Annotated in this window: 43 protein-coding genes and 2 pseudogenes (1 of these 45 only partly in view); 21 read left to right on the top strand and 24 right to left on the bottom strand. The window is 66.3% G+C overall.

The window, feature by feature from the left end; translation table 11 throughout:
• Positions 1 to 373 precede the first annotated feature (373 nt).
• Positions 374 to 1,168: an HAD family hydrolase gene (locus tag NA11_RS24780; RefSeq protein ID WP_245746145.1), complete on the top strand. Its 795-nt coding sequence runs from the start codon at positions 374 to 376 to the stop codon at positions 1,166 to 1,168.
• A gap of 386 nt (positions 1,169 to 1,554) precedes the next feature.
• On the opposite strand, the gene NA11_RS24770 is transcribed toward NA11_RS24780, so the two are convergent.
• From NA11_RS24770 to NA11_RS24760, 3 genes are all read right to left on the bottom strand, one after another.
• The gene (locus tag NA11_RS24770) at positions 1,555 to 2,355 is read right to left on the bottom strand and encodes an anti-sigma factor (protein WP_069164375.1); all 801 of its coding nucleotides are present in this window, start codon (positions 2,353 to 2,355) and stop codon (positions 1,555 to 1,557) included.
• Complete coding sequence (locus NA11_RS24765; protein WP_069164374.1) at positions 2,352 to 2,948, bottom strand: sigma-70 family RNA polymerase sigma factor; 597 nt, start codon at positions 2,946 to 2,948, stop codon at positions 2,352 to 2,354. The genes NA11_RS24770 and NA11_RS24765 overlap by 4 nt, the downstream gene beginning before the upstream one ends.
• A 496-nt stretch (positions 2,949 to 3,444) precedes the next feature.
• Positions 3,445 to 3,849, bottom strand: coding sequence for a VOC family protein (locus tag NA11_RS24760; RefSeq protein WP_069164373.1), 405 nt, complete (start codon positions 3,847 to 3,849; stop codon positions 3,445 to 3,447).
• A gap of 96 nt (positions 3,850 to 3,945) precedes the next feature.
• Between NA11_RS24760 and NA11_RS24755 the strand changes: the two genes are divergently transcribed.
• Positions 3,946 to 4,890, top strand: coding sequence for a helix-turn-helix transcriptional regulator (locus NA11_RS24755; RefSeq protein ID WP_069164372.1), 945 nt, complete (start codon positions 3,946 to 3,948; stop codon positions 4,888 to 4,890).
• Positions 4,891 to 5,079: 189 nt separating this feature from the next.
• On the top strand, positions 5,080 to 5,703 hold the full coding sequence (locus NA11_RS24750) for a TetR/AcrR family transcriptional regulator (RefSeq protein ID WP_069164371.1): 624 nt from the start codon (positions 5,080 to 5,082) through the stop codon (positions 5,701 to 5,703).
• A gap of 3 nt (positions 5,704 to 5,706) precedes the next feature.
• Here NA11_RS24750 and NA11_RS24745 read toward each other — a convergent pair whose 3' ends face one another.
• The 5 genes from NA11_RS24745 to NA11_RS24725 all read right to left on the bottom strand — a co-directional run bounded on the left by NA11_RS24745 (position 5,707) and on the right by NA11_RS24725 (position 11,471).
• The gene (locus tag NA11_RS24745; RefSeq protein ID WP_141717809.1) at positions 5,707 to 6,462 is read right to left on the bottom strand and encodes a sirohydrochlorin chelatase; all 756 of its coding nucleotides are present in this window, start codon (positions 6,460 to 6,462) and stop codon (positions 5,707 to 5,709) included.
• 176 nt (positions 6,463 to 6,638) lie between these two features.
• Positions 6,639 to 7,934, bottom strand: a complete 1,296-nt coding sequence (locus NA11_RS24740; protein WP_069164369.1) for a sulfate adenylyltransferase subunit 1 — start codon at positions 7,932 to 7,934, stop codon at positions 6,639 to 6,641.
• A gap of 1 nt (position 7,935) precedes the next feature.
• Positions 7,936 to 8,907 (bottom strand): sulfate adenylyltransferase subunit CysD, encoded by a 972-nt coding sequence (cysD, locus tag NA11_RS24735; protein WP_245746143.1) that lies wholly within the window; start codon positions 8,905 to 8,907, stop codon positions 7,936 to 7,938.
• Positions 8,904 to 9,623 (bottom strand): phosphoadenylyl-sulfate reductase, encoded by a 720-nt coding sequence (locus NA11_RS24730; protein WP_069164368.1) that lies wholly within the window; start codon positions 9,621 to 9,623, stop codon positions 8,904 to 8,906. The genes cysD and NA11_RS24730 overlap by 4 nt, the downstream gene beginning before the upstream one ends.
• A gap of 45 nt (positions 9,624 to 9,668) precedes the next feature.
• On the bottom strand, positions 9,669 to 11,471 hold the full coding sequence (locus NA11_RS24725) for a nitrite/sulfite reductase (protein ID WP_245746141.1): 1,803 nt from the start codon (positions 11,469 to 11,471) through the stop codon (positions 9,669 to 9,671).
• Positions 11,472 to 12,020: 549 nt separating this feature from the next.
• Here NA11_RS24725 and NA11_RS24720 point away from each other — a divergent pair.
• Positions 12,021 to 12,695 carry a TetR/AcrR family transcriptional regulator gene (locus tag NA11_RS24720; RefSeq protein ID WP_069164367.1) on the top strand — a complete coding sequence of 225 codons (675 nt, stop codon included), beginning with the start codon at positions 12,021 to 12,023 and terminating at the stop codon, positions 12,693 to 12,695.
• Here NA11_RS24720 and NA11_RS24715 read toward each other — a convergent pair.
• Entirely contained in the window at positions 12,688 to 13,236 is a 549-nt protein-coding gene (locus tag NA11_RS24715; protein ID WP_069164366.1) for a hypothetical protein, read from the bottom strand. The two genes, NA11_RS24720 and NA11_RS24715, sit on opposite strands and share 8 nt — an antisense overlap.
• Before the next feature lie 177 nt (positions 13,237 to 13,413).
• Between NA11_RS24715 and hemW the strand changes: the two genes are divergently transcribed.
• The 4 genes from hemW (at position 13,414) to NA11_RS24695 (ending at position 17,049) form a co-directional block, all read left to right on the top strand.
• Positions 13,414 to 14,589, top strand: coding sequence for a radical SAM family heme chaperone HemW (hemW, locus tag NA11_RS24710; protein WP_069164365.1), 1,176 nt, complete (start codon positions 13,414 to 13,416; stop codon positions 14,587 to 14,589).
• Between the two features lie 275 nt (positions 14,590 to 14,864).
• A complete protein-coding gene (locus tag NA11_RS24705) occupies positions 14,865 to 15,074 on the top strand; it encodes a hypothetical protein (protein ID WP_069164364.1) in 210 nt (69 codons plus the stop codon).
• Positions 15,075 to 15,407: 333 nt separating this feature from the next.
• On the top strand, positions 15,408 to 16,211 hold the full coding sequence (locus tag NA11_RS24700; protein WP_069164363.1) for an alpha/beta fold hydrolase: 804 nt from the start codon (positions 15,408 to 15,410) through the stop codon (positions 16,209 to 16,211).
• Between the two features lie 184 nt (positions 16,212 to 16,395).
• Positions 16,396 to 17,049, top strand: a complete 654-nt coding sequence (locus tag NA11_RS24695; RefSeq protein WP_069164362.1) for a TetR/AcrR family transcriptional regulator — start codon at positions 16,396 to 16,398, stop codon at positions 17,047 to 17,049.
• Positions 17,050 to 17,051: 2 nt separating this feature from the next.
• Here NA11_RS24695 and NA11_RS24690 read toward each other — a convergent pair whose 3' ends face one another.
• Positions 17,052 to 17,765, bottom strand: coding sequence for a YbaB/EbfC family nucleoid-associated protein (locus NA11_RS24690; protein ID WP_069164361.1), 714 nt, complete (start codon positions 17,763 to 17,765; stop codon positions 17,052 to 17,054).
• Between the two features lie 267 nt (positions 17,766 to 18,032).
• Here NA11_RS24690 and NA11_RS24685 point away from each other — a divergent pair, with 267 nt between their 5' ends.
• On the top strand, positions 18,033 to 18,794 hold the full coding sequence (locus NA11_RS24685; RefSeq protein ID WP_084655035.1) for a histidine phosphatase family protein: 762 nt from the start codon (positions 18,033 to 18,035) through the stop codon (positions 18,792 to 18,794).
• A 10-nt stretch (positions 18,795 to 18,804) separates the two neighbouring features.
• Here NA11_RS24685 and NA11_RS24680 read toward each other — a convergent pair whose 3' ends face one another.
• On the bottom strand, positions 18,805 to 19,962 hold the full coding sequence (locus NA11_RS24680) for a helix-turn-helix domain-containing protein (RefSeq protein ID WP_167837719.1): 1,158 nt from the start codon (positions 19,960 to 19,962) through the stop codon (positions 18,805 to 18,807).
• 701 nt (positions 19,963 to 20,663) lie between these two features.
• On the opposite strand from NA11_RS24680, the gene NA11_RS24675 reads away from it, so the two are divergent.
• Entirely contained in the window at positions 20,664 to 21,785 is a 1,122-nt protein-coding gene (locus NA11_RS24675) for a DMT family transporter (protein ID WP_069164359.1), read from the top strand.
• A 101-nt stretch (positions 21,786 to 21,886) separates the two neighbouring features.
• Here NA11_RS24675 and NA11_RS24670 read toward each other — a convergent pair whose 3' ends face one another.
• The 5 genes from NA11_RS24670 to NA11_RS24650 all read right to left on the bottom strand — a co-directional run bounded on the left by NA11_RS24670 (position 21,887) and on the right by NA11_RS24650 (position 26,248).
• Positions 21,887 to 22,663: an ESX secretion-associated protein EspG gene (locus tag NA11_RS24670; protein ID WP_069164358.1), complete on the bottom strand. Its 777-nt coding sequence runs from the start codon at positions 22,661 to 22,663 to the stop codon at positions 21,887 to 21,889.
• 242 nt (positions 22,664 to 22,905) lie between these two features.
• On the bottom strand, positions 22,906 to 24,117 hold the full coding sequence (locus NA11_RS44975; RefSeq protein WP_069164357.1) for a WXG100 family type VII secretion target: 1,212 nt from the start codon (positions 24,115 to 24,117) through the stop codon (positions 22,906 to 22,908).
• Complete coding sequence (locus NA11_RS24660) at positions 24,114 to 24,593, bottom strand: hypothetical protein (RefSeq protein WP_245746139.1); 480 nt, start codon at positions 24,591 to 24,593, stop codon at positions 24,114 to 24,116. Before NA11_RS24660 ends, NA11_RS44975 begins: the two co-directional genes overlap by 4 nt.
• A 41-nt stretch (positions 24,594 to 24,634) precedes the next feature.
• Positions 24,635 to 25,198 (bottom strand): DUF3558 domain-containing protein, encoded by a 564-nt coding sequence (locus tag NA11_RS24655; RefSeq protein ID WP_141717808.1) that lies wholly within the window; start codon positions 25,196 to 25,198, stop codon positions 24,635 to 24,637.
• Between the two features lie 201 nt (positions 25,199 to 25,399).
• Positions 25,400 to 26,248: a helix-turn-helix domain-containing protein gene (locus NA11_RS24650; protein WP_069164354.1), complete on the bottom strand. Its 849-nt coding sequence runs from the start codon at positions 26,246 to 26,248 to the stop codon at positions 25,400 to 25,402.
• Positions 26,249 to 26,544: 296 nt separating this feature from the next.
• Between NA11_RS24650 and NA11_RS24645 the strand changes: the two genes are divergently transcribed.
• Together NA11_RS24645 and NA11_RS24640 are read left to right on the top strand one after the other, a co-directional pair.
• Positions 26,545 to 26,964 carry a DUF4254 domain-containing protein gene (locus tag NA11_RS24645; protein ID WP_069164353.1) on the top strand — a complete coding sequence of 140 codons (420 nt, stop codon included), beginning with the start codon at positions 26,545 to 26,547 and terminating at the stop codon, positions 26,962 to 26,964.
• 143 nt (positions 26,965 to 27,107) lie between these two features.
• The gene (locus NA11_RS24640; protein WP_167837718.1) at positions 27,108 to 28,280 is read left to right on the top strand and encodes a DUF3558 family protein; all 1,173 of its coding nucleotides are present in this window, start codon (positions 27,108 to 27,110) and stop codon (positions 28,278 to 28,280) included.
• Between the two features lie 786 nt (positions 28,281 to 29,066).
• Here the strand turns inward: NA11_RS24640 and NA11_RS24635 are convergent.
• The 3 genes and pseudogenes from NA11_RS24635 to NA11_RS47405 form a co-directional block, all read right to left on the bottom strand.
• Complete coding sequence (locus NA11_RS24635) at positions 29,067 to 29,297, bottom strand: hypothetical protein (RefSeq protein ID WP_141717807.1); 231 nt, start codon at positions 29,295 to 29,297, stop codon at positions 29,067 to 29,069.
• 21 nt (positions 29,298 to 29,318) lie between these two features.
• Positions 29,319 to 29,852 carry an SUKH-4 family immunity protein gene (locus tag NA11_RS47410; RefSeq protein ID WP_084655028.1) on the bottom strand — a complete coding sequence of 178 codons (534 nt, stop codon included), beginning with the start codon at positions 29,850 to 29,852 and terminating at the stop codon, positions 29,319 to 29,321.
• Positions 29,743 to 30,333 (bottom strand): annotated as a pseudogene (locus NA11_RS47405) (toxin glutamine deamidase domain-containing protein); the annotation flags it as partial. The gene NA11_RS47410 and the pseudogene NA11_RS47405, both read right to left, overlap by 110 nt.
• Before the next feature lie 1,229 nt (positions 30,334 to 31,562).
• Between NA11_RS47405 and NA11_RS45800 the strand changes: the two are divergent.
• The 3 genes from NA11_RS45800 (at position 31,563) to NA11_RS24610 (ending at position 32,956) form a co-directional block, all read left to right on the top strand.
• Positions 31,563 to 31,745 (top strand): hypothetical protein, encoded by a 183-nt coding sequence (locus NA11_RS45800; RefSeq protein WP_167837717.1) that lies wholly within the window; start codon positions 31,563 to 31,565, stop codon positions 31,743 to 31,745.
• Between the two features lie 60 nt (positions 31,746 to 31,805).
• On the top strand, positions 31,806 to 32,021 hold the full coding sequence (locus NA11_RS45795; protein ID WP_167837716.1) for a hypothetical protein: 216 nt from the start codon (positions 31,806 to 31,808) through the stop codon (positions 32,019 to 32,021).
• A gap of 749 nt (positions 32,022 to 32,770) precedes the next feature.
• Positions 32,771 to 32,956: a hypothetical protein gene (locus tag NA11_RS24610; RefSeq protein WP_069164346.1), complete on the top strand. Its 186-nt coding sequence runs from the start codon at positions 32,771 to 32,773 to the stop codon at positions 32,954 to 32,956.
• Between the two features lie 1,088 nt (positions 32,957 to 34,044).
• Here NA11_RS24610 and NA11_RS47400 read toward each other — a convergent pair.
• The 3 genes and pseudogenes from NA11_RS47400 to NA11_RS24600 all read right to left on the bottom strand — a co-directional run.
• Positions 34,045 to 34,428: pseudogene (locus NA11_RS47400) on the bottom strand (WXG100-like domain-containing protein); the annotation flags it as partial.
• Positions 34,428 to 34,742, bottom strand: a complete 315-nt coding sequence (locus tag NA11_RS47395) for a WXG100 family type VII secretion target (protein ID WP_501193647.1) — start codon at positions 34,740 to 34,742, stop codon at positions 34,428 to 34,430. The pseudogene NA11_RS47400 and the gene NA11_RS47395, both read right to left, overlap by 1 nt.
• On the bottom strand, positions 34,739 to 35,248 hold the full coding sequence (locus NA11_RS24600) for a YbaB/EbfC family nucleoid-associated protein (protein WP_069164344.1): 510 nt from the start codon (positions 35,246 to 35,248) through the stop codon (positions 34,739 to 34,741). Before NA11_RS24600 ends, NA11_RS47395 begins: the two co-directional genes overlap by 4 nt.
• A gap of 288 nt (positions 35,249 to 35,536) precedes the next feature.
• On the opposite strand from NA11_RS24600, the gene hrcA reads away from it, so the two are divergent.
• The 3 genes from hrcA (at position 35,537) to NA11_RS24585 (ending at position 38,611) form a co-directional block, all read left to right on the top strand.
• Positions 35,537 to 36,568, top strand: coding sequence for a heat-inducible transcriptional repressor HrcA (gene hrcA / locus NA11_RS24595; protein ID WP_069164386.1), 1,032 nt, complete (start codon positions 35,537 to 35,539; stop codon positions 36,566 to 36,568).
• Between the two features lie 144 nt (positions 36,569 to 36,712).
• Positions 36,713 to 37,870: a molecular chaperone DnaJ gene (gene dnaJ, locus NA11_RS24590; RefSeq protein WP_069164343.1), complete on the top strand. Its 1,158-nt coding sequence runs from the start codon at positions 36,713 to 36,715 to the stop codon at positions 37,868 to 37,870.
• Positions 37,871 to 38,611 (top strand): 16S rRNA (uracil(1498)-N(3))-methyltransferase, encoded by a 741-nt coding sequence (locus tag NA11_RS24585; RefSeq protein WP_069164342.1) that lies wholly within the window; start codon positions 37,871 to 37,873, stop codon positions 38,609 to 38,611.
• A 38-nt stretch (positions 38,612 to 38,649) separates the two neighbouring features.
• Here the strand turns inward: NA11_RS24585 and NA11_RS24580 are convergent, their stop codons facing one another.
• Complete coding sequence (locus NA11_RS24580) at positions 38,650 to 39,666, bottom strand: DUF6585 family protein (RefSeq protein WP_069164341.1); 1,017 nt, start codon at positions 39,664 to 39,666, stop codon at positions 38,650 to 38,652.
• Positions 39,667 to 39,832: 166 nt separating this feature from the next.
• Positions 39,833 to 41,077: an MFS transporter gene (locus tag NA11_RS24575; protein WP_069164385.1), complete on the bottom strand. Its 1,245-nt coding sequence runs from the start codon at positions 41,075 to 41,077 to the stop codon at positions 39,833 to 39,835.
• Between the two features lie 155 nt (positions 41,078 to 41,232).
• On the opposite strand from NA11_RS24575, the gene NA11_RS24570 reads away from it, so the two are divergent.
• From NA11_RS24570 to ybeY, 3 genes are all read left to right on the top strand, one after another.
• Positions 41,233 to 42,168, top strand: a complete 936-nt coding sequence (locus tag NA11_RS24570; RefSeq protein ID WP_069164340.1) for a LysR family transcriptional regulator — start codon at positions 41,233 to 41,235, stop codon at positions 42,166 to 42,168.
• A 162-nt stretch (positions 42,169 to 42,330) separates the two neighbouring features.
• Positions 42,331 to 43,392, top strand: coding sequence for a PhoH family protein (locus NA11_RS24565; RefSeq protein ID WP_069164384.1), 1,062 nt, complete (start codon positions 42,331 to 42,333; stop codon positions 43,390 to 43,392).
• 75 nt (positions 43,393 to 43,467) lie between these two features.
• On the top strand, positions 43,468 to 43,997 hold the 5' portion of the coding sequence (gene ybeY, locus NA11_RS24560; protein ID WP_069164339.1) for an rRNA maturation RNase YbeY. Its footprint extends 25 nt past the window's final position; only the first 530 of its 555 coding nucleotides appear in the window; the start codon lies at positions 43,468 to 43,470; the stop codon falls past the right edge of the window.

The following is a 43,997-nucleotide window of genomic DNA, read 5'->3' as shown; positions in this document are numbered from 1 at the left end:
CAGTGCAGATCCTCAGAACGAGTGCGGATTCGAGCCGTCGATCGTCACCCTCCGTACGTGCACGGTCGGCCACTCGGCGTTTCCGGTAGGGCTGCTGGAGTGCAACGGTCGCAGTCACTCCCGGTGGTGCTGGCGAGCAGGATGCTGTGATCGTCCCTCGGGGTGAGTAGGTTTGGTGAAATGGACCGGCGGCGCTCATTCGGCGAATCGGTGCGCACCGGGTGGTGGGCTTCGGATAGCGGCGACGGGCCACGCGTGTGGTCCCCAGTGCGGTCGCCCATAGGGGGTGGCGGGCTCTAATCGGTGGTGTGCGTGCGGGTCTCGGTGTGGTTTCTCGGATGACGGGGGGTGCGTGTCGAGGCACAATGGGCTGGTGGCAAGCGGGGGACCTCAGCTCATCGCGCTGGATGTGGACGGAACGCTGCTCGACACCGGTAGTCCGGTCAGCGAGCGCGTGGCCAATGCTGTGCGTGCGGCCGTTGCGGCGGGTGCGCATGTGGTGATCACGACGGGGCGGAGTGTGCTGACGACTCGGCCGGTGCTTACCGAGCTCGGTCTGATCGAAGGGCACGCGCTGTGCTCGAACGGTGCGGTGCACGTCGATGTGGCCAAGGGCGTGCCGATTACCGTGCAGGACTTCGATCCGGCGCCCGCGGTCGCCGCATTGCGTGCCCTGATTCCCGAGATGATTTTCGCGGTGGAGAAGGTCGGCGTCGGGTACTGGGCGACCGGTGTCAGCCCGGGGGAGTACTCGATCGGCGAATATCTGCTCGTCGACGATGGTGCGCTGAGCAGCGAGCCGACCCCGCGGCTCAACGGCTGGTGGCCACAGGGCTCGCTCGACGAAATGCTCGGCCTGCTCGGCGAGCTACACGTGCCCGGCGCCAGCTGGGTGCATGGCGAATTCGGCCCATGGCTGACCGTTTCCCGCCAGGGTGTGTCGAAAGGCTGGGCCCTGGAACGCCTTCGCCTGGCCCTCGACATCCCGCACGCCGCGACGCTGGCCATCGGCGACGGCTACAACGACCGCGAAATGCTCAACTGGGCAGCCCATTCCGTCGCCATGGCGAACGCCCCCACCGCCGTCCAAGATTTGGCCGACGAGGTAACCAGCACTGTCACGGATGACGGCGTCGCCACCATCCTCGAACGCTGGTTCACCAACTGACCAGCACCCCTGATTCGCGTGCAGCCTCGGCCATGCCCCGTTGGTGATCGTCGGACCGATCGAGAGGGGCACGGCTGAGCGAGGTTTCGCGCGTCGGCTCGGCCATTCCCCGTCGGCGCTCGATGGGGTAGATCGTGCATGTCCCGTTGGTGGTCGACGGACCGATCGGGCGGGACACGGCTGAGCGAAGTTTCGCGTGTCGGCTCTGCCATGTTCCGTTGGTGGTCGACGGGTAGATCGTGTGGGACATAGCTGAGCCGGATTGCGCGTGTCGGCTCGGTCATGCCCCGCCGGCATTCCGTCTCGAGCGGACCTGTTGCGCTGGTACCGGTTCGATCAGACCTGTTCGGCAGTCCCTGCACGCGCAACGAGGGCCCCGCAACGGATCAACTCAGGTCGATGCGCACCACCATCGGCGTGGTCGGTTCGGGGGAGCCTTCGGTGGGCTCGGTGGTGATCGTGATCTGGGTGGTGCCTGCGCGCAGGTCGGTCGCCAGCTCGGCGTGCGTGCCCGAGGTGTGCATCATCCCGGCGGACCATGGCGTTCCGTCGGCGGGGATGGTCCACAGTTGGTAGCCGTGCCGATCATCCACGGCGGGTAGGCCGTTCGCCGACACCACTATCTTGCCGAGGCTGCGGGACAGCACCGCGGTCGCCATGCCGTTGCCGGTGACCACGCGCCCGGTTTTGGTCACGGCGTCGCGCGCGTCGCGCACCTGCTCCATCGCGACGGTGGTTTCGCTCGCCGGTGTCCGGTCGACGAGGGCGAGCCCGCCGAGGACGACGACTATCGCCGCGGCTGCCGCAGCGATGCCGATGGTGATCGAATGCGTCCACCAGCGCCGGTCTTCTTCCGGATAGTCGTCGTCCGTCCATCCTTCCAGCGACGGCAGGACCGCCGTCCTGGTCAGGTCGTCCACCGCGGGCATGATCTGGGTGCTGCCGAGTGCCGCAGTGGCGGGCAGTTGCCGGTGTGCGCCGAGGTCGGCGAGCACCCGCTCCTTCAACGAGCCCGCCGACATCGGTGTCAACGCGATCCCGAGCCGCGCCGCGACCGGGCGCAGGTCGGCGACCTCGGTGCGGCAGGCGCGACATTCGGTGAGATGCTCGTCGAAGGCGGCGCGTTCGTCGTCGTCCAATGCGTCGAGCACGTAGGCGCCGGTGCGGCTGTGGATTTCGGCGGTCATGGTTGCCCGGCCATCGCGTCACGCATGCGGATCAGCCCGTCGCGCATCCTGGCTTTGACCGTTCCGACCGGCTTGTCCAGTGCTTCGGATACTTCGTTGTCGGTGTAGCCGCCGTAGTAGGCGAGGACGAGCGAACGGCGTTGCAGCTCGGTGAGTTCGTCGAGGGACCGGCGGACCGCGTCGTGCTCGATGCGATCCAGCGTGGTCTCCACGATCTCGTCGAAGCACCAGCGCAGTTCCGACTGTCCGGCGTGACTGTCGCAGCGGGTGTCGGCCTCGGCGGCGCGCACCCGATCAACTGCCCGGCGATGCGCGACCGTCATCGCCCACGGCAGCACCCGATGCCGCTGTGCGTCGAACTCCGGTGCCCGCTGCCAGATCTCCATCAGCACGTCCATGGTGACCTCTTCGGACCGGGCGTGATCGCGCAAAACCCGGGTGGCGATGCCGAGCACCGGGCCCGCCACGATGTCGTAGAGCTCGGCGAACGCCTCCTCGTCGCCGCGCCCGACGCGGCGGATCAGCATCTCCGGAGTGTTCGCTGTGCCGCGCGCCGCATCGGCACCGTGTACTGCTCGGGCGGGGATGACCATAGGGTGTGTCCTTCCAAGCCTGACCAAGCCGGAAGCCGTTCACCTGACAACGGCGGATTGGCCCAGATCATATGATGCCCGCCGGTTCGCAACACCCCGGCTACCCCGCTGAACCCCGTGGACCAGCCACCCGGTGGCCCCGGCACCCCACCCCCGCCGACATCGGCAAACAACTAACGAGCTACCAAGTCTGCTCGGTCCAACCCGGAATCCGTTGCGGGACATGGCCCCTGCCTCAGCAACTGCCCGAACCGACCAGCGTGACCCGCTGGCGCAGCACATCAGGCACCCGTCTCGCCTGAGCACACGATTCGCCGCCGTCGCACGGCGTGTCGAATTCACATGCTGCGGCTGTCCCGTGATAGCTCGGTCCCCTGGGACCACAGAGGTTCCGTACGGTTCACAGAGGCCAGACACTCTGTGAACCGTACGGAACCTCTGCGGAACCGCAGCCGCTGTGCGCGCCGCAGGGTCTGCGGCGCGCAGCGACCTGGGCTTACGCGGGTCCGGTCTTGGCCAGGACTTCGAGGTAGTGCGGGTTCGTCATGAGGCCGAGGACGTTGCCGAACGGGTCGACGACGGAGGCGGTGACGAAGCCTTCGCTGTGCGCGGTGATCGGGTCGTATTCCGTGGCGCCGAGGGCGAGCAGACGGTCGAAGGTGGCTTGCAAGTCGTCGACGTGCCAGTTGACGATGGCCCCGCCGGGGCCCTTGGTGGCCCGGGCCGGCGCAAAGGCGCGGTTGATGATGCCGAATTCGTGCAGGTAGTCGCCGATGCGGAACTCGTAGTAGCCGCCGGGGACGTGGAAGTAGGGCTCCAGGCCGAGGAACTCGGTGTACCAGTCCTTCGCGGCCTCCAGATCGTCGGCGTAGAACGTGCTCGTCGCCATTCCTCGCAGCATGTCGGGTCTCCTTCATCGGTTCGTGCTTGCTTGTAAAACCATCATCCGAGTTAAAGTGCGCACCGAATGAGCACTTTTTTCGGCAGAATTGTGCGCATGCGAGCGGACAGGTTGGTGGCGATCCTGCTGATGATGCAGACCCGGGGGCGGGTGACCGCCGCGGAGGTCGCCGGAGAGTTGGAGACGTCGGTCGCGACTGCGCGTCGTGATCTCGAGGCGCTGTCGGCCGCGGGTGTCCCGGTGTATCCGCAGCCGGGTCGGGGCGGGGGTTGGTCGCTGGTCGGCGGGGCCCGCACCGACCTCACCGGTTTGACGGCGGGCGAGGCACGCGCGCTGTTCCTGTTGGCGGGTCCGTCGGCGGGCTCGGTGCCGGAGGCGAAATCCGCGCTGCGCAAGTTGGTGCGCGCGCTGCCGCAGACCTTCCGCACCGATGCCGCGGCCGCCGCCGATGCCGTGGTGATCGATCCGGCGCGCTGGGGCGCGACGAATCGGGAGCTGCCGCCGGTTGTCGCGCTATTGCAGCGAGCGGTGGTGCAGCGCAACAAGGTTCGCCTGCGCTACGCCAGTAAGGGCGGCGAACACACGGAACGTCTTGTCGACCCGTTGGGCCTGGTCGACAAGGACGCCATCTGGTATTTCCTCGCCGGCACCGACCATGGCCAGCGCACGTTCCGCGTCGACCGCATCGCCGAGGCCGTCGTCACCGACGACATTGCCCACCGCCCTTCCGATTTCGATCTTGCGACCGCGTGGGACGCGGTGGTCGACGAAATGGAGGAGCGCCGCGCCGCCACTGCGGCAACCGCTCTCGTCCCCGAACGGCTGCTGCCGATCCTGCGCAATCAACAAGGCAGGCACTGTGTCGTCGACGGCCCGATCGCCGACGGTCGCATCCGCGTCCAGGTCACCGCTCCCACCGCCTGGATGCTGGCCCAGCAGCTGGCAGGTTGGGGCGCCGACATCGAGGTCGTCGAACCCGAGTCCGTTCGCGCCGAACTCGCTCGGATCGGCGCGGAACTCGTCACCGCGTATCAGCCCTGACGGCGACGAAGCATCTTCCCGACTTCTGACTCAGTGATGTTCCACTCTTTGACGGCATCGCCGCTGCACCGCGCACTATGGTGACGTTTCCGGATGATGCCGCAGTCATGTTCTCATCCGATCAGCGACGGGTGCTGCCTAATGCGTCCGTACGTTCGTATTCGAAAAATTTCGTGGAAGAATAGAAGTATGTCCGAGTCCATATCCGCCGGAAACGAGCAGTCGGGTACCGATCAGCGCCTCGCGAAGGGCGCACGCTCCCGCGCGTCGATCGCCAGACACGCCGCCGACGTCGCATCCGTCGAGGGTTTGACCGGCGTGAGCATCGGCAGGCTCGCCACCGACCTCGGCCTGAGCAAGAGCGGCATCGCGACCCTGTTCGGCAGCAAGGAAATGCTGCAGCTGGCCGCGGTGAAAGCGGCCAACGAGGTGTTCATGGATGAAGTGATCACGCCTGCGCTGTCCGAGCCGAGCGGCATGCCACGGCTGCGGGCGCTGGTCGAGCGCTGGTTCGCGCAAGTCGCCGCGCCTGCCTTCCCCGGCGGCTGCTTCCGGGTGGCCACGCTCGCCGAGTTCGACAGCCGACCTGGCCCGGTCCGCGACGCGATCGCCGAGGGCAACCGTGATTTCCTCGCCTTCCTCTCCAACGAGATCCGCCTCGCCCAGGACCAAGGCCACCTCACCGACCGCAATGCCGACGTCGTCGCCTTCGAGCTCGACGCGGTGCTGGGCGCCGCCCACTCGGCGCACCAGATGGGCAACGAGTGGGGCGTGGCCACCGCCCGCTCCATCGTCGACAACCTGATGAGCTGAACCTCAGGCAGACAGGGTCAGCGTGCCTGCGATCGCGGCGTCGTAGCGGTCCCAGATTATTTCGGTGAGCGCGGGATGCGGCCCGATCACGTCGGCGTGCGTCAGGTTCGGGGCCGCGGCGATCAGGCGATCGGTGAGCAGGCCCGGAGCCAGGAACCACGGGGCGACGAGGATGTTGTCGGCGCCACCGGCGTGCAGGCGGGAAATCGCCTGGGACACACTCGGTTCCGTGGTGACGAAGCAGATCTCGGCGAGATGCCCGGTCCGGCGGGCCAGGCGCCGCGCCACCTCGGCGGTGCGGGCGTTGGCGGCGGCGGAGGAGGAACCCACCGCGGCCACCGCGATGCCGACACTGCTGTGTGACCAGGCCAGCGGATCGTGTGCCACCTCGAGCAGCCCGCACGCCTCCGAAACCCGGTCGCGCAACGCGGAGATCAGCCGGTTGTCGGGGCCGAGCACATCGGCCTGCGTCAAGTGCAGGTGCGGATGCCTGGCCTGCGCGACGGCAAGCAGTTCAGGCAGGTCGACCCGTGCGTGAAATGCGTCGCCGAGCAACACGGGCACGACCACCGCACGGGTATATCCCTTGTTCGCAACGGCATCGACGACCTGCTCGACCGAGGGCGCGCTGAGGTCGAGAAACGCCAGCCGCACATCCACATCCGGTCGGCGGGCCGCGACCTGGGCGAGGGCCGCGCCCATGGTCGCTGCGGACCGCGGATCGCGGCTGCCGTGCGCAACGGCGATCAGCGCAGGCAGGTCTCGCATTACCGCCACCTCGTCTTCGCCAGAGTGTTCCCACCGCGACTCTCGGCGGCCCGTGTGCTTGTTTACTGCCGCAACAATGTTAGGCGGCGCCGCGGCCGCCCGCGATTCCGTCGCAGCGCCCGGCGCAGGTACGCCGTCCAACGGTGTCATCGCGGGGCCCCTTCCCCTCAGACTCCGGTGCCGACCTCGACCGCCGACAGCACGTCGCCGACGAGCCCGGCGGCGAGGGTGTTGCCACCGGAGGGGTCGATGAGCAGGAAGCTGCCGGTGTGCCGGTTCACCCGGTAGTCGTCGACCGCGAGCGGCTCGGCGACGCGCAGGGCGATGCGGCCGATATCGTTGAGCGCCAACGACTCCGGGCTCGGATCGGCGATCAGTCGCTGCTCGTCGAAGCGCTCGAGCAGCGCGCCGACGATGGCCTGAGTGGTACGGGTGCCGTGCTTCAAGAGCAACCGGGCGCCTGCCCGCAGCGGCTTGTCGCCCAACCAGCAGACGGTGGCGTCGAAGGTGTCGATCGGCTCGGGCGCATCGGCGACCGAGGCGATGATGTCGCCACGGGAGATGTCGACCTCATCGGACAGGATCAGCGTCACGCTGCGACCCGTTTGCGCCACCGCGAGTTCGCCGTCCGGGGTGTCGATGCGCTCGACCGTGGTCCGAATCCCGGAGGGCAGCACCACGACCTCGTCGCCGGGCGCGACCGCACCCGCGGCGATCTGACCGGCGTAGCCGCGATAGTCGAGGTACTCGGCCGTGCGCGGCCGGATCACATACTGCACCGGAAAGCGAAGGCCCAGTGTGTGAGTGCCGGTGCTGTCGGCGTCGACCGGCACCGATTCGAGGTGCTCGATCAGCGAAGGGCCGCCGTAGTAGGGCGTTTTGTCCGAGCGGGTTGCGATGTTGTCGCCGTGCAACGCGGACACCGGGATCTCCAGCACGTCGTCGTCGGACCAGCCGAGAGTGCGGGTGAGCCGGTTGAATTCGGCCGAGATGTCCGCGAACACGGTCGCCGCGTCGTCGACCAGGTCGATCTTGTTCACCGCGAGCACCAGTTTCGGCACCCCGAGCAGCGCGAGCACCGCGGCGTGCCTGCGGGTCTGCTCGATGACGCCCTTGCGTGCGTCGACGAGCAGGATCACCAGCTGCGCGGTCGACGCGCCGGACACCGTGTTCCTGGTGTACTGCACGTGCCCAGGGGTGTCCGCGAGGACGAAAGACCGCTGCGGCGTGGCGAAATAGCGGTAGGCGACGTCGATGGTGATGCCCTGCTCGCGTTCCGCGCGCAGCCCGTCGACGAGCAACGAAAGATCCGGCGTGGCAAGACCTTTGTCCACCGATGCACGGGTGACGGCGTCGATCTGGTCGGCCAGTACGGATTTGGTGTCGTAGAGCAGGCGTCCGACCAGGGTGGACTTGCCGTCGTCGACAGAACCGGCGGTGGCCAGCCTCAATAGGTCGGACATATCAGAAATATCCTTCTCGCTTGCGGTCTTCCATCGCGGCCTCCGACACTCGGTCGTCGCCGCGGGTCGCACCGCGTTCGGTCAATCGGGACGCGGCCACCTCGGCGAGGATCGCCGCGTTGTCGGCCGCGTCGGAAAGTACGGCGCCGGTGGACGATCCGTCGCCGACGGTGCGGTACCGCACCGACAGCGTCTCCAGCGCCTCGTCCTCGCGGGGGCCGCCCCAGACGCCAGGCGTCATCCACATGCCGTCGCGCTGGTACACCGGACGCTGATGCGCGTAGTAGATGCTCGCCAGGTCGATGTCCTCGCGGGCGATGTAGCGCCAGATGTCCAGCTCGGTCCAGTTGGACAGCGGGAACACCCGGACGTGCTCGCCAGGCGCGTGCCGCCCGTTGTACAGGTTCCACAGCTCAGGCCGCTGCCGCTTCGGATCCCACTGCCCGAAGGCGTTGCGCAGCGAGAAGATTCGCTCCTTGGCGCGCGAACGCTCCTCGTCGCGGCGGCCGCCGCCGAACACCGCGTCGAAGCGGTGCTCGCTGATCGCGTCCAGCAGCGGCACGGTCTGCAGCGGGTTGCGGATGCCGTCCGGGCGCTCGGTGAGCCTGCCGTCGGCGAGGTAGTCCTCGACCTTGGCCACGTGCAACCGGAGCCCGTACCGCTCGACGATCTTGTCCCGGAACTCCAGCACCTCGGGCAGGTTGTGCCCGGTGTCGACGTGCAGCAACGCGAAAGGCAGCGGCGCGGGCCAGAATGCCTTGAGCGCCAGATGCAGCAGCACGGTGGAGTCTTTGCCGCCGGAGAACAGGATCACCGGTCGCTCGAACTCACCGGCCACCTCGCGGAAGATATGGATCGACTCGGACTCCAGCGCGGCAAGGGTGTCGAAATCGCTGATGCCGAAGGCGCGCTCGGTGCTCGGGGATTCGCCGATGAGTTCGTTCGAAGGCTCGCTCACAAAGGTCTCCGTCATGACTGGTGTAACCCGCATTCGGTCTTGGCGAGGCCGGCCCAGCGGCCGCTTCGCGGATCGGATCCCGGCTCCGGCTTCCGTGTGCACGGAGCGCAGCCGATGGACGGATAGCCTTCTTCCACAAGAGGATTGACGAGAATGCCGTGCGCCTCGATATAGGCCTGCATCTCCTCGTCGGACCACGCGGCGATCGGATTGATCTTCACAAGCCCGAACGCCTCGTCGAAGGAGATGAGCGGTGCGTTGGCGCGCGTCGGCGCCTCCACCCGGCGGATGCCGGTGACCCAGGCGTTGTAGCCCGACAGCGACTTCTGCAGCGGGACGACCTTGCGCAGCCTGCAGCATTCACCGGGATCACGCCCGAACAGATCCTTGCCGAGCAGCTGATCCTGTTCGGCGACAGTGTGTTCCGGGCGGACATTGACCACGTTCACCCCGTACACCGCTTCCACGGCGTCCCTGGTGCCGATGGTCTCGGCGAAGTGGTAGCCGGTATCGAGGAACAGCACATCCACCCCGGCGTGGATCTGTGCGGCCAGATGGACCAGCACGCCGTCCTGCATGTTCGAGGCGACGATGTAGCCGTCGCCGAAAGTGCGCTCGGTCCACTGCAGCAGGTCGAGCGCGGACGCGTCCGGACCCAGGTCGGCGGCGCCCTTTTCGGCGATGGCCCTGAGCTCGTCCTCGGCCACCTTTGCCACCAGTTCTGTTGTCACAGTTGATCTCCCGTCACCAGCACAAGTGCTTGTCGCAAGCGAGGCTCATCGCAGATCTGCCTCGTCGGCACGAACGGTCCACTGGGCGAACCGCTCGCCGTCCTCGCGGTGCTTGATGAAATTGCGCACCACCCGCTCGATGTAGTCACCGAGCTCGTCGCTGGTCACCTTGTGCTGACGCAGCTTTCGCCCGAAGGCGCTGTCGAAACCAAGGCTGCCGCCGAGGTGAACCTGGAAGCCCTCGACGTGATTCCCGTCGCCGTCGTCGACCAGCTGACCCTTGAACCCGATATCGGCGATCTGGGCACGCGCGCACGAGTTCGGGCAGCCGTTGATGTTGATGGTGACCGGAACATCCAGTTGCGCATTGAGATCTGCCAGCCGCTCCTCGAGCTCGGGCACCAGCGCCTGGGACCGCTTGCGGGTCTCGGCGAACGAGAGCTTGCAGAACTCGATCCCGGAGCAGGCCATCAGGTTTCGCCGCCACAGCGACGGGCGGGCCTGCAGTCCGAGCGGCGCGAGCTCGTCGATCAGCGCGTCGACCTTGTCGTCGGCGACGTCGAGCACGATCAGCTTCTGGTACGGCGTGAACCGGATGCGATCGGACCCGACCCGCTCGACCGCGTCGGCGACCTTGGTCAAGATCGTGCCCGAGACCCGCCCTGCGATGGGGGAGAAGCCGATCGCGTTCAGTCCGTTCTTCAGCTTCTGCACGCCGACGTGGTCGATCGGCTTGGTCGGCTGCTCCGGCGCCGGGCCGTCGATCAGCTTGCGCTTCAGGTACTTCTCCTCGAGCACCTCGCGGAACTTCTCGATGCCCCAGTCCTTCACCAGGAACTTCAGCCGCGCCTTGGTCCGCAACCTGCGGTAGCCGTAGTCGCGGTAGAGCGAGACCACGGCCTCCCACACATCGGGCACCTCGTCGAGGGGCACCCACACGCCGACCCGTTGCGCCAGCATCGGATTGGTGGACAGGCCACCGCCGACCCACAGGTCGAGGCCGGGCCCGTGCTCGGGATGATCGACCCCGATGAACGCGATGTCGTTGATCTCGTGCACCACGTCCTGCTGGCCCGAGATCGCGGTCTTGAACTTGCGCGGCAGGTTGGAGTACTCCTTCTTGCCGATGTAGCGGCGCACGATCTCGTCGATCGCCGGCGTCGGGTCGATGATCTCGCCGAACGATTCACCGGCCAGCGGCGAGCCGAGCACCACGCGCGGGCAGTCGCCGCACGCCTCGGTGGTTTTGAGGCCGACCGCTTCGATCCGCTTCCAGATCTCCGGAACGTTCTCCACCTCGATCCAGTGGTACTGCACGTTCTCGCGGTCGGACAGGTCGGCGGTGTCGCGGCCGAACTCGGTGGAGATCTGGCCGAGGGTGCGCAGCTGCGCGACGCTCAGCGCGCCCGCGTCGCAGCGGATGCGCATCATGAAGTATTTGGCCTCGAGCAGGTCGATGTTCTCGTCGCCGGTCCAGGTGCCGTCGTAGCCCTGCTCGCGCTGGGTGTAGAGGCCCCACCAGCGGAATCGGCCGCGCAGATCGCCCTTGTCGATGCTGTCGAAGCCCGCCTTCGAGTAGATGTTCTCGATCCGGGCGCGGACGTTGAGCGGGTTGTCGTCCTTCTTGGACTGTTCGTTCGGGTTGAGCGGTTCGCGATAGCCGAGTGCCCACTGTCCTTCCGCTTTGCGGCGCACCGGCTTACCGGTGCGGGCGCGCGGGCCCGCCGGCGTTTCGGGACGCGGCCGGTCGGGCCGGACCCGGCGTTCGGAGGCGGGGCGATCCGGGCGGGCTGGCCGGGATTCAGGGTCGGACTGGTCGGTCTGACCGGCGTCGGTACTCGACGTCATGGGGTCGCTCCTGCAAGTTTTGGTGATATATCCGTCTGGCGGCGCGAGGGGCTGAGCTCGCACCTGCGGTGTCAGCGGAGGCGATGAAGCCGATATGAAAGTCGCCGGATAGAACCGGGAAAGGGCGCCGCTGAGCTACCGAGAAGAGATGGCCAGACAGCAGGCACTACAGACGCGCTTGTAGTCGACGTGGCGACGTGCCACAAGTCGTACTCCCAATGCGCGCATGGAGCCTATTGTGCCATGTCAGCGGCCGCCTTCTGACGGTGCGTCGGTATTTTCCGGATTTTTGCGGGAAATCCCCTGGACTGTTGACCTGATCTGTGACGGCCGTCATAGATCAGCACGCACCCGCGTCGGGTGATATGACCGCTAGGTCCGAAGTGAACCGCACCACCCTGTGTCCGTATTGACCGCTGCCGGTCGACCTGTCCGCCGACGACCACGGCACCGGCAATGGCTCTCCGATGTACGTGATGTCCAAGGAGAACGGCCGCTGGCTGCTCGGCCGCGGACCGGAACGCGGTGCTCGCCGACTAGGTTGAGGCCATGCCGCGTGAGTCGTTGACCCGGGAGCAGATCGTCCGGGCCGCCGTCGAAGTTCTCGATGCCGAGGGTGTTGGCGGACTGAACATGCGGCGGCTCGGCACTCAACTCGGTGTCGCGGCCACCGCCGTGTACTACCACGTGAAGAACAAGAACGAGTTGGTCACGCTCGCGGCCGATCTCGTGTGGGGTGAGGTCGAACTCCCCGATTCCGCCGAGATCGGCTGGCGGACAGCGACTTCGGAGCTGGCTCGCAGCGTGCACGCGATGATCGGCAGGCACTTCTGGTTGCTGGCCGCCATGAGTACCCACCTCATCTACGGCCCGAACAAGGCCCGCTACGACGACCATTGCCTCGCCATCTACGAGGATGCGGGCTTCACAGAGCCCGACGCGGATCAGGCGTCGGCCACCGTGCTGATGTTCGTCATCGGCGCGGCGCAGGGCGAGGCCGCCGAAGCGGCTTGGCGCGCCGATCTGCGGCGTGCGGGCGCCGATGAAGACCAGCACCTGCGCGACACCATTGCCCGCATCGGCGAGATCGCGCACCAGTTTCCGCGGCTGCGCGCCCGCACCATGCCGTCGATGGAAACGACGCCCGCCTTGCCGGACGAGGTGACCTTCGACTTCGGCTTGCGCGCGATTCTCGACGGGCTGGCAGCGCGACTCGCTACCTGAAATACGCGGTCGCCGAAGGCATTGCGAGCAGCACCATGACAAGCACCGAGCCGAGCGTCGCGAGAATCCAGCGGACGACCGTCACGGGGCGGTACCACGACGGCAACGTGGCGCTCGCGACGCGAATCACCTTGTGCGCGTCGATATCTCGTGCTCGCTGGTCGGCGGACTTGGCGAGGACGCGCACCGTGTACCGCGCCGCGAAGACCTGCATGGTCGTGACGTAGCCGACGCCGAGCATGACCAGCGGTTCGATGATCCAGGACAACAGCTGACCGGCTGCGTTGCCCGCGAGGTTCAGGCATGCCAACGCGGTGACAATCGCGGCGATGGCGTAGCCGACCACGAAAGCCCATGCGCCCTCGGCGAATACGATGCCGTGCTCGGCGAGCACGGCGGGCGGCACGCCTTGTCGGCGTGCCTCCGCGTCGGCAGCCTGTTGCATCCGGGGCCCGACGAAGTGGAAGGCGACGAGCATGACGACGAACGTCGCCGCCAGCAGCAGTTGAAGGGTGGCCGCTAGCGCGACGGAAACCGGCATGGGGAACTCCCTGAGACTATTTGAACTAAGTTCAAATCACTATATCGAGTATTTTGAACTAAGTTCAACCCTCGAGTCGGCGGCGGCAGGTCGGCGGACCCGGCCTGCGGGCGGCTGGTGGGGGACCTGCACACTGGAGGGGTGAGTTCACCTGCGGCTATTCCTGTCGGCACCGAGATGTCCGGACCGGAGCTCAGTGATTTCGGCGGTGGGCCGTTCGGGATCTACGTGCACGTGCCGTTCTGTGCGACGCGGTGTGGGTACTGCGATTTCAACACCTATACGGCGGGGGAGCTCGGCACCTCGGCGTCGCCGCAATCCTGGCTGGCTGCGCTGCGTGGCGAATTGGCCACGGCGGCAGCGCAGTTCGCCGCGTTGCCGACGACGACGCCCGAAGTGTCGACGATCTTCATCGGCGGTGGCACGCCGTCGCTGCTCGGCGGCGCCGGATTGGCCGAGGTGCTCGATGCGGTGCGGGCGAACTTCACGCTGGCGCCGGACGCGGAGGTGACCACGGAATCCAACCCGGAATCCACCTCCCCGGAATTCTTCGAGCAGCTCCTCGGGGCAGGCTTCACGCGCATCTCGCTCGGCATGCAGTCCGCCGCGGCGCACGTGCTGAAGGTGTTGGACCGGACCCACACGCCGGGACGCGCCGTCGCCGCCGCACGGGAGGCGCGTGCCGTCGGCTTCGAGCACGTCAACCTCGACCTGATCTACGGAACCCCCGGCGAACGCGACAGCGATCTAGATGCCAGCCTCGACGCGGTCCTCAGCGCGGGCGTCGATCACGTGTCCGCCTATTCACTGATCGTCGAAGACGGCACCGCGCTCGCTCGACGCGTGCGCCGCGGCGAACTCCCCGCGCCCGACGACGACGTGCTCGCCGCTCGCTACGAACGCATCGACGCTCGCCTCGGCGCGGCCGGGCTCACCTGGTACGAGGTATCCAATTGGGCCGCAGGCGAATCCGCGGCCTGCAGGCACAACCTCGGCTACTGGGACGGCGGCGACTGGCTCGGTGCAGGCCCCGGCGCGCACAGTCACGTCGGCGGTGTCCGCTGGTGGAACGTCAAACATCCCGCTCGCTACGCCGACCGGGTGGCCGCGGGCGGTCTGCCCGCCGCAGGCTGGGAGCAACTCACCGCCGACGAGCGCTACACCGAACGCCTCATGCTGGCCGTCCGCCTGCGCACCGGCCTCCCACTCGCGGACCTCGATACCGTCGGCACGGCCGCGGCAGCCCGCGTCATCGCCGACGGCCTCGCCACCAGTTCCGCGGACCGCCTCGTCCTCACCGACCGAGGCAGACTCCTCGCCGACGGAGTAGTCCGCCAGCTCCTCGTCCCCTGACGCAACGAGTGGCACATGGTGGAGAGGCGTTCTCGACAAATGCCACAGCCATGTGCCACTCGTCGAATTGGTTGTGATGTGAGTCACGACCGAGGAGGGGGCGCGGAGGGGTGGGCGGGGCGGCATTTGGGCGCCGGGGGCCGGGGAGGTTGCGGAGACTGGTCGGTTTGCGGCATTTGCGTGCGAGTTCTCCGAGGTTCAGCGAACTGCAGGGTCGGTTCGGCTGTCAAGGAGCGGGCGACCCTTGTAGGCTTCGATCAACCCCAAGGAGATTCATGTCCCCGGCACGACACATCACCCTCATCCACGAACCGGGCGAATTCGCCGAGGCGCGGGCAGCGGAAAAGGCCGAATCTGCGCGACAGAGCGCGGTGGCCGCCCGCACGGTCGCCAGTTATTCACAGAATGCCGATGATTGTCAGTCTCTATTGGCAATGCTCGGACTCGACGCTCTCGCGGGCAAGCAAGCCAGGGTCTGCGACTAGCTGAAATCCTTCCCTCGTCGGTGAAGGCATCCTTCACCGTGCGCAGGAAATGACCCGCGCTCTGCGCGAGGTGGCGAAGGTTCCTGCGCACAGAGATGCGGCGCAGGGTAGGTGTTGAATATAGCGTCGCGCACTCATCGACTGTGGTGTTGCACGCCGAAAAGCCATGCGCCGCGCGATCATTGCGATCGCGCGGCGTCTGCTGTCTCGAGGACGCCCGGTCGATTCCCGCGATAGTTGTCCGCTATCGACATCTGGTGCGAGATCATTTCGGATAGAGCGCGAACCGTGCAGCGTGGCACGCACCCGCGAATGCCTACCGAAAGGACGCCCATGAACCCCGTTCGCAGTCTGCGCGCGGCCGTCGCGGCGCTGGCCGTCGCCGCGGCAACGACGTTGGCGGCGGTGCCGGCCACCGCCGCTCCGCTGCCGACCATCGTCCTCGTGCACGGCGCTTTCGCCGACGCCACCAGCTGGAACGGCGTCGCCGACATTCTTCGTGAGCACGGCTATCGCGTTGTGACACCGGACAATCCGCTGCGCGGCCCGGCCTATGACGCGGCCGCTGTCCAACGCACCATCGACACCATCTCGGGACCCGTTGTGCTGGCAGGCCATTCGTACGGCGGCTTCGTGATCAGCAACGTGCACGACCCGAAGATCGAATCCCTGGTCTACATAGCGGCTTTCGCGCCGGCGCAGGGCGAGGTGGCGCAACTGCTGCTCGATCCGATTCGCTTCCCTGGCAGCCAATTGCTCCCGCCTGCCCTCCAGGTCGCCGTCGTCGACGATGCGACCGGCATCGGCGGCAAGAACCTCGACGGCTATGTCGCCGCCGATCAGTTCAACACCGTCTTCGCGCAGGACGTCAGTCCGGCCACGGCCGCCGACATGTTCGCCCACCAGCAATCCATCGCGGTCGCGGCCAACCTCGAACCGTCCGGGGCTCCGTCGTGGGCAGGCACGCCGAGCTGGTACCTGGTCTCCCGGGCCGACCGGGTCATTCCGCCCGCGTCCCAGCGGTTCATGGCCAAGCGCATGGGCGCGCACACGAGTGAACTGGACGCGTCGCACGCCGGGCTGGTATCGCGACCCGACAGCGTCGCCGCAGTCGTTGAGGCCGCCGTTCCACGCTGACCGCCCGAGCCGCCGACCTCGGCGCACCTCGGCGTTTTCGCCGGGTGGGGAGGTCGGTGGCTCAGCGCGCTTCATGGGGATTCAGTTCGGTGCTCAATCGATTTCGCCAGAATATTTTTCGGTGCGGCCGCCGCATGACATGATTGCTTCGAGAATTCCGGTTAACAACTCGACCCGAGGCAACGTGTCCGCTCCCCGCAAACGGCCCCGACAGCAGCGCTCTCAGTTCACCTTCGAGGCCATCCTCGATGCGGCTGCACAGCTCTTCGAACGCGACGGCTACCTGAACACCACGACCAACAAGATCGCCGAGCTTGCCGGGATATCCATCGGCACGCTGTACCACTACATCCCGAACAAGGACGCGCTGCTGCACGCCCTCGCCACCAGGCACGATCACCACAACCGGGACGTGCTGCTCGCTCGATTCGCCGTGCTGCACGAAGAGAATCCGTCGCTGCCCGACACCATGCGTCAGGTGATCACCGAACTGGCGAGTCATCACCACGACGAGCCGCACCTGAACCGGATGCTCACCCTGCAGGCGCAGCGCAGCTCGGATTTCGCGGACCATGTGCGCGAACTCGAAACGACCCTCGCGACCGAAGTCGAGCGCCAGCTGCGCCGCATGAACGTCGGCGGATCCGACCCCTATCTGACGAGTTTGCTTCTCGTGCAAGGCATCACGGCCATGATGCACGGCGCCGTCATCGAGCCGCCGCCGGATCGGCGCACCGACGACGTCGTCGAACTCGTCGTCACGATGTGGACCGGCGCACTCCAGGCGACGGGCGCGCCGAAGGATTCGATGCCGTTCGACGGCCCAGTTGTTTCGTGAACTCACTCGGCGATTCCCAGTGCGGGTGACCATGTTTCGTCGATGAGCACGCTGGTGGCGGTGGGGGCAACCATGGCGATCGCCGCGTTCACGGCGGTGGTGACGGCGTCGATGACGGTGTCCTCGCGGGTGTCGAGCACGGTGTCGGCATCGAGGTCGATGGCATGCAGCACGCCGTTGCCATCGATGGTCACCGTGCCGAGGTCTGCGTACTTCTCCACGATCGCGACTATGTGCCGCTCGCGCGACCGTTCGGGTCGCCCGACGCACATCAGCCGCACCGCATAATCCCACTCGCGATTGAGGTCTTTGACCACCGCGTCGATGCCGTCCCCGCAGGACCCGGCGGTCCTGAGCGGAAAGGCCTCCGGGAACTCCCGACGTAGTGCCTCGGCTGCCGCGCACTGGGCGTTGCACCGCGCGCTGTTGATCGCGTCGACCAGGGTCAGGCAGGCGTGCTGCAAGGCGGCGTCCGAGTCCGCCCAGCCGAGCACGGTGCTGCCGTCCGCGTCGAGGGTTCCGGTGAGCAGCAGTCCGCGTGGCAGATCGAGCTCGAGGAGTCGGCCGTCGGCCGCGACGGTCACGAACGCGTTGCCGTCGCCTGCCTCGTAGGTCCAGGCGTCGATCTCCGCCGTGACCGCGCGCAGCCGGTTGCGCAGCGCCTTGAGGAGGCTGACCGCTTCCGCGCATAGACCCCGTAGATTTTCCCTTGCCATCTAGTCGCCCCCCGAGGGCTCATGTTGTAGCGGACCGGTTGTGACAGTGGATCTTTCGCTATTACGGTGGCATGCCATTATTGTTTCCAGGAAAGCCCGGCTATTCAACTCGACTATCAGACCGCCGTGTCGGTGCCCCGAAAATAGCCCCGCCAGCAGCGATCTCAGCTTTCTTTCGACGTGATCCTCGATGTGGCTTGCTCGACTTTTTACGGTGCGACGGCCACGGAATCGGCCACCGGTGCACCGCTCGACGGATAATGCGGTGTGAGCACGAATGAGCAGGCGTCGCTACCGGGCAACGACAATGGCTGGGAGCGCGGCGTCTTCGCTGCGCCCTGCCCACACCAGGAACATTCCGGATCGGTAGCCCGGCTGGACGCCGTCCGGCACGGCCAAAGCACCGCCAATGCCGCCTTCGCGGCCAACACCACCCTCGAATCCGACGACATGTCCATCGCCCTGACCGAACTGGGTGAACGGCAAGCCGTCGCGGTCGGGCAGTGGCTGGCCGGCCTCGACCAACTACCCGAGCTGGTGCTGTGCTCGCCGTACCTACGTGCCCGGCAGACTTGGCAGCTCGCCGAGCAGGAACTGCGTGCCGCGCACCGCAACCCACCCTGTTTCGACATCGACCAACGCCTCTTCGATCGATACCGCGGCAGTTTCGCGCACCTGTCCCCGCTGGTCGTGCGTGCGCGATTCCCCGAGGAAGCCGCGAAGGAAGCCGATGACCCGCTTGGCTACCGGCCACCAGGCGGCGAATCGTTCGAGGACGTCGCGGCCCGTCTACGCGGCGTCGTCGCCTCGCTCGCGGCCGAGCACCGGCATCGCCGGGTGCTGATCGTCGCGCATGACGCGGTCGTGCTCTTCCTGCGTCAGATCCTCGAACAACTCACCGCCGCAAAGGTTTTGGCGATCGCGGAGGTCGGCTTGGTCGGCAACGGATCGATCACCAGCTGGCAACGCGCCGCCGACGGCTATCGCCTGGTCGGCTACGACCAGCGCGCCCACCTGCCGCGCCCGTGACGCTGCGCCGTCACTTCTCGAAGATGCCGTCCCGCATGCTGTTCGGCAGCCCGACCACCAGCTGCGAGACATTGCGCCGCACCTGGCCGACGCGCAGTTCGGGCGGCAGCGCCCGCCAGACCTGGCCGATCAGTTCGCGGGCGTGGTCCATATCGCCCTGGCGGGCATACACGGCGGCCATGTCCAGATCGAGCAGGGAACGGCCGACGTGGTCCTTGTCGGCCATCGGGAGTTCGAGCATGCGGGTGCGGATCTCCTCCGCCGAACGCCAGTCGCCGATCGAACTCAGCGCGTGGGATTGGTGCCAGCGCAGGATGTATTCGGAGGTGCCGAGGTTGTCGTCGGTCGTCTCCTCCAGCGGCAGCTCGGTGAACATGCGCTCCGCGGCGGCGATGGAGACGAGGGTTTCCCGGCGGCGCCGAATCCTGGCCTGGATGCCTGCCTCGGCGAGCAGGCCGAAAACGCCTGCCGCGGTCGGCACTCGGCCGCCCGCCGCCTGCGCCGACTTGGCCGCGGCCAAGCCTTGGTCGAGTGCGTGCCGATAGCACTCGTGGGTATGCGCCATATGGCCGTGCAACCAGGCTTCCAAAGCTGTATCCCCGGCTTGACGCGCGGCGCGGCGGGCCTTGTAGAACCACATGAACGTGTCGTGCAGATCGGCAACGTCGTTCAGCCGAAAAGCGATGAGCCCCGCGACGATCGCCTCGACTCTGTGCAGTCGCTGGCGTAGGTCGGGCGTTGGTTCGGCCAGCTTCAGCTGATGGATCTGGGCGAGATCACGCATCCGCGCGGGAATGTACTCCGACGGCGGCAGCACATAGACCAGGTAGCCGGACAGTGCGAGGCTGTCTTCGAGTGCGCGTACCGTCTCCGATGGTGTCGGGCCGCCGCGCAGCTCGTGGCGCAAAAGCAAACGGCTGCGCTGCTTTTCCTGCTCGTCGTCGGTGTAGTCGTGGCCGAAGCCGAGCCGATCAGGCCGGGTGCGATACAGCCTGCACAGCGCGTCCAGGAATTGGTAGGACGGCATGTCGAGGCCGGTCTCCCAGCGCGACACACTCTGATGCGACAGCCCTCGGCCCGCCGATTCGCCGTCGTTGACCAGTTGCTGCAGTCGCTGCGCGACCTCGACGAGGGTGAAGCCGTAGGTGATTCGATGGGCACGGAGCAAAGAAACTCCGCAATGCGACTTCACCGCGTGGACGGTCTCCCATGTCGACCCTCCGGTGGCTTGGAATTCGCGCACGACTCTGCGGCCACACGCGATGCTGTGTTGGCTGCTCACCCTCTTCTCCGGATCCCCTGCAGTTCCGCTGGTCGGACGCACGTGGTCTCGGCGTCGTCCCAGAAGATGACGCTATCGTTTTGCCTGGTCTCACGTCTATACTCCGCCGGTTCTGCGCGCGAGGCGTGCAAGGTCGCGACGGCACTGGCCCGGTCGGCGCGGTGGGGGCCACGCTGAGTGCATGAGAACAATCGGAATCGTCGGAAAGTTTGCGACGCACCACGCACTGCCCGCGGCCGATGAGGATCATCATCCGTCACCTGTCATGCAGGTGGCACACGTGATGACCGCCGTCGCGACCGTGATCACGGCACTGGCGGCGTTCGTCACTTGCGCTGCGGCACTGGATATCACGACGGTATCGGTGTTGGCGGTGGCATGGGTTGCGGCTGGCTGGCTGGCACGTGGCCGGCGCTGTCACTGTGGCGGGCACCATCGGCATCCTCGGAGGCAGGAACCTGTGGGAGGAGCCGTGTAGAACTGTGCCACTGTCGGTAGCGGCTGTTTGGTAAGCCGAACCGAAAAATACCCGCTAGTACGGAACCGTTGGCTGAGTCGCTGGGTAGGCTCAGCGAATCAACGGTTCCGTGCTCGCGCAACGCAGAAATGTCATCGACCTGCGTGGTATCGGGGCGCTCGTACTGCTGACCGCCTCGTTTGCCATGTTGACGGTCTTTTCGCGCTATCTCGACAGCGGTTTCACCATCGCGCAACAGGTCTACCTACGCACCGGTATCGCATTTCTGATCGCGATTGTCGCATTCGGTCGCTGGATCAGCTGGCGGGTCGTGCTGCACATCGGACTCCGCGAATGGGGCGTGATCGTGGGGCGAACCGCCCTGCTCTATGTATTCGGCACCACGTTGTTCGCGAAGGCCGCGACCATGACGACCGTGAGCAACATTTCGTTCATCGCTGCACTACCGCTCGTGTCCGCGCTCGGATTGCTGCTGCGCCGCGTCCGCGTCACCGCCGTTCGGGTGTTCTTCGTCAGCGGATCCGCGGTCGGGGTCGCCATCCTCTCGGGATTGGGGATCGGTTTCGGCGGGGCTGCGGTGTCGGGCAACGAGGGCGATCTGATCGCGCTGGTCGCGATGGTGGCGATTTCCTTGAGCTACCTCGGGCGCGATTGGCACAGCGGTCAGCTGAACAATTACGAGATCACCGCGCTGACCGTCGGTGTCGGCACCGTTGGCGTCGCGCTGACCTCCGCCGCTCAATGGGAGGGGCTGCCACAGGTTCCGGCGCACGTGTCGCCCGGGTTGCTGTGGGGCGCGATCGGCGTCGCCGGGGTGCTCAGTGTGCTGAATGTGTTCCTGATGAACTACGCGTTCGAACACGTGAACCCAGTGCAGGGCGGCAACCTGTTGACCCTCGAATGTGTGTGGGGGCTGCTTTTCGGGTTGCTCTTCTTCCAGCAGGTACCCACGTGGAGTGGGATCGCGGGCGGGGTGTTGATTGTCCTGTGCGCGGTCGGACTGAATCTGGCGGACCGGCCTGGGGCCGAATCCGAGACCGGTGAAACGGATTCAGGTTCGACGCGGAGAAAACCGGCCTACATCAAGCTCACTGCCGTCGAACCGACTGTTGTGTTGACTCCGCTGCGCACCGAACCGGAGGAAGCGCACCCGTATCGGCCCGCGTTGATGCAGCGCGGTATGCCCGTCCAGGAGCGGGCATTTCGGGAGAATTCGCTGGATTCATTGTGATATGTACGAATTCCGAGTCCTGCATATTGGAGAATGCGTTTAGCTGAGAAGAGATGTGCACATAACACTTTCGGACTGTCTGCGGTGAGTTGTCGTGTCAGCTACCAGGTATCGAGGCGGGACTCTTCGAGACGCTTCATGGCGCGCTCGATCCACGTGGCGAAATGCGTGGCCAGGTCGGCCGGGGTGGTGGGGCGGACGGTCACGTGCGGTCCGCGGATCTCGGTGTAGCGGCCGTCGTCGGTGATGTCGTGCCATTGCAAGACATTCGAGGGTTGTGCGTGCGTGTGCAGGGGAGCGGCGAGCAGGACAGCGCTGCCGCCGCCGTCGGCAGGACGGCCGAGCAGCCGCTGATACTGCTCGCGCGGGGTTTGACGGGCGACGTCCTCGAAGTAGCCGTCGCGGCGCGGGCCGAGATCCTCGGCGTGGAAGGTGGCAGCGGCGGCGCTGCCAGGGGTACAGGCCGGAATGGCTTGAACTATGCGCATGGGCAGGCTGTCCGGGCCGACCATGCGCACGCGGATCGGGCCGTGCTCGCCGTCCGTGCCCGCCTGCATCAGAGTGACCGCGCGATAAGTGTTGCGTGCGCCGATGATTCGGTATTCGCGCACGTCGTCCTGGCCGGTGCTGTTCTTGTGTTTGCAGGTGCCGCCGAGGATTTCGATCCGGAGATCCGAGGTGCCGAGGGTGTGCAGCGCCAGCTGGATCTCCTCCAGCTCGTCGCCGGAATACCGCTCCCTGACCGCGCGGCGGTGCGCCGCGAACTCGTCACGCAGTGCGAAGCGGCTCGTGTACCGCAGCGGGCTGGGGAACCGGTCATGGGCGTCGGAGTACCACAGGGCCGCGAAATCGTCCGTGTCCCAAGTCCATTCCGCCATTGCCGGTCCCCAATCCGCTTCTTTGTACTACTTCGATAGATGTCGTCGCCGGCCGCGCCGTGCTGGCTCACCCAGCCGTCGTCCGGCTCCGCTGTGCCGTTCGTCCTGGGTCGGCCCGCCCTGCCACCCCGCTGCTCCCGGGCCTGGCCGATGGCTCGGGCGTCGAACGGGACATGGCTGCGGCGAAGTGCGCGTGTCGCCTCGGCGATGTCCCGTTCGATGAGCGGTGCGGGTGCATGAGGTCAGGTGGTGTTGTCGCCGCCGATTACGCCGCCGGGCAAGGTCTTCGGGAGCTCGCCGAGTAGTTCTTCGGTGTTCTCCTGGGTGATCAGGTAGTCGGGGGCCTTGTGCTCGGAGTCGTCATCGGACTTGCCGCGGCCCGCGCCCATGCCTGCGCCACCGACACCGGGGGTGCCCGCGGTGCCACGGGCGCCTGCTGCCGCTGCTGTTGCGGCGGCGGACGTTGGTGTGCCGGTTGCGATCGGACTGCCCGCAATGCTGCGGCCCGGTTGTGGGGTTGCCGAATTCGGCGAGCCCGGTGTGCCGGTGCCCCTGGGTGTGCCTGTGCCCCTTGGGCTGCCGGGGACGCCTGTGGTGGTGGGAGTTCCCGGTGTTCCAGGACTGGACGGGGTGCCGGTGTTCGAGGGCACGGTCTTCGTCTGGTCGGTGGAAGTGGGTGTGCCCGTGGTACTTGCCGGGGTGGTTTGAGAATCGGTCCCGTTCGTCGACGCAGTGGTCGTCTGGTCGGTCTTCGGCTCGCCGGTCGACTGCTGATCCTGAGTTCCCGGATCGTTGGTCTTGTCGGTGGTGCCCGGGGTGGAGTTGTTCGAATTGGAGTCGTTACCAGTGCCATTCGACTGGTTCGGCTGACCGCCATCGCCGTTCTGGTACCCGCTCGGCGAAGGAGCGGGGATGTCGACCGCCTTGGTCGGGCTGGTCGGCGTCGGAAGCACCGGGATCTTGCCGTCCATCTGGCTGAACGGCTGCACGTAGTGCTCGTTCATCGCGACGCGCGCCTTCTGCGCCTCTTCGTTCTTCTCGCTCTGCAGCAACCAGCGGCTCGGGTGGAACACTCGGGAGCCGAACGAGGTGTCGACGGTATCGGGAATCGCCTTCTTAGTGTTGACGATTGCGATCGCGGCGTCGCGGACACGGGTATGCAGTTCCGCCAGAGCGGGTGTCAAGGTGTGCGCGTCGGTGGTGTAATTCTGGATCGCTTCCTTGGACTTTTCGGCGGCCGGACCTGACCACGCCTGGGCGATCGACTTCTGGATCGAGCGCGCGAAGGTTTCCACGCCCTGCTCCCAATTCTGGTGCATCTCCCAGTACTTCTGTGCCTGGGCCATCGCGTCAGTGGTATCGAGGGGGTCGAAGGCATCCTTGATCTCCGGATGCTCCCAGCTGTCGGTATGCTCGCCGCCCCCGGGGATTCGTGTCGGTTCGTAGCCTGTCATCGTGCTGACCCGTCGGGAAGCACGTAGGGTCCGACCTTCAAGGGTACTGGTGGTCGCTCCGGCAAAGTTTCATTCAGGTGGTTGAACTCGGCGGCGAAATTGCTGTCCGACTGCATCATTCGCTCACGGACCACCCGGTGGACCTCTTGGATGTCCTCGACGATTTTGTAGTGCTGTTCCATGATCTGCCACACCGAGTTGCCATCGCCAGCGTTGTTGGCCTTGGAACGAAACCGACCTACGAGAGTTTGGGCCGACACCATCTTGCCTTCCTTCTCGCCCAACCCCCAGTTGTCCTGTCGATGGATGGCGTCTGCGGTTCTCTGAACGGCGAGGATCGTGTCCTTGAAGTATTGGCAGTCGCGATCGATGTAGACGAAGTCCTCCGCCGTCATCGCAATGCCTAGCCGACCCTCGCGTGCCTCCGTCAGAACATTCGCCATAGGGCGGGGCGATGTTGCGTTGTCGTCTCCCATGAATCCATCCCTCCCAATAAAGAACGACTGCTAGCCGCTGATCATGCCGCGGCAGGCACGGTCGGTACGACCTTCTCAGCAAGAGCACGAGTAAGATCGCACGTGTTCAGGTTTCCCGTATTGCGACTTGATGGCGGGTTGGTGAGGTTGAACTCGAGGCTGCCACCCTTCATCTCCACATCCACCGTGCACACCGACTCGGGGTGCGTATCGACTTGGCGCGTAGAAATCGCCCGCCGGCCGCTGATGGTGAACTCCTGGGTATCAGGGAACTTTTTCGCCCGCGCCATGTCGATCGTGATGTTCGTCGTCTGGATACTCGCGGCATACCCGTCCGACTGAACCCATGCGCAACCGCGCCACCTGATTCCGCCGGAGGCAGTCGAGTCATCCTTTTCCTTGCGGTGCAGCTTCTCCGAGTCCAAGACAGACTGCGGGATGTCGTTGCACGGGTCGTACCCGGCAGGCACGTCGGTAGCGACGCCTGAGCTCGTCGGGCTACTCGTAGCCTTCGGGTCACCATCCGACGGCCCACACCCGGCGATCACGAACACGGCGCCGAGCGCGAGGGGCCCCAATCGCCACGATTTCGACCTGCTCGTCATCGGATCCTTCGCCCGCCGGTGCCCACACATCGATCGCACGGGTCCGGACCGGCTCCTCCGCCCCCTGCAGTTCAACCTGACGCTACTGATCGCCCTACCTGCATGCAAGCGTGTCGCAGGCATAGGCAGGCTGAGCCCGGGGACTCGTCATGGACGAGGTCCCGGGGCTTCAGCTCGGAGGGCGGCCCGGTTACGGCCGACTCACCACTCGTACTCCGTCACAATCTGCTGGATCAGTGCTCGACTGTCACTCTCGTCCAATGCGGAACGTTGCAAATCGGTATACGCGTTTTGGTACTCCTGTATTTCATCCGCCTTCTCGAGGTACTGCGCATCGGTCTTGCCTTGCAAATAGATGACGGGAGGTTCCATGAGGTGCGTGGTCGGATGTTGCGGGAATTCGAGCATGTCGAAGGGGCCGATAGTCAGCCCGGAATACGCCTGGGCGGCAAGCGGAATCACGCGCACCGAGATGTTCGGCAGTGCACCGACCTCCGACAGGTGTTTCAGCTGCTCAGTGATGACGCCACGGCCGCCGATCGCTCGGCGCAGCGCCGCCTCGTCCAGGACGGCCTCGAGGGCCAACGGGCTTTCTGTGCAGCTGAGTCGGCTCTTGCGCCGGGTGAGCAATTCGATGCGTCGTTCGACGTCCGCGGCGGGCATGGTGGGGTGGTCGACCCAGATCAGAGCTCGCCGATATCCTGCGGTTTGCAGGATCCCCGGCACCAGCACCGTTTGATACGAGATGGCCCGCTGCGCGGCCTCTTCCAGTCCGACGAACAAGTCGAAGTGCTTCGGCATCGCGTCACTGTAGGCGTGCCACCATCCGTTCCGAAACGTCTCCGCGGTCAGTGCAAGCAACTTCCGCGACAGCTCTTCGCGCGCGCCGTACACCTCGCACAGTCGCGCGATGAACAACGGGTTCAACCGCACCGGTTGTCCAGTCTCCATCCGCCACAACGTTTGTTTGCCGACGCCGATCGCCTTGCGGGCGAATTCTGCGCTGACACCTGATTGCTCCCTGAGTTCGCGTAGCTGACGGGCGAGCATGCGGCGGGGCAGGGTCGATCCAGTCGGGGGCACGGGCAATTCCCTTTCGTAGCCTCACTATTGGCCAGGTATGAATTTGGAACCGCTGTGACGGGATTCTTTGGAACCTTGCGACTTTTCCCCTTGTTCCACCCTCGGGAACAGTCCCGTCGATCAATTCCGGTGCTCTACTGAAAGCGCGCCCGGTCCGTGTCATCGAAGTCTTGAAACCTTATCGGCGAGAGCGGGTTCAGGTCCACTCGGGCCGGGCGCACCGTGCAACCGACAAAACCCGACATTCCAAGGGGGACTGCCCGATGACCGAACAGCTGCCAACGAGAAGCCAAGTGCTGCAAGCATGTCGTGCCGAGGTCGATGTCGACCATCCGATACTCGGCGCTGCCCGCGAGCTCGCCGTCCTGCACGAACGCAAACTGGTGACAATCCACGAAAACATCTGCGGTATCGACGAATATCGCGCCAAGCAGGTCCGTGACATCGATCGGTGGGTTGCGGTGAACCTGCCGGTCCCCCATGGCGGCGCCTACCTGCACACCGAGACTGTCGGCGCGATCCTCGACCGCCTCGCCCAGCTGACCGCATGCGCCAATGCCGCGGGGGCATCCGAGTGGGACATCTGGTTCGCTTGGGAACGCCTCGCTGAGCTGGCGATCGGCTACGAGGACCTCGCCGCCGAACTCGCCGCAGGGCGCCGTCGCCTGCCCAACAGGCGTTGATCATGAGTTTCGTGCGGAGGCGGCCGATCCCGCCACCAATTCACCTGACAGCTGCCGGGTATTCGCGAACCGACAGAATGCGGTGTCTCGGTCGGTTAACCTGCCGGGGATCGTTCGATAAGCCGAGGGAGTTGCCGGTGTTCGTGGGCGGCAGACGGCGCTGGGCGACCGTGGTGGCGTTGTGCATTGCGGTCGCCATCGCAGTATGCGGCTGCGGCACCATCACCACCGAACCCACCGTGCGTTCCACCACCGAGGCCCGTGCCCCGAAAACATCGAAGGTGCAAGGGGTTCCCGGTTCCGTCGAACTCGCCGCCATCGCGCCGGGGACCGCCGACCTGATGGCCCGGATACGGGCGACCGACCCGTGCAGTCTGTTGAATCGTGAGTTCGCCGAACGCCTCGGCACCTTCCAGGGCTTCGATCGCAGCCCAGGCGCCGAACGTGGCGGCGGCTGGACCGGATGCGGGCTGATCATCGCCGCAAACGACGCCCCGGACGCCTCGTACCTGGTCAACGTGGAGCTGGACAAGGTCTACACCTCGGACAAGCGCGTCGGCGACACCGCCGAACAGGTCAACGGCCGCATCGTGTTCCGCGGCATCGGCAATGACGACGCCAGACCGGATGCCTCCAGTTGCGACTATCGAATCCCGGTCGAGGACACCGGATTCGCGCACGGCCTGACGATCAGCAAGGTGTCCGGTCCGACCAAGGCGCCGGTCCCGTGGTCGAAGCCGTGCCAGTTCACCAAGGATTACCTCGCCGCAACCATCGACAACCTGATGGCACTACGCGCGCGGCCCACCGAACCCGGCCCTCGATCACTCGTGCAGCGCGACCCCTGCGCCGCCGAACCTCAGATCAGCACCCAGTTCCCTGGATGGGAGATGAGTTCGGTCGGCTGGACCAAGGCGTACAAATGCGCGATCACTCTCGTCCAGACGGGCGGCACGCACCGCTCGACCGTCGAGGTGTCGTTCGAGCAGAGCTCCGAGCAGATGGTCAAGGCGGGGGAGATCCTGCGGCTGCCCTCCGGGCTCGACGGCGGGCAATCCATCCAATACGCCCGCCACATGACCCTCGACGGACTCACCGGCATCGAGATCCGCTCGGTCCAATCCACCGACCCCACCCGCCAGAACACCAGCTGCGGCCTCACCCTCAACTACCGCCGCGCCGACCCGCCCACCGCGAACAACGCCCACCTGGTCCGCGTCTCCCTGAACCTCACCCCCGCCACCCCACCCTTCCCCTTCGACGCCTGCACCCAAGCCGCCCAGATCGCGCCCACCGTTATCGAGTCGATCCGCTGAGCCCGCTCAGTCGGCCGGCCGGTGCCCTGATCTCCCGTCGGCAAAGGGCTCAACCACAAGCCCTCCTTGCCGCGACGGTCGCGTCGAACGCCCCGCGCCACCCCTCGCCAAGGCCCGCCCGTCCACCAAAGGTTCACCACGCGCCCTCGCCGAGACAGCCGCGTTGAACGCCCCGCGCCATCCCGCGTCGAGGCCCGCCCACCCACAAAGGTTCGCCACGCGCCCGTCGCCGCGACGGTCGCGGTCGCCGCGACGGTCGCGTTGAACGCCCCGCCACCCCTCGCCGAGGCCCGCCCCCAAAGGTTCACCACGCGCCAATCCCCGCGATAAGTCGCGTCCAGCGCCCCTCGCCGCATCACTGCCCCTCCGCCATCACCGGCCCTCGCCACCACCCGATCCATGGGCTCCGCAGAATCGAATACCTGGGCAGCAGCACCCAGACCCCGGTCCGGGGGCCAGACCCGCCACCACGCCCAGGTACATCTGTGAAGAGATGAGCTTCGTCGGCCCCAAGGCTTCGGCGCCCACTGGGATGACATCCCGACCCGCAAACCAACCAACATCAAACCCAATCCTGGCCCCCAGAACCCCCGACGAGTAGGGGATTACGGCCCCACCCCACCGCCCTCGCCAGCCGAAATCCGCCCCTTGCTTTGCATCCACCCGGTTCTGGAGTTGGTCGGTTGATCACGAGGTAATGGTGTAGGCATCGCGCGAGAAGCCACCTGCACCATTACCCCCTCGACCAGAAACCAACCCCGCTGCCCTTGATCTCAGGTCCGGACATCACGACTGCACGATCATCCGTTCCGGAACCAGCCCACTTATCCATGCGGACGCAATCTTCCGAGCCACCGCCAGGTAGAGCATGTCCTCGGTACCACTTTCGGGCCTGATCGTCTCAGCCGCCTTGTCCAGCAACACCATCCGCTCTACCCCTGCACTGTCGGTGTACCCGTACCGGATATGTCCACCATCCTCATCGATCTTCCGAATCTCCGCATACAGCGCCATCATTCGACCTTCCGCGTGGCGAAGCTAGAAAGTGAACGTTCCCCGTGACGGCCATGTCCCGTCTGGACTCCGGTTCGCGTGTGCCCATGCTTTCGCCCGCGCGCACGCGGGATGGATTGCCGGGGTGTTTGTTCGGGCGCGGAGTGTTTGTTTGTTGATGATCAGCTGGTGGTAGATGGGCGGTTCCGTTGCTGAGGAAGCGTGGACCATGTACTCCACTTCGTTCGAGTCTTCCCGTATCTGTTCGAAGTTCACCTTCCACTGGGGTGGATACACTTGGCGGCCCATCGGCGGTCGGCCGGTCCGCTTCGCTTCGCTGTAGTCGTCCATCACCATCTGGTCCGACCAACTCGGGTATCTGAGCACCACCCCGGTTTCGGAGTCGACCACCATTCTCGTCATCCCGAGTCCCTGCCCGTTCGCCATCTCTTCCGGAGTCAGGATCGAGCTAACCACCCACCCGCCCTCGAACGGATTGAGCTGGTACTTCCGGTTGGGGTTCAAGATCTGTGCCAGGTACTGCTCCACTTGGTCCCTGGTTCGATATTGCTCCGGCATTACCTACTCCTTGATCCGGGGGAATCGGCGTGAAGGACAGTTCGATGGAATAGCCGACCATCCACGGTGACGGGTGATCAGATGTGACGCCTGATTGAGGGTCCCACCAGACCGGCCCTGTCGCGCCGGGCGGATACACGATGACGGTCGCGTGACTGCCGCTCGCGATCGGGCGTCCATCGGAGTCGTATCGGAACGCATTGTTTGCGTCGCGGGCATGCCACACGTTGACGACAAGTGCGGCCGAGCCGGGGCCCAGGTGGGCGATCCAGTCGTGGACTGCGTTGAACTGCTCTGGTAACGAAAGGCCTTGGTTACCAAAGTGAACGAGTCCGCTGCCGAGCCAGCCAGCGGCACGCGCCAGTCCGCCGTATTCACCGCTTTCTTGATCGATAGTCCCATCAGGGAGTGGATCCGGCCATCGTGGGAGGGCGACGTGCGGGCGCCCGAAGAACGAGGACAGTGCTGCCAGCGCATTGTCCAGGCAGTTGTTGCTGCGGCCGTCAACAAGGATCCCGCCGTCGTTGATGAGTCTGCCGTAGGGGTGGATGCGAGGGTCAGCACCGCGGGTGAATTGGTCGCCGTCGCGCAGCGAGTCTTCGACCATCGCCTGGTATGCCTCGTCTTCGAGGTCGCTGAGCCGATGATGGTCGATTGTTCGGGTGTCGGGCAGGTTGGTGTAGCGGATCGGGGTGTTTGCTGCGGCGATGTCGTTGCTGAGTTGCCGCAGTTCGGTGGGTGTGAAGGAGGGATCTGTGCCGGGCTCGTGAGGCAGCAGGCCGAGTTGTCGGCGGATGTTGTTGATGAGGGATTCGGGGCGGGCGTGGATTGACCAGTTATTGAGATCTCCGGGGGCCTGGTTGGCCGTGACTTGGAGGTGGGCGGTGGCGGGGTCAGGTGCGAAGACGACGTCGATCAGCAGGCGGTCGCCGTTGAGGAGGCGGGGTGCGGTGTTGAAGGCGCGATCTGCTGCTGTTTGGGCGGTTTCGATGAGGTTGCGGATGTCTTGTGACGAGACATATGGGCCTGCATCGATGTGGACTCGGATGGTGATCACGCTGATCGACTGGTCGGGGAAGCGGCGTACGTCGAAGGCCGGCGTGTTGGCGGCGAAGGGGTCAGCGCTGACGATGACAGGGGTGACCCTGCCTGCCTCCGGTGTTTGGTTGCGGAAGTGCTCCCGTGCGGCGCGGGCCTGATCCGGTTGATGTGCAACAGGATTCACTGGGTGCCGGGTGGATTGTCGCGGGTACCCATCATGACCGGGCCGGCGTTGCTGCGGTGGCGAATCAGGGGCGTGGGCAATGAAACCGTCGATGGGCGGGCGGGTTTCGTGGCGCGGTTGGTCCGCGGGGTTCCTCGGCGGAGTTCCGAGGTGGGGAAGGTCCGTCGGAGTTCTCGCCGGTGTGGGCCGTGCCGGTTCGGCAGCGGTCGGAGCCTGCGGGGTCTGACGTGCAGTGTCCGCTGCCGACGGGGCAGGGCTGGCCGGGTTCGGCCGTCCCGGGTCGGAAGCAGGTGCCGGTGCTGAGCGCGTCGCGTCGGTCGTCGTTGGTGTGGCGACGTTCTGGCGCGTGTGGTCCGCCGCAGGCGGCATTGGGCTGGCAGCTGCGGCGCGAGGGTCAGCAGCAGGCGGTGCGGAGGTGGTCGCGTGCGGCGCCAACCCGGTCGTAGGTGGCGCGGAGGTTGTTGCAGGCGCGGGGGTTGCCGCAGATGGTGTGGGTTCGGCTGTGGGTGGCGCGGTGGTTGTTGCTGGCGTGGGGGTTGCCGCGGGTGGTGTGGAGGTGGTTGCGAGTGGCGTGGGTCCAGTTGCGGGTGGTGCTGACCCGGTTGTGGGCGGCGTGGAGGTTGTTGCTGGCGTGGGGGTTGTCGCAGGTGGTGTGGATCCGGTCGTAGGTGGCGCGGTGGTTGTTGCTGGCGTGGGGGTTGCTGCGGGTGGTGTGGAGGTGGTTGCGAGTGGCGTGGGTCCAGTTGTGGGTGGTGCTGACCCGGTTGTGGGCGGCGTGGAGGTTGTTGCTGGCGTGGGGGTTGACGCGGGTGGTGTGGAAGTGGTCGCGGGTGGTGTGGGTCCGGCTGTGGGTGGCGCGGGGGTTGTTGCTGGCGTGGGGGTTACCGCATGCGGTGTGGATCCGGTCGCGGGCGCGGGGGTTGCCGCAGGTGGTGCGGAGGTAGTTGCAGGACCTGAGGTTGTCGCAGGTGGTGGGGAGGTGTGTGCAGGCGGTGTGGGGCCGGTCGCGTGCGGCGTGACGTTGCTGGGCTGTGCGGCGGCAGTACTCGGTGCAGGAGTGGTTGTCTGTGGCGGATTCGCGGGGTCGGGTGTTGTGGTGGTTGTGCGGTGAGGGGGATCGCCAGTCGGAGTCACCGCGGCTGTGTTGGGGATGGTGCCCAGCGGAGTGGCGGCTGCGGTTGCCGCGGTGGTGGAGTCGGGTGTTGTTGTGGTGGTGGAGCTTTCGCTTGGAGCAGGGGGCGCCGCTGCGGGGGTCGGCGGGGTTGGGGCGCTGGTTGACGAATCGATTCGGCTCGGCGTGGGATCTACGGCTGGCGGCGTCTCGTGTTTCGGCGGTGCGGGGTTCGTGAGGTTGTCGGCAGGGGAGGGCGTTGCGTGTGCAGGCTGATCTCCGGGAGGGCCGGTGGTTGGGGGACTCGAATCCTGTAGTGCGCTCTTTGGATTCGGCGGCAGGGTGGAGTCCTGAGTGGTAGGCGCAGTGCCGTGCGTTTCAGCGGGGTTCTGGTGATGTGGATCGGTGCCCGGGGCATCGCCAGGAGACGTGGTGGTCTCGACCTCGGTGGTGCTCGGCGGGTTCTGGCTCGAAACAGGTTGTTCTACATCGGTATCTGTCGGAACAGTCGTGTTTGTGGGCGCGGTGGTATCGGTGCCGACGTCGGCGAGGGATTGCGTCTGCGCGGATAGAGTGCCGCCAGTGTCCGCAGGCGCTGTCGGGGTGTCGCTGGTGTGCGTGGGCGCGGTCGGAGTGTCGCTGGTGTGCGCGGGTGCGGTCGGAGTGTCGCTGGTGTGCGTGGGTGCTGTTGGGGTGTCGCTGGTGTGCACGGGTGCGGTCGGAGTGTCCGTAGTCGTCGATGTAGTCGTCGAGCTCGGTTTCGGCTGATCGACAGCACCTTCAGAAGCGGAGCTGGTGTCCGACGACGCCCCTGCGTCCGGCGTGACGTCGGCGGCTAGGTTTTGTGCCTGTGGGCTGGTCGTACTCGCGGCAGCGCTCTCGTTAGGCGATGGCACAGTGGAGCTGGTGTCCGACGACGCCCCTGCGTCATGGCTGACGTTGGCGGCTAGGTCTTGCGCCTGCGGACTGGTCGTACTCGCAGCAGCGTTCTCGTTAGGCGATGGCACAGCGGGGCTGGTCGGGTCCGCCGGTTTTTGTGTTGTCTCCGTCGGGCTTCGGTCAGCACTGGCTGGGCTGGTGCTCTCGACAGGACTCGATGGCGTCGAGTTCTGCTCAACACCAGCGAGGTTGGTTTGTGCGCCTAGGTTTTCGGCCGTCGGTGCGGTGCCTTCGGGCGGACTCGTGTTAGGCACGGTGGCCGGGTTGCCATCGCTGGTCGGCGCTGGCGGAACGTTGCCGTCCGCGCGGTCAATGGCAGGGGCTGGCGGCAAACTTCCACCGGCGCGGTCGATGTCCGGAGTGGGCGGCGCATCAGTATCACTGTGATGGTTGCCCGCAGCATGCACGCCGGCAGGAACTCCTTGCGCCACGGACGAGGTGACACTGTCGAGCGTGAGGTTGAACGGCTGATCGGTAAGCGCGGCAGCGGTTGCGGCGCCTGCGATTTCGCCTGCGACGCCCGTCGCCGCCTCGGTGGTCCCTTCGACGGCGGCGCGGCCGAGCCGACTCGACGCTGCGTCGCTCGCACCGGAGAGCAGTCCGTTGCTGCCGAGCCCGGCACCGACAGCACCACCTGCCGCACCCGCGGCGGCGGCGACACCGGCACCTTTCCAATCCTGAACGGTGACGTCGTCGCGGTGGCCTATGCCCAACTGCAGGAATTTGGTGCCGATCTCCAGGCCGCCCTCTTCGAGCGCCTCGGCGAAGGCCCCGTGCAATGCGGCACGCGCAGCGGCTTTGGCCGCCGCGCGGGTCAACATGCGGACGATCAGTTCCTTGATCGCCATGCGAATGGTGATCTGGGTGGCCACTCGAAGCGCTACGGCGCCCGCGGCGCTGATCCCGGTCCACGCGGTCGCCAGCAGTGGCGCCATCTCGATCGCGAAGACGACCATCGTGCCGATGATCACGAGCTTGGTCTGCTCGATATCGGCTGCGCCGTCACCGATTTGGTCGGCCATGCTGTCGAGATATTTGACCAGGCCCGCCCAGGCGCCTTTCTCGCCCATCAGCTGGTCCCAGTATTCCTCGATCGAGTCATGGGTTCGGCCGTCGATCGCGGCCAGTACCTGCTGGACGGTGTGGTGCGCGTCGTCGTCGATGTCGTTGAGCGCCGACGCCATCCCCGACCAGGCATCGGAGACCCGCCACATGGCGGTCTCGTCACCTTCGGGCCAATCGCCTGCCCCGACAATCCATTTGGCGACCCATTGCAGGGATTCGGGGATCTCGATGCCCATCAGCGGGGGACCTGGCCCAGGTCGCCGGCGTTGGCCTGGTCACGATTCTGTAGTGCGTCCGCGACAGCGACCACCCGATCGCCGAGGTTGTTCATCGTGGTGCCGAGCTTGTCGACGCCGTCCAAGGCCTTCGGGACGCCTGGCGTGTAGTTCTTGGCGAAACTCTGTCCGATCTGATCCGATCCCCAGCATTCGCCCTCGGCGTCGAGCACCCGCCGCAGGTTCGCCGCTGCGGCGGCGATTCGATCCGCGACGTCAGCGAACCCAGAGCGGTTGGCGCGCAACGTATCCGGGTCGGCACGAAAGTTCGTCACGGGCGCTCCCGCAGGTAGGACCGGTTGCGGTAGTACTCGTCCTCAGCGTCCTCGTCCCACACTCTGGGGGCCACCGATGGCGCGGGGGTTTCCGGGAGCATTGAGCGAACGAGATCGCGAATGGCGGGTGCGCCTGGCACGAGGTCGGCGAGGTCCGGAATCCCGCCCGCCAGTTCCCCGATGGGCGCGATGGTCTGCTGGGTGACGTCCCTGGCTTGCTGTGCAGCCGCCTGCACCGCCTCGGTGATGGATTGTCCGAGCTCGGCGGGGCTGATGCGTCTGTACGTGTCGGGTTCGACGTGCACCGCCACCGGAACCCCGGCGGCGTTGCTCTCCACGCGAATCAGCTTGTCGGAGGACCACGCTGTCACCGTGGTTGCGGCGAGGGTGGACTGTGCCTCGGCCAGCTCCCGGCGTTGCTGGTCGAAGGTCTCGAGCAGTGCACCGATCTGATCCCGCAGTTCGTCGTTGCGTGCCTGCGCGATCTCGCGCCGTTCATCGTGCACCGGTCCACCCCCGCTTCGAGATTCGATCCGTCACTTGAATCCGACGCAGCGAGCCGACGATCGGTTCCATCGAATTCGAATTCGGCGCGAAGGGCGGTGCGGGTGATCGTGGTCACTGGGAGTAGGCGGGTGTCCGGTCTCGCGCGCGCGGGAGCGGGCGATTCGGGGTCTGGCAATTAGACTGGATAAACAGGCTGGGCCGGGAACGGTCTCCGGCTGTGTGATGGGACGGGTTCGCTGGTGGCCATGGTGCGGGCGTACCCGAGGACGAGCGAGGAGGTGGGACCGATGTCGAGCACCGAGGACAGGCGCTTCGAGGTCCTGCGCGCGATCGTCGCGGATTATGTCGCGACCAAGGAGCCGATCGGGTCGAAGAGCCTGGTGGAGCGGCACAATCTCGGGGTGTCGAGTGCGACGGTGCGCAACGACATGGCGGTGTTGGAGGCGGAGGGGTACATCACGCAGCCGCACACCAGTTCCGGGCGCATCCCGACGGACAAGGGGTACCGGCAGTTCGTGGACCGGATCGCCGAGGTGAAGCCGCTGTCGGGGGCGGAGCGGCGCGCGATCATGGAGTTCTTGGAGTCGGGGGTCGATCTCGATGACGTGTTGCGCCGCGGTGTGCGGCTGCTGGCCCAGCTGACCAGGCAGGTCGCGGTCGTGCAGTACCCGTCGGTGTCCGCGTCGACGGTGCGCCATATCGAGGTGGTCGCGTTGAATCCCGCGCGCCTGCTGCTCGTGGTGATCACCGACACAGGGCGCGTCGATCAGCGACTGGTCGAGCTCGGCGCGCTGGTCGATGACGAAGACCTGGCCGCGTTGCGCGGCATGCTCGGCGGCGCGATGGACGGAAAGCGGCTGGCCGCGGCGTCGGCCGCGGTCGCGGAGCTGCCTGATCGGTCGCCGCTGCGGTTGCGGGATGTGTTGATTCGGGTGTCGACGGTGTTGGTGGAGACCCTGGTCGAGCATCCGGAGGAGCGCCTCGTGCTCGGCGGTACTGCCAACCTGACGCGCAACGCTGCCGACTTCGGGTTCCCCGGCTCGCTGCGTGATGTGCTCGAGGCGTTGGAGGAGCAAGTGATCGTGCTGAAACTGCTTGCCGCCGCACAGCAGCCTGGCACCGTGACCGTGCGCATCGGCGAGGAGACCCAGGTCGAGCAGATGCGCGGCACCTCGGTGGTGTCGACGGGCTACGGCACCTCCGGTGCGGTACTCGGCGGCATGGGCGTGCTCGGCCCGACCCGGATGGACTATCCGGGGACCATCGCGTCGGTCGCGGCGGTCGCCAGGTACATCGGCGAGGTCCTCGCCGAACGCTGACGGCACCGGCACCGCTGCTACTCTCGTAATTCCGGCCGGATAAAGTTGAGTGCATCCGACTAATGCTGTTGTCAGCATGGCGGTTGGAACGGTGAAGGCCACCGTCGGGCACTGTCGAGAACGACCAAGGACTAGAGAACTCAAGTGGCACGGGACTACTACGGACTGCTCGGCGTCGCGAAGAACGCGACCGACCAGGAGATCAAGCGCGCCTACCGCAAGCTGGCGCGGGAACTCCATCCCGACGTCAACCCGGACGAGACGGCGCAGGCCAAGTTCAAGGAAGTATCGGCCGCCTACGAGGTGCTGTCGGATCCGGAGAAGCGCCGCATCGTCGACATGGGCGGTGACCCGCTGGAATCCGGCGGCGGCGCTGGTGGCGGCTTCTCGGGTGCCGGTTTCGGCGGGCTCGGGGATGTGTTCGAGGCGTTCTTCGGCGGCATGAGTGCCTCCGGCGGTGGCGCGCGCAAGCCGCGCGGCCGGGTGCAGCCCGGCGCGGACTCGCTGCTGCGGACCAGGCTGAGCCTGGCCGAATGCGCGGTCGGCGTGACCAAGCATCTGACGGTGGACACCGCGATCCTGTGCGATGTGTGCACCGGCGCCGGCACCAACGGCAAATCCAAGCCGGTGCGTTGCGAAACCTGCGGTGGCGCAGGCGAAGTGCAATCCGTGCAGCGTTCGTTCCTCGGCCAGGTGCTGACCTCGCGTCCGTGTCCGACCTGCCGTGGGGCAGGCGAGACCATCCCCGATCCGTGCCACAAGTGCGGTGGCGACGGCCGGGTGCGTGCGCGTCGCGAGATCGCCGCGCCGATTCCGGCCGGTGTCGCGAACGGCATGCGGGTGCGACTGGCCGCGCAGGGCGAGGTCGGACCGGGCGGCGGGCACGCCGGTGACCTGTATGTCGAGATCGTCGAGCAGCCGCACGACGTGTTCGTCCGCGACGGCGACGACCTGCACTGCACCATCCGCGTCCCGATGGTCGACGCGACCCTCGGCACCACCGTGGTGATCGACACGATCCTGGACGGACCGACCGAGCTGAGCATCGCGCCGGGCACCCAGCCCGGCGAGGTTTCGGTGCTGCGCGGCCACGGCATGCCGCGCCTGCGCTCCGGCGCGCGTGGCGACCTGCTCGCGCACCTGGACATCGTGATCCCGGCCAAGCTAGACGGCAAGCAGACCGACCTGCTGCGCAAGTACAAGGGCATGCGCCCGAACGAGCGCGCCGAGGTGATGTCGACGCAGTCCGAGCACAACAGCGGCCTGTTCGCCAGGCTGCGGGCCTCGTTCAGCGGGCGCTAGTTGGCCGCGACGGTCTTCTACCTCGACGAGGTGCCCGAACCGGGTGCCGTCGCCGTGCTCGACGGCCAGGAAGGCAGGCACGCCGCAACGGTGCGCCGCATCCGGGTCGGTGAGCCGATCACGTTGTCGGACGGGCACGGTGTGCTCGCTGAATCGGAAGTCGTTGCGGCGCAACGTGACCGGCTTGACCTTCGGGTGCTGAATCGTACTGTGGCGAAACCGGTTTCGCCGCAGGTCACGGTGGTGCAGGCGCTGCCGAAATCCGATCGCTCGGAGCTGGCGGTCGAGCTGATGACCGAGGCGGGCGCCGACACGATCGTCCCGTGGCAGGCTGCCCGCTGCATCGCGAACTGGGAAGGCAAGGCGGGCAAGGCCGTTGACAAGTGGCGCGCCGCCGCCCGCTCGGCCGCCCGGCAATCGCGGCGCCCCTACATCCCTGAGGTCGCGGACCTACATCGGACCCGTGACCTCCTCGACCTGATCCGAAAGTCGAAGGCGGACGGCGCGATTGTCGCCGCACTGCACGAATCCGGCACCGGCCGCTTCACCGAGCTCCCGTTCGCAGGCGTCGCCGAGATCGTGCTGATCGTCGGCCCCGAAGGCGGTCTCGACGACGCCGAACTCGCCGCCCTCGCCGAGGCGGGTGCAGACATCGTCCTGCTCGGCCCCACCGTCCTGCGTACCTCCACGGCAGCCGCGGTGGCTCTCGGCGCCCTGGGTGCGTTGACCCCTCGCTGGTAATCCCTAGGGTGTCGTCACCAGGCGGCACGGCTGGATGTTTATGCGGTGGTGCGGCGCAGTGCCTCGCAGAGCGTGAGCAGCATCGACAGATTCGGAATCTTGCCGACTTCCTTCTTGACCACCGGGCGCAACCGCCCTGACTGAGAGATGGTCAGGACTCCGAGATTTACCTGCACCGCCTTGATCGACGGCCAGGCTACCGTTGTGCCGTTGTGTACCAGGCCTGCGGTGCTGACCGCGATGCCGTCGAAGTCGACCGATCTGCCCTCGATCAATGCGGTTTGAGCAGCGGGTAGCCGCAGCGTGCAGACCTGCCAGGCGATCTGACCGCCGAGCACGTCGAGTCGTTGCGCTGCTTGCTCATTGGGCTCGTAGTCGGATGATCGTGCCGGATCCTTGTAGGAGCCCTCGACCGCCAGCGCAGTCCCATCGTCGAAGGTCAGCGCATGCTCGAAGTCGGTGCCGTCATAACCGCTGTTGGACGACCTGTGCGTGGTGCCATGTCGTATCGAAACGATCTGGTCCCACCGGTAGGCGCGCGGCGCGACCGCGGTGCTGCAGACGACCAGACCCTCGCCGAACTGTCCGAGCAGCGCCGTCTCGTTCGAGATCACCGCGCCACGCGTCAGAACGAAGATGTCCTGGCGGTGGCCGAGCTGATGAAGTGCTGCGACTTGGTCGAGCTCGGTACCGTCGCTGACGGTGTCCTTTTCGACCTTGTAGGCACGACGCCCATTGACCACCGTGCGCACGGCGTAGGACCCGACCAACCCGGCAACGCCAAGTCCCAACAGGATCGCCCACCATTGCGCGGGGTGGTATCGGATTTCCTTGTGCCCCAAGTCCGCACAGCTGCCGCGGCGCGTTTGTCCGCCTGGGCCGCCGTTGATGACGACGCATTCGTCGGTGGAGCTGACGATGGTGTCGTTGAAGACAAGGGATTCGCGATCACCCGGCAATCCAACCGCGATCAGGATCCCTGCCAAGGTGAAGCCGCACAGGACTGTGGCGATGAACCCGAATCGGATCCGGCGCTTGGGCCGTGGTGTCGACATCGGTGGCTTCCTCCCGTTGAGCTCGCAGCAGCTCGCCGCATCGATGGCGGAAAAGAGCAGCCGTACAAGCGATTCAGGTGCCGTCCTCCCGTGTAACACCTATGGCTCGCAGCGTAGCGCTGTCTTCGGCACAAATCGTGCCCGAAATTCGGGGGTCCTGGCGGCGCTACGCAGCCTGACCCGCCTCGGCGCAGGACGCCGATCGTCGTGCGGCTGTCGCGTGAATCGACAATGCAGACACGAGGATTGCGGCGACGACGAGCAGAATGCCGACACTGGCTGCTAGGCCGGTCCAGCCGTAGTGGGTGTAGGCGATGCCGCTCCCGCCGCCGATGACGGCGCTGCCGACATAGAAGGAGAACAGGTACAGCGAGGATGCCGCGCCGCGGTTGCCGACCGCCATGGCGCCGACCCATCCGCTGGCGACCGAGTGGGCGCCGAAAAAGCCTGCGGTGCACAGGGCCATGCCGAGGATCAGGGTGGCGAGGTTGTCGGGAAGCGTCATGGCCAAGCCGATGCCCATGACCAGCACCGCGGCGGCGAGCACCCACTGGCGGCCGATGCGATCGGCGAGCCGTCCGGCGACCGCTGAAGCACCGCTGCCCGCGGCGTAGAGCACGAACACCAAACCTGCTACCGCGCTGGGCAATTCGAAGGGCGGCTGGGTGAGCCGGTAGCCGAGGAAGTTGTAGAGCGAAACGAATCCGCCGACGAGGACCAGCGCGAGCCCGAACAGTGCGAGCAGGCCGCGATGGCGGAGTTGAACCACGAGATCGCCCACCACCGTACGGATTCCGGCCGATTGCGGGACAAAGCCGCGGGACGGTGGCAGACCGCGCACGAACCACAGGGTGCACACCGCCGCCGCCACCGAGATCGACGCTTCGGCCCACCGCCATGACCCGACGCCGAGGGTGAAAGCCGGTATCACCCGCCCGGCAAGCCCGCCCATGCTGGTGCCCGCGATATAGACGCCCATCGCCGCGCCGAGACCCTCGGCGCCGATCTCTTCGGCGAGATAGGCCATCGCGACGGCGGGTACTCCGGCCAAGGTCAAGCCTTGCAAGGCCCGCCCGGCGAGCAGCACATCCAGCGAAGGGCTGAGCGGCAGCAGCAGTCCGATCGCCGCCGAACTCAGTGCGGACACCGTCATCACTCTGGTGCGGCCGATGCGCGACGACAGCGCGCTGACGGGGATGATCGCCAGCGCGAGCACGCCCGTGGTGAGCGAAACCGCAAGCGCCGCATGGGCGGGCGCGGCACCGAACTCGGCGGACAGACTCGGCAGCAACGCCTGCGCGCTGTACATCGTCGCGAAGGTCGCCAACCCCGCCGCGAACAGCGCGGTGATGATCCGGCGCTCGTGCGCGATGTCGCGGACCGCGGCCGGGCGAGTCTTCGTGAGGGTCACCGATCCAGGATCGTCACCCGGTCTTCCGAAGGGAAATGAATAATAATAGAGAAGTTCATGCACCGAGCGCATATAGACAGAGTGCTCGCCGATGCCGACCGCGACGCCGGAACGTGGTGTGACAAGCACCACGCTGACCTGAGGAGCAGACAACCATGCTTGGCGCCGACCTCGAATGGTTCACCACGCTGGCCGAACTGGAACGGGTCGGCGCGGCCGCAGAGCGCCTGCACATCGCTCAGCCGACCCTGTCGCGCATGCTCGGCAGGTTGGAGCGCAAGTTCGGCGTCGAGCTGTTCGACCGACGCGGCAAACGCATCACCCTCAACGAGTTCGGCCGCATCTATTACGAACACGCCCGCCGCGCGCAATCCGAACTCGACGCGGCGAGCCAATCCATCGCCGATCTGAACAGCCCGGCCAACGGTGTTGTGCGCCTGTCCTTTTTGCATTCCTTCGGCGGCTGGCTGGTGCCGCAACTGGTCGGCGAATTCCGGCGCGGTTCCGCCCGAATCTCTTTCGCGCTGCGGCAGGGTCCTTCGGAAATGGTGGCCACCGATGTGCTCGACGGCACGTCGGATCTCGGCATCGTCTCGCCGCGCCCGACCATGCCTGGCATCGGCTGGCGCGGTCTGCTGCGTCAGCGGCTCGCCCTCGCCGTCCCCGCCGATCACCGGCTGGTCGGCCGCAGGCAGGTGCGTCTCGCCGAAATCGCCGACGAGGACTTCATCGCCATGCATCCCGGCTACGGGATGCGCCGGATCGTCGAGGACCTGTCCGCCGCCGCCGACCTGCGCCTGCGTATCGCCTTCGAGTCCAGCGACCTCGTCACCGTCGCAGGCCTGGTCGCCGCCGGTCTCGGCGTCGGTGTGCTGCCGGAGGAGGATCTCGGCCCGGCGAGCGCCCCGCGGGTGGTCGGCGCGAAGCCGGAGCAACGCCTGCCTGGACCGGTGCTGATCCCGCTCGCGGACGCGGGCGCGACCCGCGATGTCGGCCTGGTGTGGTCGGCCGCGATCGCGCCATCGGGCGCGACGCGACGCTTTCGTGATTTCACCGAGGATTGGGCACAGCGCCGCCGGGGAATCCCGTGATCGTCCGGTCCCTCCGATAGCGGCTTATTCACTGGGCGGTGTCGGTGGGGCGCGTTAAACTTTCCTCAACACAGCAGCACGTCGAGACCGGAAAGCAGGCTATAGCCACTTTTGAGAACACAAGGCGAGATCGGCGACCCGACCACTCCATCAACGGCAGGCATCGGCGCCGACGACAACGGCTCGGGCCCCGCAGCACGCACCGTGCGTTCCAGTATCGAACTCGCTCCCGAATCCGTGTTCCCGTTCCTCGGTTCGGCCGACCAGAATCTGCGTGAACTCGAAGAGCTGCTCGATGCGGACATCCATGTCCGCGGCAATTCCGTCACCCTGACCGGCAAGGCGGCCGATGTCGCGCTCGCCGAGCGAGTAATCGAACAGCTCATCGCGCTGACCGGCCGGAATCGAGTGGTGACTCCGGAAGCGGTGCGGCACACCGTATCCATGCTCACGGAGGGCTCATCGGAGTCCCCGGCCGAGGTGCTCAGCCTGGACATCCTGTCCCGGCGCGGCAAGACCGTCCGGCCGAAGACGCTGAACCAGAAGCGCTACGTCGACGCGATCGACGCCAACACCATCGTCTTCGGCATCGGCCCTGCCGGTACCGGCAAGACGTATCTGGCGATGGCCAAGGCCGTGCAGGCGCTGCAGACCAAGCAGGTCAACCGGATCATCCTGACCCGCCCCGCGGTGGAGGCAGGTGAGCGGCTCGGCTTCCTGCCTGGCACGCTCAACGAGAAAATCGATCCGTACCTGCGCCCGCTCTACGACGCACTGCACGACATGATGGATCCCGAAGCCATCCCGAAGTTGATGGCGGCAGGCGTCATCGAGGTCGCGCCGCTGGCGTACATGCGCGGTCGCACGCTCAACGATTCGTTCATCGTGCTCGACGAGGCGCAGAACACCACGGCCGAGCAGATGAAGATGTTCCTCACCCGGCTCGGCTTCGGCTCGAAGATCGTGGTGACCGGCGACGTCAGCCAGGTCGACCTGCCGACCGGCGCACGGTCGGGGCTGCGGGCGGCGAGTGAGATCCTCACCGATATCGAGGACATCCACTTCTCGTATCTCACCAGCAGCGACGTGGTCCGGCACCGGCTGGTCGCCGACATCGTCGACGCCTACGACCGGGCAGAGTCGGAAGCCAGGCCGCAGGTCGGCCCGCACTATCCGGGCAACCGGGCGCAACGTCGTGCCGCGAGCCGCGGCGATCGGCGCTGACATCGCAGGTTGTCGCGTGACCCGGACCTCGGGTTGCGCGGCAACCGGCCATCTGCGGTGACATAGGCTTACCGGGTGAGTATCGAGATCGCCAACGAGTCGGGTATCGACGTACCCGAAGAGGATCTGGTCAGTGTCGCGCGGTTCGTGATCGGCCGGATGGACGTGCACCCCGCCGCGGAACTGTCGATGGTGCTCGTCGATCTCGACACCATGGCCGACCTGCACATGCGCTGGATGGATCTACCCGGCCCGACCGACGTCATGTCGTTCCCGATGGACGAACTCGAGCCGGGCGGGCGGCCGGACAGTCCGGAACCCGGCCCGTCCATGCTCGGCGACATCGTGCTCTGCCCCGAGTTCGCCGCGGGCCAGGCGCGCAAGGCCGGGCACTCGCTCGACCACGAACTCGCGCTGCTCACCGTGCACGGCGTCCTGCACCTGCTCGGCTACGACCATGCCGAGCCGGACGAGGAGAAGGAAATGTTCGCGCTGCAGGACCGGCTGCTCGAAGAGTGGTACGAGAGCCTGCGCGAGGCACAGCGGCGGGCCGAACTCGCCGCCAGGGACGCCAGGTTGCTGGGGAAGGCGGGCTTCACCACACC

Source organism: Nocardia altamirensis NBRC 108246 (assembly GCF_001612685.1).
GTDB classification, from domain to species: domain Bacteria; phylum Actinomycetota; class Actinomycetes; order Mycobacteriales; family Mycobacteriaceae; genus Nocardia; species Nocardia altamirensis.
This window is presented reverse-complemented; position numbering and strand designations above follow the sequence as displayed.

Bases quoted from the DNA above. Each gene is read 5' to 3' on its own strand.
- hemW (WP_069164365.1), top strand. From the start codon at position 13,414: ATGTCCGGACCGGAGCTCAGTGATTTCGGCGGTGGGCCGTTCGGGATC.
- NA11_RS24690 (WP_069164361.1), bottom strand. From the start codon at position 17,765: ATGGCAAGGGAAAATCTACGGGGTCTATGCGCGGAAGCGGTCAGCCTC.
- NA11_RS24720 (WP_069164367.1), top strand. From the start codon at position 12,021: ATGCCGCGTGAGTCGTTGACCCGGGAGCAGATCGTCCGGGCCGCCGTC.
- NA11_RS24770 (WP_069164375.1), bottom strand. From the start codon at position 2,355: ATGACCGCCGAAATCCACAGCCGCACCGGCGCCTACGTGCTCGACGCA.
- NA11_RS24650 (WP_069164354.1), bottom strand. From the start codon at position 26,248: ATGCTCGCCCGTCAGCTACGCGAACTCAGGGAGCAATCAGGTGTCAGC.
- NA11_RS24715 (WP_069164366.1), bottom strand. From the start codon at position 13,236: ATGCCGGTTTCCGTCGCGCTAGCGGCCACCCTTCAACTGCTGCTGGCG.
- NA11_RS45800 (WP_167837717.1), top strand. From the start codon at position 31,563: ATGGTGTGGGTTCGGCTGTGGGTGGCGCGGTGGTTGTTGCTGGCGTGG.
- NA11_RS24580 (WP_069164341.1), bottom strand. From the start codon at position 39,666: ATGTCGACACCACGGCCCAAGCGCCGGATCCGATTCGGGTTCATCGCC.
- NA11_RS24645 (WP_069164353.1), top strand. From the start codon at position 26,545: ATGACCGAACAGCTGCCAACGAGAAGCCAAGTGCTGCAAGCATGTCGT.
- hrcA (WP_069164386.1), top strand. From the start codon at position 35,537: ATGTCGAGCACCGAGGACAGGCGCTTCGAGGTCCTGCGCGCGATCGTC.
- NA11_RS24750 (WP_069164371.1), top strand. From the start codon at position 5,080: ATGTCCGAGTCCATATCCGCCGGAAACGAGCAGTCGGGTACCGATCAG.
- NA11_RS24670 (WP_069164358.1), bottom strand. From the start codon at position 22,663: ATGGCGGAATGGACTTGGGACACGGACGATTTCGCGGCCCTGTGGTAC.
- NA11_RS24660 (WP_245746139.1), bottom strand. From the start codon at position 24,593: ATGGGAGACGACAACGCAACATCGCCCCGCCCTATGGCGAATGTTCTG.
- NA11_RS24765 (WP_069164374.1), bottom strand. From the start codon at position 2,948: ATGGTCATCCCCGCCCGAGCAGTACACGGTGCCGATGCGGCGCGCGGC.
- NA11_RS24635 (WP_141717807.1), bottom strand. From the start codon at position 29,297: ATGATGGCGCTGTATGCGGAGATTCGGAAGATCGATGAGGATGGTGGA.
- NA11_RS44975 (WP_069164357.1), bottom strand. From the start codon at position 24,117: ATGACAGGCTACGAACCGACACGAATCCCCGGGGGCGGCGAGCATACC.
- NA11_RS24725 (WP_245746141.1), bottom strand. From the start codon at position 11,471: ATGACGTCGAGTACCGACGCCGGTCAGACCGACCAGTCCGACCCTGAA.
- NA11_RS47410 (WP_084655028.1), bottom strand. From the start codon at position 29,852: ATGCCGGAGCAATATCGAACCAGGGACCAAGTGGAGCAGTACCTGGCA.
- NA11_RS24740 (WP_069164369.1), bottom strand. From the start codon at position 7,934: ATGTCCGACCTATTGAGGCTGGCCACCGCCGGTTCTGTCGACGACGGC.
- NA11_RS24705 (WP_069164364.1), top strand. From the start codon at position 14,865: ATGTCCCCGGCACGACACATCACCCTCATCCACGAACCGGGCGAATTC.
- cysD (WP_245746143.1), bottom strand. From the start codon at position 8,907: ATGACGGAGACCTTTGTGAGCGAGCCTTCGAACGAACTCATCGGCGAA.
- NA11_RS24700 (WP_069164363.1), top strand. From the start codon at position 15,408: ATGAACCCCGTTCGCAGTCTGCGCGCGGCCGTCGCGGCGCTGGCCGTC.
- NA11_RS24570 (WP_069164340.1), top strand. From the start codon at position 41,233: ATGCTTGGCGCCGACCTCGAATGGTTCACCACGCTGGCCGAACTGGAA.
- NA11_RS24760 (WP_069164373.1), bottom strand. From the start codon at position 3,849: ATGCTGCGAGGAATGGCGACGAGCACGTTCTACGCCGACGATCTGGAG.
- NA11_RS24755 (WP_069164372.1), top strand. From the start codon at position 3,946: ATGCGAGCGGACAGGTTGGTGGCGATCCTGCTGATGATGCAGACCCGG.
- NA11_RS24655 (WP_141717808.1), bottom strand. From the start codon at position 25,198: ATGACGAGCAGGTCGAAATCGTGGCGATTGGGGCCCCTCGCGCTCGGC.